This window comes from Cytophagaceae bacterium ABcell3 (assembly GCA_030913385.1).
Taxonomy (GTDB): Bacteria; Bacteroidota; Bacteroidia; order Cytophagales; family Cytophagaceae; genus ABcell3.
This window is the reverse complement of sequence record CP133159.1, coordinates 1,733,259-1,790,929: the sequence shown is the minus strand read 5'-3', so window position 1 is coordinate 1,790,929 and position 57,671 is coordinate 1,733,259. Positions and strand designations below refer to the sequence as shown.

45 protein-coding genes, 2 tRNA genes and 1 pseudogene (2 of these 48 cut by a window edge) are annotated in these 57,671 nt (G+C 40.0%); 17 read left to right on the top strand and 31 right to left on the bottom strand.

What is annotated here, in order from left to right; all coding sequences use genetic code 11:
- From RCC89_07340 to RCC89_07320, 5 genes are all read right to left on the bottom strand, one after another.
- On the bottom strand, positions 1 to 673 hold the 5' portion of the coding sequence (locus RCC89_07340) for a DUF4974 domain-containing protein (protein ID WMJ72973.1). It extends 335 nt beyond the left edge of the window; only the first 673 of its 1,008 coding nucleotides appear in the window; it begins with the start codon at positions 671 to 673; its stop codon lies beyond the left edge, outside the window.
- Between the two features lie 16 nt (positions 674 to 689).
- Positions 690 to 1,277, bottom strand: coding sequence for an RNA polymerase sigma-70 factor (locus RCC89_07335; GenBank protein ID WMJ72972.1), 588 nt, complete (start codon positions 1,275 to 1,277; stop codon positions 690 to 692).
- 487 nt (positions 1,278 to 1,764) lie between these two features.
- On the bottom strand, positions 1,765 to 2,280 hold the full coding sequence (locus RCC89_07330) for a L,D-transpeptidase family protein (protein ID WMJ72971.1): 516 nt from the start codon (positions 2,278 to 2,280) through the stop codon (positions 1,765 to 1,767).
- Complete coding sequence (locus RCC89_07325) at positions 2,280 to 2,909, bottom strand: VanW family protein (GenBank protein ID WMJ72970.1); 630 nt, start codon at positions 2,907 to 2,909, stop codon at positions 2,280 to 2,282. The genes RCC89_07330 and RCC89_07325 overlap by 1 nt, the downstream gene beginning before the upstream one ends.
- A gap of 378 nt (positions 2,910 to 3,287) precedes the next feature.
- Positions 3,288 to 3,413 carry a hypothetical protein gene (locus RCC89_07320; protein WMJ72969.1) on the bottom strand — a complete coding sequence of 42 codons (126 nt, stop codon included), beginning with the start codon at positions 3,411 to 3,413 and terminating at the stop codon, positions 3,288 to 3,290.
- A 410-nt stretch (positions 3,414 to 3,823) separates the two neighbouring features.
- Between RCC89_07320 and RCC89_07315 the strand changes: the two genes are divergently transcribed.
- Positions 3,824 to 4,009, top strand: coding sequence for a hypothetical protein (locus RCC89_07315; protein WMJ72968.1), 186 nt, complete (start codon positions 3,824 to 3,826; stop codon positions 4,007 to 4,009).
- On the top strand, positions 3,969 to 5,171 hold the full coding sequence (locus tag RCC89_07310; GenBank protein WMJ72967.1) for an SUMF1/EgtB/PvdO family nonheme iron enzyme: 1,203 nt from the start codon (positions 3,969 to 3,971) through the stop codon (positions 5,169 to 5,171). The genes RCC89_07315 and RCC89_07310 overlap by 41 nt, the downstream gene beginning before the upstream one ends.
- A 458-nt stretch (positions 5,172 to 5,629) precedes the next feature.
- Here RCC89_07310 and RCC89_07305 read toward each other — a convergent pair whose 3' ends face one another.
- From RCC89_07305 to RCC89_07270, 8 genes are all read right to left on the bottom strand, one after another.
- Positions 5,630 to 8,644: a PKD domain-containing protein gene (locus RCC89_07305; GenBank protein WMJ72966.1), complete on the bottom strand. Its 3,015-nt coding sequence runs from the start codon at positions 8,642 to 8,644 to the stop codon at positions 5,630 to 5,632.
- A gap of 20 nt (positions 8,645 to 8,664) precedes the next feature.
- On the bottom strand, positions 8,665 to 23,619 hold the full coding sequence (locus RCC89_07300) for a CARDB domain-containing protein (GenBank protein WMJ72965.1): 14,955 nt from the start codon (positions 23,617 to 23,619) through the stop codon (positions 8,665 to 8,667).
- Between the two features lie 138 nt (positions 23,620 to 23,757).
- On the bottom strand, positions 23,758 to 23,964 hold the full coding sequence (locus RCC89_07295) for a hypothetical protein (GenBank protein ID WMJ72964.1): 207 nt from the start codon (positions 23,962 to 23,964) through the stop codon (positions 23,758 to 23,760).
- A 465-nt stretch (positions 23,965 to 24,429) separates the two neighbouring features.
- On the bottom strand, positions 24,430 to 24,975 hold the full coding sequence (locus tag RCC89_07290; protein WMJ72963.1) for a hypothetical protein: 546 nt from the start codon (positions 24,973 to 24,975) through the stop codon (positions 24,430 to 24,432).
- A gap of 149 nt (positions 24,976 to 25,124) precedes the next feature.
- Positions 25,125 to 25,613 (bottom strand): hypothetical protein, encoded by a 489-nt coding sequence (locus tag RCC89_07285; GenBank protein ID WMJ72962.1) that lies wholly within the window; start codon positions 25,611 to 25,613, stop codon positions 25,125 to 25,127.
- 581 nt (positions 25,614 to 26,194) lie between these two features.
- Complete coding sequence (locus RCC89_07280) at positions 26,195 to 26,662, bottom strand: hypothetical protein (GenBank protein ID WMJ72961.1); 468 nt, start codon at positions 26,660 to 26,662, stop codon at positions 26,195 to 26,197.
- An 85-nt stretch (positions 26,663 to 26,747) separates the two neighbouring features.
- Positions 26,748 to 27,683, bottom strand: a complete 936-nt coding sequence (locus RCC89_07275) for an aldo/keto reductase (GenBank protein ID WMJ72960.1) — start codon at positions 27,681 to 27,683, stop codon at positions 26,748 to 26,750.
- 999 nt (positions 27,684 to 28,682) lie between these two features.
- A complete protein-coding gene (locus RCC89_07270) occupies positions 28,683 to 29,018 on the bottom strand; it encodes an antibiotic biosynthesis monooxygenase (protein WMJ72959.1) in 336 nt (111 codons plus the stop codon).
- 732 nt (positions 29,019 to 29,750) lie between these two features.
- On the opposite strand from RCC89_07270, the gene RCC89_07265 reads away from it, so the two are divergent.
- The 6 genes and pseudogenes from RCC89_07265 to msrB all read left to right on the top strand — a co-directional run bounded on the left by RCC89_07265 (position 29,751) and on the right by msrB (position 32,522).
- Positions 29,751 to 30,044 (top strand): hypothetical protein, encoded by a 294-nt coding sequence (locus tag RCC89_07265; GenBank protein WMJ72958.1) that lies wholly within the window; start codon positions 29,751 to 29,753, stop codon positions 30,042 to 30,044.
- A 170-nt stretch (positions 30,045 to 30,214) separates the two neighbouring features.
- On the top strand, positions 30,215 to 30,400 hold the full coding sequence (locus RCC89_07260; GenBank protein WMJ72957.1) for a hypothetical protein: 186 nt from the start codon (positions 30,215 to 30,217) through the stop codon (positions 30,398 to 30,400).
- A gap of 104 nt (positions 30,401 to 30,504) precedes the next feature.
- Entirely contained in the window at positions 30,505 to 30,912 is a 408-nt protein-coding gene (locus RCC89_07255; protein ID WMJ72956.1) for an alpha-amylase family glycosyl hydrolase, read from the top strand.
- A 5-nt stretch (positions 30,913 to 30,917) separates the two neighbouring features.
- Positions 30,918 to 31,754 carry an alpha-amylase family glycosyl hydrolase gene (locus RCC89_07250; protein ID WMJ72955.1) on the top strand — a complete coding sequence of 279 codons (837 nt, stop codon included), beginning with the start codon at positions 30,918 to 30,920 and terminating at the stop codon, positions 31,752 to 31,754.
- Positions 31,755 to 31,790: 36 nt separating this feature from the next.
- Positions 31,791 to 32,003: pseudogene (locus RCC89_07245) on the top strand (hypothetical protein).
- Between the two features lie 75 nt (positions 32,004 to 32,078).
- Complete coding sequence (gene msrB, locus RCC89_07240) at positions 32,079 to 32,522, top strand: peptide-methionine (R)-S-oxide reductase MsrB (protein ID WMJ72954.1); 444 nt, start codon at positions 32,079 to 32,081, stop codon at positions 32,520 to 32,522.
- A gap of 1,351 nt (positions 32,523 to 33,873) precedes the next feature.
- Here the strand turns inward: msrB and RCC89_07235 are convergent.
- Together RCC89_07235 and RCC89_07230 are read right to left on the bottom strand one after the other, a co-directional pair.
- Positions 33,874 to 33,945: transfer RNA gene (locus RCC89_07235), tRNA-Glu, on the bottom strand.
- Positions 33,946 to 33,976: 31 nt separating this feature from the next.
- Positions 33,977 to 34,048 (bottom strand) — tRNA-Glu (locus RCC89_07230).
- A 238-nt stretch (positions 34,049 to 34,286) separates the two neighbouring features.
- On the opposite strand from RCC89_07230, the gene gap reads away from it, so the two are divergent.
- Positions 34,287 to 35,294: a type I glyceraldehyde-3-phosphate dehydrogenase gene (gene gap, locus RCC89_07225; protein ID WMJ72953.1), complete on the top strand. Its 1,008-nt coding sequence runs from the start codon at positions 34,287 to 34,289 to the stop codon at positions 35,292 to 35,294.
- 54 nt (positions 35,295 to 35,348) lie between these two features.
- Here gap and RCC89_07220 read toward each other — a convergent pair whose 3' ends face one another.
- From RCC89_07220 to RCC89_07200, 5 genes are all read right to left on the bottom strand, one after another.
- Positions 35,349 to 35,966 (bottom strand): DinB family protein, encoded by a 618-nt coding sequence (locus RCC89_07220; GenBank protein WMJ72952.1) that lies wholly within the window; start codon positions 35,964 to 35,966, stop codon positions 35,349 to 35,351.
- Between the two features lie 97 nt (positions 35,967 to 36,063).
- Positions 36,064 to 36,372 (bottom strand): PRC-barrel domain-containing protein, encoded by a 309-nt coding sequence (locus RCC89_07215; protein ID WMJ72951.1) that lies wholly within the window; start codon positions 36,370 to 36,372, stop codon positions 36,064 to 36,066.
- Positions 36,373 to 36,435: 63 nt separating this feature from the next.
- Positions 36,436 to 37,182 (bottom strand): YebC/PmpR family DNA-binding transcriptional regulator, encoded by a 747-nt coding sequence (locus tag RCC89_07210; protein ID WMJ72950.1) that lies wholly within the window; start codon positions 37,180 to 37,182, stop codon positions 36,436 to 36,438.
- A gap of 555 nt (positions 37,183 to 37,737) precedes the next feature.
- On the bottom strand, positions 37,738 to 39,117 hold the full coding sequence (locus RCC89_07205) for a hypothetical protein (GenBank protein ID WMJ72949.1): 1,380 nt from the start codon (positions 39,115 to 39,117) through the stop codon (positions 37,738 to 37,740).
- A gap of 173 nt (positions 39,118 to 39,290) precedes the next feature.
- Positions 39,291 to 40,064, bottom strand: a complete 774-nt coding sequence (locus tag RCC89_07200) for a TIGR02757 family protein (GenBank protein WMJ72948.1) — start codon at positions 40,062 to 40,064, stop codon at positions 39,291 to 39,293.
- 162 nt (positions 40,065 to 40,226) lie between these two features.
- On the opposite strand from RCC89_07200, the gene RCC89_07195 reads away from it, so the two are divergent.
- Entirely contained in the window at positions 40,227 to 40,535 is a 309-nt protein-coding gene (locus tag RCC89_07195) for a hypothetical protein (protein WMJ72947.1), read from the top strand.
- A gap of 79 nt (positions 40,536 to 40,614) precedes the next feature.
- Here the strand turns inward: RCC89_07195 and RCC89_07190 are convergent, their stop codons facing one another.
- The 6 genes from RCC89_07190 to RCC89_07165 form a co-directional block, all read right to left on the bottom strand.
- Positions 40,615 to 41,352, bottom strand: a complete 738-nt coding sequence (locus tag RCC89_07190) for an NTP transferase domain-containing protein (protein ID WMJ72946.1) — start codon at positions 41,350 to 41,352, stop codon at positions 40,615 to 40,617.
- 201 nt (positions 41,353 to 41,553) lie between these two features.
- A complete protein-coding gene (locus tag RCC89_07185) occupies positions 41,554 to 42,303 on the bottom strand; it encodes an NYN domain-containing protein (protein ID WMJ72945.1) in 750 nt (249 codons plus the stop codon).
- Positions 42,304 to 42,459: 156 nt separating this feature from the next.
- Positions 42,460 to 43,206 carry a hypothetical protein gene (locus RCC89_07180; protein WMJ72944.1) on the bottom strand — a complete coding sequence of 249 codons (747 nt, stop codon included), beginning with the start codon at positions 43,204 to 43,206 and terminating at the stop codon, positions 42,460 to 42,462.
- Positions 43,207 to 43,622: 416 nt separating this feature from the next.
- Positions 43,623 to 45,125 carry an ATP-binding protein gene (locus RCC89_07175; protein ID WMJ72943.1) on the bottom strand — a complete coding sequence of 501 codons (1,503 nt, stop codon included), beginning with the start codon at positions 45,123 to 45,125 and terminating at the stop codon, positions 43,623 to 43,625.
- Between the two features lie 137 nt (positions 45,126 to 45,262).
- Positions 45,263 to 46,123: a LysM peptidoglycan-binding domain-containing protein gene (locus RCC89_07170; GenBank protein WMJ72942.1), complete on the bottom strand. Its 861-nt coding sequence runs from the start codon at positions 46,121 to 46,123 to the stop codon at positions 45,263 to 45,265.
- 4 nt (positions 46,124 to 46,127) lie between these two features.
- Entirely contained in the window at positions 46,128 to 46,925 is a 798-nt protein-coding gene (locus RCC89_07165; protein ID WMJ72941.1) for a DUF4905 domain-containing protein, read from the bottom strand.
- Positions 46,926 to 47,149: 224 nt separating this feature from the next.
- Between RCC89_07165 and RCC89_07160 the strand changes: the two genes are divergently transcribed.
- Both RCC89_07160 and kdsB read left to right on the top strand, forming a co-directional pair.
- Positions 47,150 to 48,526: an NfeD family protein gene (locus tag RCC89_07160; protein WMJ72940.1), complete on the top strand. Its 1,377-nt coding sequence runs from the start codon at positions 47,150 to 47,152 to the stop codon at positions 48,524 to 48,526.
- A 46-nt stretch (positions 48,527 to 48,572) separates the two neighbouring features.
- The gene (gene kdsB, locus RCC89_07155) at positions 48,573 to 49,322 is read left to right on the top strand and encodes a 3-deoxy-manno-octulosonate cytidylyltransferase (GenBank protein ID WMJ72939.1); all 750 of its coding nucleotides are present in this window, start codon (positions 48,573 to 48,575) and stop codon (positions 49,320 to 49,322) included.
- A gap of 94 nt (positions 49,323 to 49,416) precedes the next feature.
- On the opposite strand, the gene RCC89_07150 is transcribed toward kdsB, so the two are convergent.
- From RCC89_07150 to RCC89_07135, 4 genes are all read right to left on the bottom strand, one after another.
- Positions 49,417 to 50,610, bottom strand: coding sequence for a universal stress protein (locus tag RCC89_07150; GenBank protein WMJ72938.1), 1,194 nt, complete (start codon positions 50,608 to 50,610; stop codon positions 49,417 to 49,419).
- Positions 50,611 to 50,712: 102 nt separating this feature from the next.
- Positions 50,713 to 51,057 (bottom strand): translation initiation factor, encoded by a 345-nt coding sequence (locus RCC89_07145; protein WMJ72937.1) that lies wholly within the window; start codon positions 51,055 to 51,057, stop codon positions 50,713 to 50,715.
- A 448-nt stretch (positions 51,058 to 51,505) separates the two neighbouring features.
- The gene (locus tag RCC89_07140; protein WMJ72936.1) at positions 51,506 to 51,925 is read right to left on the bottom strand and encodes a cyclic nucleotide-binding domain-containing protein; all 420 of its coding nucleotides are present in this window, start codon (positions 51,923 to 51,925) and stop codon (positions 51,506 to 51,508) included.
- Between the two features lie 287 nt (positions 51,926 to 52,212).
- On the bottom strand, positions 52,213 to 53,094 hold the full coding sequence (locus RCC89_07135; protein WMJ72935.1) for a J domain-containing protein: 882 nt from the start codon (positions 53,092 to 53,094) through the stop codon (positions 52,213 to 52,215).
- 362 nt (positions 53,095 to 53,456) lie between these two features.
- Here RCC89_07135 and RCC89_07130 point away from each other — a divergent pair, with 362 nt between their 5' ends.
- A complete protein-coding gene (locus tag RCC89_07130) occupies positions 53,457 to 54,071 on the top strand; it encodes an NUDIX hydrolase (protein WMJ72934.1) in 615 nt (204 codons plus the stop codon).
- 183 nt (positions 54,072 to 54,254) lie between these two features.
- On the top strand, positions 54,255 to 54,461 hold the full coding sequence (locus tag RCC89_07125; GenBank protein WMJ72933.1) for a hypothetical protein: 207 nt from the start codon (positions 54,255 to 54,257) through the stop codon (positions 54,459 to 54,461).
- Between the two features lie 67 nt (positions 54,462 to 54,528).
- Here RCC89_07125 and RCC89_07120 read toward each other — a convergent pair whose 3' ends face one another.
- Positions 54,529 to 55,320 (bottom strand): PhzF family phenazine biosynthesis protein, encoded by a 792-nt coding sequence (locus RCC89_07120; protein ID WMJ72932.1) that lies wholly within the window; start codon positions 55,318 to 55,320, stop codon positions 54,529 to 54,531.
- A 384-nt stretch (positions 55,321 to 55,704) separates the two neighbouring features.
- On the opposite strand from RCC89_07120, the gene RCC89_07115 reads away from it, so the two are divergent.
- The 3 genes in view from RCC89_07115 to RCC89_07105 are tightly spaced (at most 38 nt apart) and all read left to right on the top strand, a layout consistent with a single transcriptional unit that may run on beyond the window.
- On the top strand, positions 55,705 to 56,415 hold the full coding sequence (locus RCC89_07115) for a hypothetical protein (protein WMJ72931.1): 711 nt from the start codon (positions 55,705 to 55,707) through the stop codon (positions 56,413 to 56,415).
- Positions 56,416 to 56,445: 30 nt separating this feature from the next.
- Positions 56,446 to 56,829, top strand: coding sequence for a hypothetical protein (locus RCC89_07110; GenBank protein WMJ72930.1), 384 nt, complete (start codon positions 56,446 to 56,448; stop codon positions 56,827 to 56,829).
- Positions 56,830 to 56,867: 38 nt separating this feature from the next.
- Positions 56,868 to 57,671, top strand: the 5' portion of a protein-coding gene (locus RCC89_07105; GenBank protein ID WMJ72929.1) for an IS4 family transposase. It continues 585 nt past the right edge of the window; the window shows 804 of its 1,389 coding nt (coding positions 1–804); it begins with the start codon at positions 56,868 to 56,870; the stop codon falls past the right edge of the window.

Below are 57,671 nucleotides of genomic sequence, written 5' to 3'. Positions count from 1 at the left end.
CCTGTTTATCTTTATGAGCAAAGGCTACCTTACCTGAACTTACATGTATGGCCACAGAGTCTTTAAAAGTTTTTATGTTAAAAGCCGTTCCGATAACTTCTGTAATGGAATTTCCGGCATAAACTGTAAAACGCTTTCCTTCAGCCCTTGCCACTTCAAAAAAAGCTTCTCCGTCCAGGCGCACCAAACGGTTGTCTGAATTAAATCCGGACGAATATGAAATTGTGCTATTTTCATTCATGGTAATACGGCTGCCATCGCTAAGATCTAGGACCCTTGTTTCTCCTGCTGGAGTATGTACACTAATAAGATTTTCTGAATTTATATAATTGTGCACCACATATGAGACAGATAACAGCAAAACCAGTGAAGCGGCAATGGCAAGATGTTTAGTCTGAAGAAATCTCTTCCGTGGCTTTCTCATCTCTGCTTTCAGCCTGAACCTTTGCCAAGCCTTTTCTGTATCTGGTTCATAGTTTTGGCCAGCATCGGTTTTCTTCCATACAGATTCTGCATCGGTTAAATCTTCCTTCACTGCCGCATTGCTTTCCCCCAGCGCAAAAAGTCTTTGCTTTTCTTCAGGGGAAATATTGCCGCTTATATACCCGGCAAGTTTCTGATAATATTTCTCTTTATTCTCTTCCATCATTAATAAAACATTTAAGTGAGCCATTACCCTACCTTCAGATTTATAAAATCTGAGATATAAGGCTGATTATTAAAGCTGCCACTACATCTTTCAAACTGTTTTTAAGGCGCTGCAAAGCTATACCCATATGCTTTTCCACTGCTTTCACAGATACTTCCAGACGGTCAGCGATTTCCTTGTAGCTAAGTTCTTCGAACCGGCTCAGCGAAAAGACAATTTTAGTTTTAGGGGGCAAAGAATCTATGGCTTTATATACAGAACTTTCCGCTTCACGAAAAAGCATGTTTTTTTCAGTATCCATATAGCCCATGATATCCATGCCTGCCACATCATCGCCAGATATTTTTTTTTGGAGCTTCAGGAAATTCAAAGCCGAATTATAACAGGATCTGTACAGGTATGATTTTATCCCCTGGTCAATCTGCAGCTTATCACGCCGGTCCCAGATTTTCAAAAATACCTCCTGCACAATATCTTCAGCAGCAGAACTATCTCTTAGAAGATTGTAAAGTGACTTACACAGAGGGGCATAAAGTTCCCGGAAAAGTACCTCAACCTTCTCCTCAGGAGTAAAATTTCTAAAAACCGAATAATCTGTATTCGCAGTGTCCGCACCAGTCTTTGTCATCGTATGAATTTCCTGTTCATTTAATATAAGAACAAGTATACACCCTCTTACCCTACCCTCAAAAAAAATATAATTTAAAAAAATCGATAATTCATACATACCAGGGCTAATACAACTGGTCTATTGATTAGGGCATTCCATTTTAAAACATCCTCACCACTCTTATCAAATGAAATAATTTCTGAACCAAATAACTGCCCAAACAGAAGACTGACCGCATAAAAAACAGTTCCCCATTAAATTTACTATGCGCCCCTGCACTTTATTCGGAAATAAAATTTTATCACTCACGAAACAGGAACCCACCTGACCGATGTGACAATTATAGCCAATAATACTGCCACAATATGAAAGGGAACAAGAAAAAAATAAACCAATTAGTCTATATCGCAATGACAAACTGCTTCCCATTTTCACTCATGAAAACCTATTAAATCTTTATTACTTAATTAAACCACCACCCAATGATTTACAAGACTCAATTCATTCAAGGCTTTATCTCAATTTCAGCCCCTATTTGTACGGCATTGTATAACTCTTCCATTTCCCCGTTTGTCACTGCAATACAACCTAAAGTCCAATCGAACAATCTGTGCAGCTTTCCGATTGCACCCAGCCCATTCTTGATTCCGTGAATCTTTACATCACCCCCTGCCGACTTGGATTTTGACTTTGCATGTTCAATATCTTGTTTATTAGGGTAAGAGATCCCAAGATTTTTATAATACCGGCTTTTATCACTTTTTCCATCAATAAAATAGACTCCTTCAGGGGTCTTTTTATCTCCCTCAAACTCTTTCCTACCAATGGGGTTGCCTCCAAGAGAAATTTTGTAAACCTTCACCAGCTCCCCCTTTGAAAATGCCAGCATTTCTCTTTTGGACTTATGTACTACCAAAGAGTCAATCACAGAATTTTCAGGCAGTTTTTGTTCTGGATAGTAATTATAAACCAAAAGTGCTGCAAATATTAAAAAAGCGACTGTTTTAAGCGTTTTCTTCATCAGGATTGCTCTTCTATGTAATTTTCTGGTGTATAGGTAACGCGGGCAAAATTTTTTGTAATAAGTTCTGTACTCACAACTTTCCCACTTCTAAATTTTAAAATCTTCTCTCTCCAAATCTCATTCTTTCTAAAAAAATCATTTCCAATCTTGACAAACTTGTGCCCCTTTTCGAATACATGATACGCATAATCCAGCTCTGTGTCAATCCTAAGCTCCCCTTCAAGACATTTTTCTGACATCCAAAGGTTTATTTGAAATACATGATCGGTGTTATTCGTAAACTGGTAATCCCTATAATTGTAAAAGACCGTTGCGCCACTGCCAAAGGGCAAAACTCTCCCATCATCTGGAAAAGGGTCAAACGAATGATGGTATCTTTCAGTAACAGTTAATGGGCTATGAATAACAAGCCAGTGAATAAGATTAGATATTTGACAAATACCTCCTCCAATACCAGGTTTTGCCTTGCCAAACGACAACTCCATTCCAGGCAAATACCCCTTGCCTTTAGTTGGCAATCCTACGAGCTTGCAAAAAGAAAATGTCTCTTGAGGTTTAATTACAATGCCATCAATATTCTGAATAGCAATTTTCAAATTTGTCACTTTATTGACCTGTAACTGCATGTCACTACCTCCAAGCTTTTTCAGCAGTACAGATTGATGTTTTTTAACACGGAAAGGAAGTTTCTCTGAACTTCTTGCGCTCGAATACCTCTTTTTGCCAAAATACCATTCAATGTATCGTTTTACCCGCCTGGACCAAACGGCTAAGAAGTAAAAAATGGGATGTCTTTGACTGAGTAATACCCTTTGTCTCACTGTGTGTTTTGGATGGCTGGTAATGGGATGAGCTTTAGCTGCTATTTATAACCTAAAATTTGCAACATATTTTTATATAAGTAACAAAATGTCAATCGATTCACTCATGCACAGCCTATAACTGCCGGAATAAGGTAAAGATAAATAAATGTAGGATGACTTACAACGACTGCTACTATACAGCTACATGTTATTTTTTCCCTTTTTCATTATCTGTCCATTTTCTAAAATTCGATACTCCACTTTTCCTGTAGTCACTGTCATAGACCCTTCAACGATATCCATTTCTTCTTTGCAAATATCCCACATTTTCACCGTATCAAGGGTTTTAAATACGACGATTAAAAGGTATATTCGTTGAAAACCTGTAATGAATGAAAAGACTCACGCACAACCTAGACAATTGGCCAAACTTCACCTAGATAATTGAAGAGTTTGAGTGGGCACTATTGGAGAAATACGGTACAGCTCAGAGGCAGGTCAAACTTGGACCTAACAATTTTAGCATTGTCTAACTTCTCCTATAATTATCATCAAAACTTTAAAAGAGGGCTTGCAAGAATTGAATTTAAGCTTTGTAGTTTTCATTGTTGCTAACAACACCCTTCTTTTAGGGAAGCACAAAATTTAATTAAATAGTACTTACAAAGCTTCCTCAGCCAATATTATTATAAGGCTAATATAGATAAATTTGAAGAAAGGAAAACAAACAATACCTAATGAAATTAAATAATGCTTTTATGTTGATAATGATGCTGCTGGTTATCTTAAGCGGCCATCAACTGCCGGCACAGACAAAAAAAGAGTTAAAGGAAATATTATCTTTTTTAGAGGGAATGAGAAACATTCCTGCTGGAGTCAGACATGACGATAACTACCATAAGCTATCCGATTACCGCCAGTGACACAAATCTTCTTAATCGACCTCCCCTTGGCATTTCATATAAGGACACCATACCTAAATTCTACATGTCTGATCATGAAGTTACAAATGGCGAGTACCAACAGTTTGTCAACTGGGTAAAAGACTCTTTGCTAAAAACAGAACCTGCTGTTGAAGTATATAGCTACCGTTTTACAGACCAGGGGAAACAGATTGTGGTAAATGTCAAACCTGACACGACGGTTTGGATCAAAGATTTTAGGCATTCAATAATAGACCCGGAGCTGAATTACTACCATTCCAATCCGACAACTACAAACTTTCCTGTTGTGGGTGTTTCTGCCATTCAGGCCCGTGCATACTGCCATTGGATGACCAGACAGTTTGAAACCTTGCTGGAAAAGTACAACATTGAAACAGGTGGCGAATTCAGGTTACCAACCCTGCAGGAATGGGAGCGCGGTGCGCAGGAATCGCTAACGAAAGACAATATAAGGTATGTTTATAATCAGTTATATCCCTGGGGCAGCCATAGACTACATGACGTAAATGGTTATTATGCTAATTTCGGAACAATTCGTGATCAAAATAATATAGTTTCTAAGGTCAATTATGAGGACAATTACATTTTTACTGCTCCCGTGAAATCTTTTAAACCCACTCAAACAGGACTTTTTGATATGGCAGGAAACGTTTCTGAATGGACTTCAACTTCGCTAGACAAAAATAGCGTGATTCAAAATTACAAAGAAGTATATAAAGAGTTGACAGGAAGCAATTATGATTTCCTGTTCCCCGAGCTATGCGGAGAGAGTCCTGACTGGCGCTTGTTTGAGGAACACGTTAAACAAGAAAAAAACCATTCCTACAACGCTACCAATGGCTGGGAAATGGAAAGAATTTTATTTTCAGGAAAACAAAGAAAGGAGGAAGAGTTACATAACCTTATGGTATTGGAACATTCTGATGATCTGCTGATCGTAAAAGGAGGCTCCTGGAATGACCCTCCGGTTTATCTTCAGAACTCAGTAAATCAGGTGTACTCTGAAAAAGCCCAACATTCAACCATAGGTTTCCGTCTGGCGCTCACGCTTCACCCTGAATTGGAGAAACTACTTGGAAATAAATTTAAAGAACAATCTTCCGAAAAGGTAAAATTTAAACCCACAAAAAATTTAAAATAACACTATGGACGTTTAAAAGCTCTGCTTTTTTTATAACTCCGAATTTATTCGGAGTTATTCAAGTTTAACATATCCAAATTAGGCGCACTGAAAACGCCTAAAATATTGATCTGTTTATATTTGTTAAACTATTAGGAGGTTTAGGAGCAAAGTTTTTTCGGTTATTTCATATTTTCCCATGTACAGTAAATTGAGAATTTTTCAATCCAATACTTTTGGGTAGCCAAAAGGCCTTACATTCAAGAATTACTCCAACACCTCTTCTTGTAAGGCCAAACGTAGTGTAGCCACAAGGCATGCCTTGTGGCTACATCTGTGACTTTTCCAACAGGTTCCAATTAGCAGAACGCTGCGAACAAGTAATATAAAACCATTTCAAAACTAGCGGTTCCTACACTAGAACCAGTTTTTCGGTCACTTATATTTTAAAGCGTCTTTAAACACCTGCTACAGGTTTCCTAAAGCTTAAAAACCTTAACCATACTTTGAGAAGCGGGCGTTTCAAACTTTATAAAATAAACCCCAGCCGGCTGCATACTCAGGTCAATATTGACATTACCCTCTTGAGAAAAGTCTTGCATAGAAATTTTTCTCAAAACAACCCCTTGAGTGGAAATAACACTTACCACACCTTGACTGTCCATACCCTGATTTACCGAAACGACAAAATCACCTCGACTTGGATTAGGATATACATTTAGCAAGCCCTCTTCGCAATCAACGCATGAAAATATACTCGTACCAACTTCTATCACCACTACCACCTCATCGGTAGCTGTGTCTCCATCATCATCGGTTACTGTTAATACGATGGAGGTAGTACCTACAGGCAATTCTACCGTCGGATTAACTCCTGTGGCGATTTCCTCTCCATCGATCGACCAACTATAGCTCACTATTTCACCATCCTCATCTGTCGAACCAGAACCGTCAAGTTCCACCTCAACTATACCCTCTCCGGACTCATCTACAAGTTCTTGGTCAGCACCGGCATCTGCTACAGGAGGTATGTTTTCACGAGGGTTTACTACAATAACCACCTCATCGGTAGCTGTGTCTCCATCATTATCGGTTACGGTCAATACGATGGTGTTAGTACCTACAGGCAAATCAACCGTCGGATTAACTCCTGTGGCGATTTCCTCTCCATCGATCGACCAACTATAGCTCACTATTTCACCATCCTCATCTGTCGAACCAGAACCGTCAAGTTCCACCTCAACTATACCCTCTCCGGACTCATCTACAAGTTCTTGGTCAGAACCGGCATCTGCTACAGGGGGAATATTTTCACGAGGGTTTACTACAATAACTACCTCATCGGTAGCTGTGTCTCCATCATCATCGGTTACTGTTAAAACTATGGTAGTAGTACCTACGGGTAATTCAACCGTTGGATTGATCCCTTCAGCGATTTCCTCACCATCCACCGTCCAACTATAGCTCACTATTTCACCATCCTCATCTGTCGAGCCAGAACCGTCAAGCTCCACCTCAACTACACCCTCTCCGGACTCATCTACAAGTTCTTGGTCAGCACCGGCATCTGCTACAGGGGGAATATTTTCACGAGGGTTTACTACAATAACTACCTCATCGGTAGCTGTGTCTCCATCATCATCGGTTACTGTCAATACTATGGTGGTAGTACCTACAGGCAATTCTACCGTCGGGTTAACTCCTTCCGCGATTTCCTCTCCATCGACTTTCCAACTATAGCTCACGATTTCACCATCTTCGTCCGTCGAGCCGGAACCGTCTAGCTCCACCTCAACTGTCCCCTCCCCGGACTCGTCTACAAGTTCTTGGTCAGAACCGGCATCCGCCACAGGCGGGATGTTTTCACGAGGGTTTACTACAATAACTACCTCGTCGGTAGCTATATCGCCATCATCATCGGTCACTGTCAATACGATGGTGGTAGTACCCACGGGCAATTCTACCGTCGGATTGACCCCTGTTCCAATTTCCTCTCCATCTACCGTCCAACTATAGCTCACTATTTCACCATCTTCGTCCGTCGAGCCGGAACCGTCTAGCTCCACCTCAACTGTCCCCTCCCCGGACTCGTCTACAAGTTCCTGGTCAGAACCGGCATCTGCTACAGGGGGGATATTTTCACGAGGGTTTACTACAATATCTACCTCATCGGTAGCTGTATCGCCATCATTATCGGTTACCGTCAATACTATGGTGGTAGTACCTACAGGCAATTCTACCGTCGGGTTAACTCCTTCCGCGATTTCCTCTCCATCGACTTTCCAACTATAGCTCACGATTTCACCATCTTCGTCCGTCGAGCCGGAACCGTCTAGCTCCACCTCAACTGTCCCCTCCCCGGACTCGTCTACAAGTTCCTGGTCAGAACCGGCATCTGCTACAGGGGGAATATTTTCACGAGGGTTTACTACAATAACTACCTCATCGGTAGCTGTGTCTCCATCATCATCGGTTACTGTCAATACTATGGTGGTAGTACCTACAGGCAATTCTACCGTCGGGTTAACTCCTTCCGCGATTTCCTCTCCATCGACTTTCCAACTATAGCTCACTATTTCACCATCTTCATCTGTCGAGCCGGAACCGTCTAGCTCCACCTCAACTGTCCCCTCCCCGGACTCGTCTACAAGTTCTTGGTCAGAACCGGCATCCGCCACAGGCGGGATGTTTTCACGAGGGTTTACTACAATAACTACCTCGTCGGTAGCTATATCGCCATCATCATCGGTCACTGTCAATACGATGGTGGTAGTACCCACGGGCAATTCTACCGTCGGATTGACCCCTGTTCCAATTTCCTCTCCATCTACCGTCCAACTATAGCTCACTATTTCTCCATCTTCATCTGTCGAGCCGGAACCGTCTAGCTCCACCTCAACTACACCCTCCCCAGACTCATCTACAAGTTCTTGGTCAGCACCGGCATCCGCTACAGGGGCGATATTCTGTTCCAAAATAGAAATAACGGCTCCATGCTTATCTTCCAATACAGAATACCCCCCAAAAGTTACATCAGTTGCGATATCATCAAAACTCACAAAATCCAAAGGGCTTTCCCCTGCTTGCAAAGCCTTAAAGGTTATTGTAAAAAGCAGTATGTCTCCCGAAGGGAAATCTGAAAATATTCCATAAGCATATTTCACTATGCCTAAATCATTATCATAAGAAGTAGGCGTAATTTGGACATTTAAGTCCTCTCCCTCATTAATGGACAATACTTCCAAATGCGCCTGGTCAAAAGACAAAAACACATTTGCCCCATCTATCTGTTGTGTTCCTGCATCTACCTTCACATCTACATAGAAAGTTTCGTCTACTTCAACTTCCTTTGAAGAAACAAGGAGATCAACCTGTGCATAGCTGGCATTACTCAACAATAGCAATACCAACGATATTATGTAGGTGGCCATTTCAAACCTGAAAGGTAATTTACCACCCATAGATGTATTATTACTAGACTGTCTTTGAGTCATATCAAAAAATTATCTAATTACTAAAATTTCAAAATCTTAAGCACCTTAACAGAGCGATAGGTTTCTACCTGAATAAAGTAAACCCCTGCAGGTTGTTCGGTTATATCCACTGGTATTTCCATTTCGCTGTGGAAGTCCAGCTCTACGGACTTGAGCACTGCTCCATCTACTGAAGTTACAGTCAACTTTCCTCCAGATTGAGAATATCCGTTTAAAGAAACATTGAACATTCCGGAACTAGGGTTTGGAGCAACGCTTACATTGACCTCTTCACACGACTCACATTCCTCTACGCTTGTAATCAATAGTGCAGCGTCATTTAAATCTCCCAACACGGAATATCCCTTATAAGCAACCTGAGTTTGTCCCGGATAATCATTGGTGAATTTCACATAAGATTCTTTTGTATCATCCAGTACCTCAAAAGTAATGTTAAACAACCCAAAATCCCCTAAAGGAAGATCTGATAAAGACCCCGCTGCATAAGCAATTTTTCCTATGTCATTATCATAATGGTTGATCAACTCTACCGGCAGATTGCCCATTCCACTCATTTCAGAAACTCTTAAAACCTCAGGGTCAAATTCCAGATATACTTCGGCTGCATCAATTTCTTGGTCGCCAGTATAAAGCACCACCGGCATCGTGAAGGTAGCCCCTTTTTGGACTGGTTCAGCAGGCTTTTGTAGTTCCATAGAAATTTCAGCGTCGGTAAACATAGCCCTAAAGCTGCTGGCCCGAGCATTTAAAGCACTTAATTCATCATACGAAGAGGCTTCTACCTTATATCCATTTTCGTTAAAATTGCTGGCAAGCAGCGAGAAGTCTAGCAAAGTCACCTGATCATCTCTATTAAAATCTGCGCGCTCATCATATCCGCCCTCCCCTAAAGGCAAATTAAAAGTATTGGCCAAGATGCTGAAATCCGTAATTGAAACCTTATTGTCATTATCAGCATCCCCATCTTTCAATCTACCAAACTCAATCTCATTCTCCCCTGCCGTCAAAGTTGCAGCCTGTGCATTTTTCAAGGTGCGATCATTTTTTACCGTTATTACATAATCGCCATTTTCAACCTCTAAATTATCAAGTACAAAAGCCCCTGATTCATCCGTCTGAGAATGATAGGTAACCAATGGAGTAGTCTGACCTGCTGGGAATATCTTAATATCTAAAGGTATTGCCCACTTACTATTTGGCGCCTCAGGGCGACCCTGCAAAAACACGTTACCAACCAGAACAATAGGCGCTTCTGCACCAATATTGATATGCACATCCACTACATCCGTGGAGAACAGTGCTCCATCCCGTACAATGAGTAAGAAAGAATAAGTATTTCCATGATCATCTTCCGTAACCTTAAAAGAAGGGGTAGATGTTAACGAATCTAACAAGGTTACTCCTTCCGGCGCAAACCACTCGAAAGTAATTTCATCGCCATCAGGGTCATACGAAGAAGAAGCATCCAAGATCACCCAACCTTCAGTCGTTACCATAACATCTTTGCCAGCATCAGCGACAGGAGCCAGATTCGTAGATTTAAGCTTCCACGACACGGTGCGCCGTCCTGTCCCATTAATTCCACTGCTATGCTTGTGAAGCATTTCGAGGTTCATGCTTATTTCATATTTCCCAGCAGTACTCCTCGTCTGACCGAGACCTGTTATTTGATATTCGGTATCGCTTATTTTTACAATATCAATTTCCTCTTTTGGAAGATCAACATCATTTCTTCGGAAACGTAAAGCCTCTATCAGCAGCTCATCATCAAGCAATTTACTATTGAAACTAATATGAAGGCTATCTACCTGCACATCCACCTCTTGATTGTCATCAAAATTCCATTCTGCTGTCAAAGGCACTTGATCGATAAACAAGGTCTTAGTGGTTTCTCCTGTACCTCCGTAAATGCCTGTTGCATGCACCCTTATACCTGTATTTCCGCCAGAAGGCAACCGCACCGGTACAGAAACAAATCCACTGTCTACATTATACAGTGTTTCCAGGGTTACTTCTCCACTTAGGTCTACCTGAGAAATCACCAGCTCTTCAGCAAACCGGCTTAAGTAAAAACTAACATCAAGTGAACGTGTTGAAGTGATTCCGTCTGAATCTGAGTGACCAAGATCAGGATCAATAGCAAGTTCAGTAACTTCTAACTCCTCCGACCGATTCACCGTCCAGGCAATTTCAAAAGTTTCGACCCCTGCATTTCCTATGGCATCATCTATACCTTCAGTATTTACGGTAAACTTATAATCTCCCTCATAATAAGTAAGCATTCCAAAATTACCGGCACTCCAATTTTTCAAGTCCGTATTGGAAAGCTGATCAATATTCAAGTGCAATCGTTCTCCATTCCTTGTAAGTCGAACAGAAGCAGTATTAAAGCCATAGGCCTCCTCATCAAACTCAATGTCCACAAAAGTTACATGTTGCGGGTCAAGCCCTCCTCTGGTTGAGGTTGCCATATTTATCACCACAGGCCCTTCATTGTCCAAGGTCAGCCTGATGCTACGCTCTTGCATACCAGCTTCCCCACTTTCGGAAAGCATTTCAGGAAGATCTATTATTAATTCGTATGTACCGCTTTCTATAAGAATTTCCTGCAAGCCAGACAAGTAAACCATTTGCTTGTCCTCACTAATAGAGTCTATAGATAAAGTGCCAACCTGAAGGCTATCTTGATAAACATTAAACCTTTCAGGTGTGACGGTGCTTAAATCCATAGGCAGGTTAAACTCTAATTGTATGGTATCAAACGCCGCTGCAATATTACCTTCAGGTATGCCATAGTAAGCCTGAACCGTTGGAACGGTCAGGAATTGTGACCAAGTGACATTTCTACCTTCTACACCTTTAACACCATCTACATCCTCAATATTAGCAGCCTGAACCGTAAAATTATAAAAGCCATTACCTATGGTCAAAGAAGATAAATCGACCTCAAAAGTAACCGGGTCAAGCTGCGAAATATCTACCGTACTATCAATGATATTTGACCCTCCTTGGAAAGCCAAGTTAAGGTCATCAATTGTAAAAGTAGAAGGGTTTATCTCAGTATTGAAAACCACAGTTAGCTTTTCAACCTGTTCGGCAGTTACTGGCTCTGCAACACCTTCGATGCTGACAACAGAAGGCACACCAGTATCTTTTCTCTTCCAAACCACGGTATACTCAACAGGCTCTAAAGAGTCCAGCTTGTCCACAAAGTGAAACTTATTTTCATAGTTAGGCGGCCTACTAACTGGCAGCGTCACGAAAGTAAGCCATGCGTTATCCAACGGGATTTCCTGACCATCTTCCCTTGTGACACTTACGAGATCGTAGCGGTTGTTGCCAGGGTCGTCAAGCCTTATATAGTTCCACCCTTTTTCAGATGCTGTGAGTGTTAAGGTATTTGTCAAATTAGCAGGAGAAACCGGTGCAGAGAAACTACCCGATTCTGCTTCGTAAACAGTTTCAGTACGTTTTCCTTCCGAGAAATAAATAATGTCAGGAGTATCGTCTATGTCAAACACATCATTGACCAGGAAGTCATTGATATTGTCTTCTTCAGGGCCATAAGCCTTAATACTCTTAGTGAGCTCATGAAGTTTAACACCTTTCACCAGACTTAATTCAGGGTTTCCAAAACTGTTGGAATGCACCACATCAGCTTGGTAACTCACAAATTTTCCTAGCAAAGTACTTGTAAAATACCACTGCCCTATCCGGGTTTCCAGCGGAGGAATCGTTCCAAAATTGATATTCGTAACACCTAAGTTTTTAGGTTCTCCCTGAAAGTTTGAACCAACGATTTCAAAATCTATAGCCAGACCTTTTTCATTTTCGATTATTTCCGGCTGAGCAGAAGATATTAACATATTTACTGCCGGGCCATGACCGTGGTTTTCTACCATTACCGCCAATTCTGCCGGAATAGATGGTTCAACAACATCAGTAAATGGATCATTGCCTAAAATGTTACGCTCCATAAAATAATGCAACATCAGGTTTGGACTTGGGTTTACCATCAATGGCACATCCGCCAAAGGCAGTGTAACCATTGCCTGCGCATAAGGGTCAAAGTATCGCACAGACCCTCCAAAATTATATTCTTTAGGCACCTCAGGCGCTGCATGCTGCACAGGAATAAACAAGAACTTAACAAGGCCGTTTTGTTGGGAAGCAATAGCCCCCGTACCAGTTATATCTGAAACATTGTCCAAGGACTGAACCTGTATTTCAAAAAGATCATTGCTAGGTACGCCGTTTTCATCTGTAATGCGAATATTTACAGTTAGGGAGTCCATTGGGTCTGTAGGGTGGCCGTTAAAGATATCCAATGTTCCTTCAAAAGCTTCACGAGTCATAGTCAATTGTTGACTAAACTGAACTTTAACAGTAGCACAAACTGCATTGGACTGTCCTTCTATAATTTCATCTACAGCCTCAATATTTGCCACATACATATCGTATAGAGACTCATAACCTAACGATTCAGCTTCTTCCATGGCCTCAATGATTTCATCGGACAGTTCTTTGACATAGTTCCAGTTGATGATATCGCCATATTCGTCATTAGGCTCCATAACATCATTATCGAGGGCTTCGATGGACAGGTTCCACCGGACAAAAAAGTCTTTTATAGCTGACTGGGAAATATCATACCCTTGCATTTCTGCAAGGACATCTGTTTGGTAACTAAGAGGTATGCTGTCTAAGTTAACGACATACCCATCAATTTTTGAAGAGAGGTCTCTCCATGCATCACTTTCAACCAAGTTGCCAAAGTACTCCCTTGCCCAAAGTTCTTCACGTTCATAGGACTCAATAACCATATCAAGGTTATCACTGATTTGCTGAAACAGTCCGCTTGCAGGGTCATCTGAAGATTTTGGAGCAGGACCAGCGGTTTGAGTTGTAGCACATGACCTTGTAGCATCAGCTATACCTTTCGCACAACCAATAGGGCTAGGGATTAAGCCTGGGATACACGGTATATAACCTAATGCCCCTCCTCCACTTCTATAATTTCCGAAAACGCATGAGCCTGTACCTATAACAGTAGCACCAGGAATAGGAAGGCAAGAAGCCACTCCAATCAAATCATTAATGCAATCTACACAACTACTTCTGCTTGTCGAGAACTCAGGTGTGCTACCTGTTCCTGAGCCAGAGGGAGGAGGACACGACGCACAATTAGGGACTGCGGGATTACCACTAGCTCCCGGTCCTGTGTAAAATCCTCCTGATGGTCTTCCTGAACCAGGACAGGTTCTGCCAGAATATGTAAACATTTTCCCACCTTGTTGCCACAATCCGTTACTTATGTTACACTTGTACCAATAAACTACTCCTACAAAATCTGAACAGTTTCCTCCGGAAGACTTTTGACTGAAACGTGGGGCGTCTATTCCTAAAAAGTCAGAAACATCCTTTAAAGAAGCCCCACCACCTGAGGCGGACTTTTCTTCTTGACTCCCCCTCCTGCGCATAACCACCGGCACTTGAATGCTCTGCTGGGCATGTAGGCGTGCAGGTTCATAATTAGAAACAAACTCATATTCCGAATCTGAGTCCGGCAAGTTCAGTGCAACATCTTCCGCCGCAATAAGTCCATGGTTTGTTAATACAACATTAAAAGCATAAACCTCCGACCCAAAAAGCTGCGGCATTTCGTCTGGCATATCTACCGTTACCACTGGCATAGGGACATGGGTCTCAAACTCTGCAACCAGCGTTATATCATACTCGTCTTGTATAGCAGTTGGCTCCACCGACCAGCTAAATGTAATGGCTTGGTAGTTAATAAATACAGAAGTATTCGTAACCTCGCCTGGATTAATATTAACCGTATTATTATAAGACAAGTGTTTGTCTTTTTCAACAGTAATACGGTGCCTACCTTCAGGAATATCAAACGCCTCAAAAATGCCATGTTCATCGGTGTACCCTTCAGCGTAAAGTTCCCCTGAAAAATAATTCCTAACCCTTACAAAAGCTCCTTCTACCTTAGGTTCATCTTCAGAATAATAAGTAAACTGATTGGTTACATCTACAACCAAATCCCCAGTTGACTCAGATACTTTTTCAAAAGTAAACGGAATACGTACAAAATCGCTGTTAGGCGAGTTTATTGCCATACTTCCACTCACCGGATAATTAAAAGGCACCTCCTCAAGGGTAAGGAAACGTAAAATAACAACAGCAGTATCGCCAGAAGACAAGGAAGGAAGTGTCGTTGGGGTTACACTTCTCAACCAGTTAAGCTGGGGCAAGTCTATTGATAGCTCGCCAGACTCTCCTTGGCCTCTGTTAACAATATTCAGTTCTACCAGTCGATCCCTTGTACTGGAAGAAGCTCTTATATCCAATCTTCGTTGATCTGGCTCCAACAAAGCGTTAGGTGCCTGACAATAATAAAACACATCCACCTCTTGAACCACCCCTTCGTCGGCGACACCCAACATATTTGCCACCTCAAAATTAACACCTGGTGATAAAGTCGTCCCTGTTACCAGATAAGGAAGATTAACGGTTGCGTTTCCTTCAAAGGAAGCAAGGGTATCAAAAAGAATTTGAGCTCCATTTGGCATGGAATTACCAGGAGCAATGGTAAAGTTTGTCAGGGTTCTATTGCTCATATTCCTGACAGAGATAGAGCCAGTGATGGTATCGTCCACAGTAACCTTAAACTCCGGCACACGATTATTATTTACCCTTAACCCAAGTATATCAAAACTGTCCTGTTCATCTGACAAACTCATTCCTGGGTAGCTTGCGCCAACGATATAGTGTCCTGCTTCTCTTTCTAGTGGCACAAACTCGGTACTGTAATTCCCATTATCGTCGGTCATTGCCGTAAGGGTTCTCCTTAACCCATTGGTAATAATATAAACTTCCACTTCCTCATTAGCAGCCAAAGAGCCATCATGTCTAGTAGCCGTACCATTTATCGGGACTGCTTGCCCTCTTAAAAAATAATCATTTACAACAGTTGCCGTGGCAGCGTAATCTGCATTGATATTAATCTGTACCGGGTCAGAAACATTATTCGTATATAAAAGCTCATTGATAACAGCATCAGGATTGACTTGGAAAATTAAATTATGTCCACCCGGCAAATTAGGCGCTTGAACAGCATTTTGTATTTGAGCAGTACCGCCCGCAACAATAGACGAAGGGATTATATCTTCGCTGACCATCACATCCGATGCATCTACCCTATTATTTTTCGACAAGTAGCCTCTCACTACTATCCCGGAAGGCGCCGTTGCAAATCCAGTATTCTTAACCGTTACAGTATAATTAAAAATGCTATTAGCCTGTATGTTATGATTGTTTAAACCTACACTAGCAATTTGCAAGTCAGGGATATTTTGGTCTGTCACCATGATCCATACCGAACCGGTAGAATATTCCGGTGCTTTTGCATAAAAATAAACTTGGTGATCTCCATCAGAAATCCCATTATCAATAGTGGTAATTGGGACTTCCACAAAAGACTCCCCTACAGGTATGGTAGCGGTTTCTGGCACTATGGCCCTTTCTTCATCTGAGGATGACAGTTGCACTGTCAGAGGTTCATCAGAAGGCGTGTTTCTGGTAACCCTTAAATCACCAGCCATATCCACTCCTTCAGGAAGCGTAAGTTCGTTCGTAGTTAAAGTTAGCGCAGGCCCATCATTGTCTGTAACTGTTAGAACAGCAGAAACATGCCCAGCAGAAGTTTCAGGCACATTACAGCCACATGAATTGACAAACACAGAAGCAGTTATTTCTATGTCCCGGTCGCCCTCGGCCAAATCATTATCAATGGCACCAATGGTGAAAGTCACTTCATTTACATCGGCAGCCATAGGAATGGAAGAAGGCATGATAAGATTATCAGGAATGCTGGCAGATAAGTGTGTGTTGAAAGCAATCGGATTACTGCCCTCCGTCCTTCGTAGTGTAGCTTGAGTAGCATGCGCGCCTGCTCCTTCCGAGATAACATCTGAATGCAAAATAAGCTCAAGGCCTGGCACATCATTATCCAACACTAGGACTGACCCATTGGCTGTATAATGATTAGACGCAGAGGCAATAATAGCAACATCAACATCAAGTTCAGGGATATCATTATCCTCAATCTTGACCGTAACCTCTACCGACAAACTTCCTTCTGGAATTATTACAGAAGCAGGCAAAGGAAAACGGTTTGAAGGGGAAGCGCTCAAGAAAACTTCTAAAGGCTGAACAGGTGCCAGATTAGTTTCAACCCTAAAGGTAACACTGTCACCCTCGGTTACTTCTGATGGCAAATCTTGGATTGTCAAGGAAGGTTTATCATTATCTATCAATGTGATATCCGCCTCTGCAGTTGTAAAACCATCAGAAGAAACGCTCAAGACATCCACGATATCGCCTTCAATCAGGTCATTATCTGGAGCCGTCAATGTAAAACTAGCACCAGCCCTACCCGATGGAATGGTAACTATGGAAGGGAAGGTAAATCTATCTGGATCGTTTAGGCCAATAGTTACTTCTACAGGATCACTTAAAGACCCACTTCTGTTTACCCTAACACTTATGCCATTTTCGTCTCCTTCGGTTATCTCATCAGAAGACAACTCAATGGATAAGATCCTAATGACAGACCAAGGCGTATCCTGCACCGCAATATTGTTCGCTTCTCCACCCGGAACTTCGGTAATAGATGGCCCTGGAATAATTTCTACAACAAATACTCCTTCATCTCCCAAAGTCACCTGGGAAGGAATTTCAATCTTTGCACTTCTTTCCCAAACTCCCCCAGTAAACAAAGTGTCGTCGTTAGCGAAAGAGGACTGTGCTATTTGGGTACGGTCTTGCCCATCGACCGTCTGCATATAAATGCGCTCAACCCAATCAATGGTGGAGAAGCCTTCTCCAATATTCTCAATTTCCCATGAAACAGTAATACTGTCGCCCGGCGAAATATTAGACTGATTGGCAGTCACAGCACTCACACTGAGGTCAGGCGCTGGCAAATGGCTGTTTATGTTTAAGTTAAAGTTTCCGGAGTTATTATTGCTACCCTCTACCACCAGGTAATAGGTACTACCAGGAGTCAAATCCCTCAGTCCATATTCAATGTTCCTACCTACTGGACTGCTCACAACATGGTCAGTTTCTGAAGATAGGATATGCATTATCGCCTGAAAACTGGCAGTTAATGAAAAGCTAACAGAATCCGACTCTTCAGGAATGGTAAAAGAGTAAAAGATATCACCAGAAGGCTGACTGTTCGGCCCTGTGTATTGAGCAGAGTAAAAGCGAGTGGTATCAGAAAGCGATAGAGGCAACGCACCCAAAGCAATTGCAGTTTCAAATTCATCTCCCGCCCTTGGCTCGAATATATTGAAAGTACTATGGCTTATATCGTAAACCTCGTCAAAAACAAGACTTGAAATCTTCATTAAGGCCGCCCCTGTAAATTCCGTTGGCACAGTCCAGAAAAATGAGCCGGTATTATTGGTGTTCGCAGCAATCGTTTCCCAACTAGTACCCTGGTCTAGCGAGTATTCAATTTTGATTTCGCTAAACCTTGGCAAAGCGGTAGAGTTCCACCTGATTTGCCGAACCTGCCCATTATACCAGTTTTCGCCACCACTCGGGGTTACCAAAGATAGACTAGGTTTGGAAATAGTAAAAGGAGCATCACTATAATCTAAGATGCCAGTATCTGTGAGGTCGTTAATTTTAATCAGGTATTCCCCAGGTGCCAAGTCTTGAGGAATGGCCCAGTTAAAGCTACCAGAGTTACGTGTTCCACTTGCAATAAGCATGACGTTGGTACTATCTACCGTAGTAAGGTTAATTTCTAAGTCCCTTGAGCTTCCCAACCCACGGGAGTTCCAACGAATAGCCCTAGAAACGCCATTGTAATAAATTTCCCCCCCGTTTGGCGCCGTAACAGTAAGCGATGGCTGTTCTACAGTAAATGGCGCATCACTGACATCTACAATAGTGGTATCTATTTCGTCACGTATACGAATTAAATAAGCACTACCAGGCTCAAGGGTAGTTGGTACAGTCCAAGTATAAGATTCGTTATTGGCTATTCTTTCAACCACCTCTTCCCATGTACTTCCATTATCGGGAGAATAATCTATACTTACATTAGGCGAAAAAGCACCATCTTTTTGCCACGTAATCAACCTGTCTTGACCTAAAAATACCGTTTCACCACCATTAGGATTAACAACGGTTATAGAAGGTTTGACCACCTCTATATAAACCTCATCCGAAATAGAAGCATCATTTTCATCACTTACCCTAAGCAATGCATGGTCTGAAGGTGTTAGAGAAGAAGGGATTGACCATTCGTATGATCCAGTATTATTGACAAGCGCAATTTCAGACCAGCTTTCGGCGCTATCCACAGAATACTCAATTTTCACCTTTGCATTGCTCATGCCCGTATTGTCCCAACTGATGGACTTGGTTTGACCTAAGTACAAGGTTTCAGAAGGCGCTGGAGCACTAAGTGTGATAATAGGTTTGGCAATGGTGAAAGGCACGTCCGTTGTGTCGCCATTGGTAGGATCATCCAAATCAATGATACGAATGTATGAATCTTCAGAAGGAGCAACATCATAAGATATAAACCAATAATATTGACCATTATTAGGTGTCGATTCTACAATAGGCGAAAATGTCTGCCCACCATCAGAGGAGAGGTCTAGCCTTACATTTGGAGCACTGCCCATGCCTTCCCATCGGATAGACCTGGATTCTCCAATGTACCATAACTGTCCATCATTAGGCACCGTGATTCCCACAACAGGCCTGGTTACAGTAAAGGCATTGTCATTCACATCATAACTCTCAGGATATAACATGGATGAAACTTTTACTAAGCACCGGGAGGAGGTTGAAATATCAGGAATAGTCCATATATAAGAACCAGAATTGGAAATTGAATCGACGATCAACGACCATGACTCTCCAAGATCGTCCGAAAACTCAATTTGCATTAATGCATTTGAAGAAAGCGCCGTAGAAGACCAAGTAATATTCCTGTTTTCCCCTACCAACCAGTTTTCTTCCCCTGTATTGGGAGTGAGCACTTGAACCTGAGGTGGTTTTATGTAAAATGGTTCTGAGTTGACATCATAAACCTCTGGATAGTCCCGCACACTGACCCTAACATAAGCAGTATTTGACATTTCTGCAGGCACAGTCCAGTTCCTTGAAGAGTTGGCAGAAAGGTTACTAGCTATTGGTATCCATTCTTCACCGTCAAGAGAGTACTCCAAATCGACCCTGTTGTTAGGCAGGTTAGTTGAGTTCCAGCGAATGGTTTTATTTTGCTCATAGAAGAGTGTTTCCCCAGGCAGTGGCGAAGAAAGTGTCAGTACTGGGTCATCATTAATAGTGAAAAAATCATCACTAAAATCAATATTGCAGCTGTTATTATGCTCATGGATTTGAATAATGCATCTGTCAGAGCTAACATTATTCGGAACCTGCCATAAAAAAGAACCTGTACTAGGAATATTGCTTGCGGTTGAGCTTTCATTATCCCTAGCCAATGTCCAGCTTTCACCTCCATTAGTAGAGTATCTGATTGTAACATTTCCTACTGACCCAGTGGTAGTCCAAGTGATCTCTTGCATGGTACTGGAAGAAAATTCTTCCAACCCATTGGGAGCAGTAACTGTCAGGTAGTTTGAACCTTTAGACAAAGTAAAATTGGCAGCACTCGAATCGCTCACTGCCGAATTATTCTGATCTTCTACTTTAACCCTAATTTTATCTGTTCCCACAGCCGGCACGGTCCAGTTATAGGTATTCCCGGAGTTCCCTGCCAAAGGGTTCGCAATATAAATCCAGTTATTCCCTTCATCTAAAGAATAATACAGCCTTACCCTACTCTGAATCCCTTCATGCTCCCAACTGATCTGGTTTTGCGTACACCCTGGCCATGACTCTCCTCCTGTAGGGGAAAGCAAAGTAACAGTAGGTGGTACAATTTCAAATAGATGACTTATACCATAAATTGTGGCATCATCACGTGCTTTAACCCGTATCAGGCATTGATCAGAAACTTCGTCAGGAACTGTCCAGTTAAAAGTCCCCCAGCTATTAGTTTGAGACTCTGTTGCTACCTGCCATGTCGAACCACTATCTGTAGAAAAATCAATGGCTACAAAATTAGAAGGAAGGTTTGAGGCACTCCACCTGATCGTGTAACTTCTGCCCACAAACCATTCATCAGCTTCTTCCGGTGCAGTCACAGAAATGGTAGGGCTATTATCTATAGTAAAAAACTCGTCGCTAAAGTCTACATTACAATTATTTGACCGCTCAGAAATTTGTAGAAGACAATTAGATGATTCTATATTATCAGGCAAAAGCCATTCAAAAGAACCTGTGTTAGGGACATTGCTAGCATTGGACCCGGAAGGGTCTCTAGCCCAAGACCAACTACTCCCCCCATTGGTAGAATATCTGATATCCACATTTCCTACAGTTCCGGTAGTGTTCCAAGTGATTTCTTGTATAGAGCTTGCCGGCCAAGTCTCTCCCCCATTGCCAGCAACCAAATCTAAATAATTATCCCCTCGGCTGACAGATACATTTTCACTGTTTTCATCATAAACCTCTGAACTATTACTGTCTTCTACCCTTACCCTTATATTTCCAGTACCTACAGAAGGAACATTCCAGTTAAATGAGTTTCCTGAATTGCCGGCAAGTGGATTTGTTATATATATCCAATTTTCTCCTTCATCCAAAGAATAATAGAGTCTTACCCTACTTTGGATTCCCTCATGCTCCCAAGTAATAGGAAAAGTAGTACACCCTTCGATTTCTTCTCCTCCTATTGGAGAAGTTAAGGTAAGGGTACGGGGAGCAATAGAAAATGTGTTACTGAGATTATAAATAGTACTATCATCCCTGGCTTTAACCCGGATTAAACATTCATCTGACACTTCGTCAGGAACTGTCCAGTTAAAAGTTCCCCAGCTATTAGTTTGAGACTCAGTTGCTACTTTCCATGTAGAACCATTATCTGTAGAATAATCAATAGCCACAAAATTGGTAGGGAGGTTTGAAGCACTCCATCGGATCGTATAACTTCTGCCTATATACCAAATGTCGTCTTCTTCCGGTGCAGTAACAGATATCGTTGGACTGTCATCAATTGTAAAAAAGCTGTCACTATAGCCCCTTAAACAATTATTTGACCGGTCAGTAATTTGTATCAGGCAATTAGATGACTCAACATTATCGGGCAACAGCCATTCAAAAGAACCTGCATTAGGGACATTGCTAGCATTAGATCCGGAAGGGTCTCTAGCCCATGACCAACTGCTGCCTCCATTGGTAGAATACCTGATATTCACATTTCCTACAGTTCCAGTAGAATTCCAAGTAATTTCTTGAATGGAGCTTGCTGGCCAAATTTCACCTCCGTTCCCAGAAACTAAATCTATATAATTATCTCCCCTAGTAATGCTAAAGTTGGAAGCACTTTCATCGTTAACAGCTGAGTTGTTGTTATCTTCTATTCTAATTCTAATTTTATCGCTTCCTACCGAAGGGACAGACCAATTATATGAGGAATTCCCTACCAAAGGGTTGGTTATATAAATCCAGTTGTTCCCTTCATCTAAAGAATAGTAAAGCCGAACCCTGCTTTGAATTCCTTCTTGTTCCCATGTAATAGGAAAAGAAGAGCAACCTGCAATGACCTCTCCCCCTACAGGAGAAGTCAATTCTACCGAAGGTTGTGCTATAGTAAAGTGGCCAGGAGAAATACTGGTAATAGCGTCATTATCTCTTGCTTTAACGCGAATCAAACATTGAGATGACACATCATCAGGAATAGTCCAATTATAAGTACCCCAACTATTCGTTTGAGATTCAGTAACGACGTGCCATGTCGAACCATTATCTGTAGAGTAATCAATAGCCACAAAATTTGTAGGCAAATTTGATGCAGTCCAACGGATCGTATAACTTCTATCTACATACCATGTTTCCCCTTCTGCAGGTTCTGTGACGGTAATTGAGGGACTGTTGTCAATGGTAAAGGTATTGTTGCTAATATCTATGTTACACGCATCGCCCTGCTCTTGCACCTGAACCAGACATGAAGACGATGCAGACATATCAGGAATCAGCCAATCATAGCTTCCGGTATTGGAAACATTGCTGGCATTCTGCCCCTCTGCATTCCGAGCCCAACTCCAGTTTTCCCCTCCATTAGTAGAATACCTGATAGAAACATTCCCGATATCACCAACAGAATTCCAGGTTATAGTCCTAATAGAGCTTGCGGACCATGTTTCACCTCCATTAGGAGAAGTCAATTGAAGGTGGTCCTCAGGTTTGGTAACTGTAAAGGTACCTTCACTTTCGTCGCTAAAGCTACTGTTACCTTGATCTTGAACACGTACTTTAAAATTCTCGGATTCTATGGAAGGTACAGTCCAGTTATAAGTACTATTTGAGCTCAAAGGGTTGGTGATATAAGTCCAGGTTGCTCCGCCATCAAAAGAGTAATACAACCTAACCCTGTTGCTTAAACCCTCAGCCTCCCAGGAAATGGTTTGTTGGCTGCATCCCTCAACTTCTTCTCCTCCATTAAAAGAGGTAAGGTTGATATATGGGTGTTTTATAGTCCAAACTTCCTCACTTATACCAAAAACGCTTTGATCAGCATGGTCACTTACCCTTACCAAGCATTCTTCGGAAACATCATCAGGTACAGTCCAACTATATGACCCAGAGTTGCTAACCCCTCCCGTGATAAGTGTCCAGCTATCACCATTATCAACAGAATACTCAATGGTCACTGAAGAAGAAACATCTGAGCTAGTCCATCGAATGTTCGTGGAACTACCAGCAAAAAGCGTCTCCCCACCGTTAGGTTCTGTAATGGTTATGTTTTGGGCGTTAGACTGAAATCCTAAAGCAAAAAAAATCAGTCCGAATGAAAGAATGAACTTTATCATTTCTTTTATTTTATTTTATTAAAAATGAAAGCAAAACAACAAAAAGCCTGAAATATCAATAAATATGGCTCTTATATTTTAAAGCACTATGTAATAGGGTCATACACTTACACATCTTACCCTTTTCATCGACTCCTTTCAGGAATATGGCAAATGGACCGTCCTCTTGCTCAGGTCAACAATGCGCACTACTCGGAGTAGTTCTTTTAACTTTCCAGTAAAATTATTGTAGATTTCTATTAAAAGATCAAGTACTGAAACTTGGCTATCTGCCCGTTCTTCAAAAAAATCTTCGACAGCTTCGCCGGACAATTTTCTTAGGAGTGTACCTAGTATTTGTTTCAAAAAGCCCATCTCGTTAAATGTGTTTCACATGCTATAATGTGACAAATGCTTTGGTGGGAAGTATAAAAAAGCCGTTTACCATCACATACAACATATCAAAGGTAATGATAAACAGCACGATATACAAAAGAAACAAACAAAACATATCCACAGCACCAAAGACTGTGGAAAAATGAATGACTTAAAGCTCCATGACTACGTTGTTGTAATAATATGCTCAGGTTCAATGCAAGGTAGTTCTCTACCTGCTTTCAATTCTTTTTAATTGGTATAGGAAAACTTAGCTTTCCTCTAAAAGCTTTGTTCGCCTAGATTAAATTATAATGTCAACAGCACCTCTATCCACATGAAGACCAAACTTTACCACCCCTTAGACTATTGCCCGCCTCAAAGACTTACACAAAAAATAACTTAAAAAAACAACCCTAGATTCAAATGAAGACAATTTGTCTATCACCCGATATTTCATTCGTTAACTATCCCAAGCTTCTTAAAAAACTCATACAAAACATGTCCTGAATCGGTAAATTCCTCATCGACATATAAATCATACCGTATACTCCATATCGTAGAATCAGCTTTAACAGAAACACTTCCAACAGTAACATTACTAGTGTATTGATGCGCTTCTCCTTTGGGCAATGTTTTTACAGTGTCTAATTTATAAGATTTAAAATAATAAATTAAGTCATCAAAATCACAGCTTACTTTCTTCACCGAGAGTTCCTTTTCAAAATGATTTTTCCAAATTACGCGGCAACTATCATTAGTTTCTTCTTTAGAATAAACCTTTATTGCTCCAGAAAAAGGAGGGGTATAACAAGAAATCATTTGCCTGTAACTATGGATTATATAATCCTTATTCTCCTCAATCAACTTTTGCTCTATAATGGATAGGCTGTCTTCAAATGCAGCAGAAAGCGCATAAAGTTTGCTGGTATTTCTTTTAAAAGGATTACATGCTGCAAAAAAGCAAATTACAACAACTCCTATTACAAAACTTTTTTTCATAGTCTAACTTATTAAGTATGAATTGCTGAAAAAGCCGTATATGACAATAGAAAAATACAATCATCCGGAAGAAACCTTTAAGAAAGAAATACACCTTAATAGTTTAATTTCAAGAAACATACCAACGAACTATATTAATCTATTCTTTCCTATTCTTCACCCTGCGTTTCTCTTTTTATGAATGTCGGATTGGCACTCTGTTCAAATTTTTCACCATCAATAGTATATTCTCCCATAACGCAGCCCCACCCTTCGGACATCATTGAAAATTGAGACCACATGACCATTTTCATGTTTGAAAGCTCGTATGGTTCTTGCCCAGGCAACATAAAGTGATACGTATAATTGACGTTCATAGGCCGCTCTATAGAAGCCGAACGCACCTTTCTTTCTTTGCCGTAGTGGCTTTGAGATGGACTGACAAATACAGAAAAAGTATCCAACAGGCTAGTATCGCTATATTCTTTGACCCATATAGTATCGAATTCGCTGTTGTCAAAACCCATAAAAAGGAATACCACGTCATTGAATTTTTCCTTCTGGGCGCACTCTTCCTTGAATGCCCGGCGCTGTTTATTGGTCCAGCTGCAAGCACTTGTTATAAACACACAAAATAATAGAAATATGGCAATTCTCATCGATAATGTAGTAATCTTTAATAGGGTTACCCATTTAAATATCTTATGTTTTACTAGCTTACATAAGCTCACTTAGTTACTTTCTGCCTCGCCGGCAGGGCCTTACTTTTTTTCTTAGACAAAAAAAGTAAGCAAAAAAGTCAAGGCCTGTGATGAAATTTGCTAAACTTTATAACCATTACGCTATTCCGATAGCTATCGGAATGAAACTCACCCTCCTTGCGTCGGGCTCAAACAGCAAAATTTTTGGCCGCTCCATGTTTATAAAGTTTTAACCTGTCTGCCGACAGGCAGGCGCAATTTCATCAATGGCCGCCTTATTATCTAACAATAGCACATACCGCCATTTAAAGGAAAGCGTTTTAAAAGCATATTGCCATCAAGTATAAACCTTATTACTTTCTAGAGACTTAAATGGGTAATCCTAATCTTTAATTAGGTGGCCGGTGCAGACAATTCATCCTTCCTCCCTTGTTTTCAGGCAAATATAAATAAATTCCATAAACTGTATGGGGATTTAATTAGAGGTGCTGAGAAACACCAAAAATCCTCGTTTATGAATACGTTATGTTCTTTCTTCTTTAAAGTTCCAGCTGATACCTATCTATAATCTCAAAAGCTCCAGAATGCACTATTTCCCCATTGACCTCATAACTATTTAAAGCTTCAAATTCATCTGAGGTAAGAAAGCACTTATTGCATGTTCTCATGCCAGTTGTGATGTTTGTTATATCATACTTTTTTCCTGAATGTGAGAAAACAAATCTGTAATCACAGGCTTTGTTTAACTCTATTGGCATGTTAATAACTAAAGCATCACCAAAAGTATAAGAAGCACTTGCAAAAGCACTGTCTACTAATGTCCTGAAGCCAGCCCCCCTGAGGCACGAGGCCACATATATAGTGTCAACTTCTTGGCTATTAAATGATATCAAGTTTACTACTTGAGTGTCAATCCCGCTCACACATTCCATTTTGGTACAACAAGAGCCTAATAAAAACAGGCCAGAAAGAAATATTAAATAACCTTTGAATTTAATTCGTCTCATATGTTTCTTTATATAAAAATGCTACCTGACCATTTTTTTAATTGTCTCTGAGATGGAATTTCTTTTGTTTACGTATCCCACATGACTACTCCCATTCAGGAAATTGAGTTATATTTAAATCCAGAGATGCGATCTTGTCCATATCGGCTTCAGAAAGCTCAAAATCGAAAATATTTAAATTTTCGATCATATGGGCTTTTTGTGAAGACCTTGGGATTGCGACAACACCTCGCTGATGGTGCCACCTTAGACATACCTGAGCGATGGACTTATTGTACTTTTGGCCAATAGCAGCCAAGGTTGGGTTGCTAAAAATGTCATTCCTGCCTGCGGCAAATGGAGACCAGGCTTCTAATTGGGTAGGTGAGTCTTTTAAATATGGATAAGAAACTTTCTGCTGAAAAAATACATGGCTCTCTATTTGGTTTATTGTAGGTTCAACCTTTGCGTAAGTATTCAATTCCTTAAGCTGTTCCGGAAGAAAATTACTCACGCCAATGGCTTTGATTTTGCCGGCTTCATAAAGCTCTTCCATTGCCTGCCATGAACCTTTCACATCTCCCCTGGGACGATGAATAAGATAAAGGTCTAAATAGTCAATCCCCAATTTTTTAATGGATGTTTCAAAAGCCTTTTTAGTGCTTTCATAACCCGAATCGTCAACCCAGAGCTTTGATGTTATAAACAGTTTCTTTCTATCAATTCCACTTTGTTTTATCCCTTCCCCTACGGCTTCTTCGTTTCCATAAATATGTGCCGTGTCTATAAGGCGATAACCAACCGAAATTGCATCAGACACACTTTGAATACAGACTGAATCTGTTAAGGTACTTGTACCAAACCCAAGCACCGGCATTGGTATGCCGTTGTTAAGTGTAACCGTCGGAATTGAACTATTCTTTTGCGCAATAGCTCCCAACACATTTAAACTACCCGATCCCAAAAAAACTGTTGCCAGAGCAGCCTTTGCCGTTCCTTTTATAAATTCCCTTCGCTTTAAACCATTAACTTGTTTCTTCATTTTTAGATATATTAAACTATCGAGTTTTTTCCCGAGCCTCACACCCTCCTCTTTTGTTTTACTAGTAAATATAATCAAAATCCTTAACTATATCACCCATAACAATCTGTCACCCCAAGGAACGAGGGATCTGTCAGACGCTAGCACCGACTAATATTTCCCAATTTACATCCTGCTTTACTCCCTATAATGGCACGTATGAATGTAGTGCCGATTTTTTATCGGCATGGCCTATATTACTTGTTTTCCTCCTTTTACCCAACCACCGTCATCGGTAGGAGGTAAGGACGAAGCAATCTCATCGTCAGGTTTGGTATTATACTGTCTGAACCGGGATTCGCAGGATGAAAGGATAGACAGGATTAAAAGGAAGATGTTTATACAACCTATCAGATAATAACAACCACTATTACAACTCACTCAACAACGTCATTGCGAGGAGGAAACGACGAAGCAATCTAATCGTCAGGTCTGGTATCAATCCCCACAAACAACCTATACAGCTTGCCACCAACTGATTGCCGCGGCATTTTTCATAAGAAACTATGTCAGGATGGTACCACGGTTTGGAGATTACCCCATTTTTATTGCTTGTTGGTGAAATCACCAACAAGGGGGGGGGCATAACCTTTTCATCCCGAGGAACGAGGGGTCTACCAGACGCTGGCACTTAACCTTGTAATAGGTATTAATAAAGACACTCATACTGTTACCCAAACAGATCCTTCCTTCGTCAGGATGACAGGTAGAAGTGTGAAGGAAAGAAGGTAATATTAACATTGGTATCGTTACTGGTCAATTAAAAACCACAAACCCTTTACCCCAACAGACCCCGCAACAAGTGCGGGAAGGCAGCTAAAGTGTTTGTTTTAGCCTTTAAAACACCATCCCAAAATACCAACACCCAAATCCAGCAGAGCAATCCCCATAGCTTTACCCAGGTTTCGTACAACACTGGCTTCATTGAGGACATTATAATATCCAACAAAGCCTTAGTTGCTACCTGCTTAAGTCATTCTTTTCAAACTCATAATCTCGCTCAACTTTACAAATTCTTGTTTTAAAAGACTTATACCAGAGTTCTTTACCCTTATCCTGAGCAAATAAATGTTCGATATTATTTTTCCATTTCTTTATTGCGTCTATATCTTTCCAATATGAAACAGTTATCCCCAAATCATTTCTAACACTTTCATGACCTAAATATCCTTCTTGTTGTTGTGCTAACTCCACCATTCTCTTTCCCATTTGATCGTAACCATTATCTACCTCGGTTCTAATTGAGGTAAATATTACTGCATAATATGGAGGTTCAGGTGTATTTGCTATACTCATAATGAAAGGCTAATTTTTGTTTGCTTTAAACTGAGTGTCTCTTTAATGCTATTCACCGTAACCGAAGCAAGATAATAAAAAACAGCCTTAAAAGTATTATTAACCGTCAGAATCAACTAACCTTTTAAACATATACCGAAATGATTTACAACCTCTCTTTTCAATTTCTGTCATTACGAGAATAATCATGTTATCTAGTTTTCCTGAAAAAGCAGTTCTAAACTTAATATCATTTTGATGAAATATCAGTTCATTCAAAATAAAAGAAAACCAACATATTCAAAACGTCTGCCGTATTTTATTAACGTACCCCCTAGAGTACTGCTTTCAGGACCAAGACCAAACTTTACATCGTCTATAATAGGTTTATGGCCAAAAACATACTCCTGTTCCTACCTTGATAATTAGGGAGGGGCAAACCACTGCACTCAGCTCTTATTCTGAAGCCAGGTATTTTTTATATAATGTTCCACGAGGCTTCCTATAAATCCCCCCACAGAACCATTTTAACCCTGATTACGTTTAAGTGAACAGTGGCGTATTTAATGTTATACGCCATGACTGCCAAAAACCCTAATATATTTTCAATAAAACAGCTAAAACATATAATAAATGCAGGTAATGTATGTTATTACCATAGAATGGAACAATAGCTGGAAAGGTGTAATCCAATAAAAATATTATACCGAAAATTGTAAAATCTGGCAAAATTTTTGCATTATACAAAGCATTATGAACGTAATAACACTATTACTAATTTTAGTTTACCTGACACCTTTTGTCTCCTCGATGGGACAAGGTCAGAGGGCTATTACTGTCCAGCAAAACATTGAAAGCTCTATTCCGGAAACAAAGGAGATCAAAGAAGAAGTTGTTTCTTTGAGAGAAAGAGTTCCTGTAGGCTTTAAAAACAACCATCTACGCAAAAACCTTTTTGAAAATGGCTATTATGCCAACCATTTTTATCAATCAAGTTATATACCCAAAACGCCGCTATTTATTTTGCACCGAGCTATTTTAATTTAGACAAAGGTGTAACATAATGTATCCTCAGACCTTGGCTAGCGGTCAGGGCAAAAAGGATAATTCTCAAAAGTGGTATTATCACATCACAGATCTTCTAGTATGGATATGCTTTAGCATATAAATAAATAAGCGTATTGTTCTAAGTAGGTCATTAAAAAACAGTTATTTTTATGCTTGAGTATTGCAAAAAAATTCTCGAAAAAGTAAGTTTCGACAAGGCTCTTTTTGAAAAAGAGCTAAAAAAATCAAAAAAGTGGCTTTCTAAAAACGAAATAAAAGCTTTAAAGCAATGGGTGTCAGAAAATTTCGGAATGAAGTTTCCTGACATCACCTCTAGGCACAGGAGGTTGACATAGTTACCGAAAAGGCAGGGCGCAAATCCTGCCTTTTTTTATTTGTTATAGAACCTTTTTTCAGCGTGCAACATTTATAGCAGAAAAGTGGTCTAACAAACTCTGCCATGAAATTACCCCCTCTTTCAATACTAACAAGAATTAGCTGCATAATTAAAGTAGTCCTTTTCATAAGCTTTTTCCCAATGGTTTCTACTGGCACCCCCTTCCTTTCATTAGACACAGAGAACTTAGCCGTACGAGACTCACTTGGGGAACCCGCATGGATGAAAGATGCGATCATTTACCCAATCACCCCTTTCAACTTTGTCCAAGAAGGTAAACTTGAGGATATTGCAAACAGGTTGCCGGAATTGAAGACATTGGGCGTTAACACGTTGCTGCTGCAGCCCATCTTCCACTCCCACACACTGGACCAAGGTTATGACATAATAGACTATTCCAAAATCAACCCGGAGCTAGGGAACAAAAAGAGCTTAAAATCGCTCATTGCCAAGCCAAAGCACTGGACATGAAAGTCATGCTTGATGTAGTAATAAACCACACATCGATATACCACCCTTATGCACAACATTGCATTAAAAAAGGGTCCAAATCCCGCTATTACGACTACTACCAACAGCGCAAAGACAGCAAGCCCTATGCTTCCTTTTACAAAAAGACCAAAGCCGGGTTCATTGTCTACTTTTGGGAAGACCTGGTAAACCTAAACTATGACAATCCCAAAGTACAATACTGGATATTAAACCATTTGAAGCACTGGGTCAACAAATACGATATAGACGGCTACCGCTTTGATGCTATTTGGGGTGTTCTGGCGAGGAATCCTGATTTTATCAAAACCATGAACCAGGAACTTAAAAAGCTAAACCCCGACCTGCTCCTACTGGCAGAAGCCAAGGGTGCAGATCTCGGTATTTACCAAGCTGGTTTTGATGCAGCCTACGACTGGACCGCCGACACGAATTGGGTCTCGCAATGGGTGTGGGAGTATGATTACGCCAGTGGAACAACCATCTTCAACAACCCCGACCCTGAAAAAGCTGCTCATATATTTAAAAACTCTATATTCTCAAGCCAGTACCCTCACAGAAAACTTAGATTTATAGAAAACAACGACCATGCGCGGTTTATAGAGCAGCATGGTGCAGCAAAAACCAAAATGGCAGCAGCGTTAATTTTCTCTTTGCCGGGGATGCCTATGTTATACAATGGACAGGAAATCGGTGTAGACATCCACCCTTATGACGGGGCAGCCACCTTTGAAAGGAATAAAAAAATCAGGACACAAGGTGACACTTCCCTTTATGAATTCTACCAGACCCTTATTTCTCTAAGAAAAGCCCACCCATCCTAAAGAGGTGGAGAACTAAAAGAATTTGAAGTTTCTGGACCAAAATCAATCGTTTCGTATATCAGAGCGAAAGGAGATGAAGAAATTATCGTAATGGTCAATTTCGGTGAACAACCAGCAAGCATCAAAATTGAAGCATCAAGCCATTATGCGGACATTCTCCATAGAGAGGATCTCAAAAGCAACAATGGCATGGTAGAAATACCTATAAAGGCACATGGAGTCCGCTTTTTAAAACCAGCGAACATATAACCGGCTTCCCCAAAATTTTGAACCTAAAACAAATAGTGTTATTATGTGTTCCCACTAGTATTAAACCCTATTGATATGTTACGCTGGAACGACATTATACATTTTACCCAAAAAGGAAACCCTAAACCTGACCAAAGAATAGAGAAAAGCGAAGAGGAATGGAAGGGGTTATTAACACCGGAACAATACAACATAGCCCGCAAGAAAGGCACAGAAAGCCCCTACTCAGGCCAGTACTGCGAAGCCCATGGCCCAGGGAAGTATGCATGCATTTGCTGCGGCACATTACTTTTTGATTCTGCTGAAAAATACGATTCACACTCAGGATGGCCAAGTTTCACACAGCCGGTAAAGCCCAATGCCGTGAAATATGAAGTAGACAACAGTTTTGGAATGAAACGGGTCGAGATCATGTGCAACACCTGCGACTGCCACCTTGGCCACATATTCCCAGACGGCCCTGAACCCAGTGGGCTGCGTTATTGCGTAAACTCTGAAAGTATTAAGAAAGTGGAGTAAAGTATATATGTGCAGTGCCATCCCGACGCAGGAGGGATCTGTCTGTAAATCCCCCCCTTGTTGGTGTTTTCACCAACAAGCCACAAAAGTAGGGTACCCCCCAACCGTGGTGTCATCCTGACATAGCTTCTTATAAAAAAAAGCCGCGGCAATCTGTTGGCGGTAAGCTGTATAGGTTGTTTGTGGCGGAGTGATACTAGACCTGACAGTGAGAGCACCGTCGACTTAATAGGTAACCGCATCATCAATATATATCTTTAATAACCTTAATGAGCTAATGTCACCTAAAGCTCATTCTCCACCTTTTCTTACCTTTTTTGCTTGTCCAAAAAAGGTAACCAAAAAAAGACACTATGGCTGAAAGGCATATTGCCACCCACTAAACGCACAGTCCCTCCCTGCCAAAAAAATGCCTTAACTGACGATTTATTGTCAAAGGCAGTTCTTTATGGCGGCATTTTTAAAAATCCGGAACCCCACAAGCCGCAATATGCCCACACCAGCCATAGAGTCCCTCCCCGCCCTTAGTAGCTACCGGACTGCTGATTATGGAGTTATTCTTTTTGTCTGCTTTTTGGCTCTTACCAGTTTGGAGGTTATCGTAAGTTTTGGCTGTTAGTATTAAAACAACAGTGTGAGTGTCTTTACAATGGTAGGTGCTAGCGTCTAACAGATTCCTCCTGCGTCGGAATGACAGGTTATATATCATTGCATCATCATATCATCGAATCATCCTTAAGTTTCTTATGAAAAAATGCCGCGGCAATCTGTTGGCGGTAAGCTGTATAGGCTGTTTGTGGCGGAGTGATACTAGACCTGACGGTGAGAGCACCGTCGACTTAATAGGTAACCGCATCATCAATATATCTTTAATAACCTTAATGAGCTAATGTCACCTAAAGCTCATTCTCCACCTTTTCTTACCTTTTTTGCTTGTCCAAAAAAGGTAACCAAAAAAAGACACTATGGCTGAAAGGCATATTGCCACCCACTAAACGCACAATCCCTCCCTGCCAAAAAAATGCCTTAACTGACGATTTATTGTCAGAGGCAGTTCTTTATGGCGGCATTTTTAAAATTAAGGCGCCCCACATGCCGCAATATGCCCACACCAGCCATAGAGTCCCTGCCCGCCCTTAGTAGCTACCGAACTGCTGATTATGGAGTTATTCTTTTTGTCTGCTTTTTGGCTCTTACCAGTTTGGAGGTTATCGCTGGCTTTGGTTGTTGGTTTTTGGGTTCTCCCCCCTTGTTGGTGTTTTCACCAACAAGCCATAAAAATGAGGTAAACTTTTTATGGTATTTTTCCCCACAAATAAAAAAAGCTTCCGGAGTGGAAGCTTTGTAAAAGTAGCCCGTAGGGGAATCGAACCCCTGTTACCAGAATGAAAATCTGGCGTCCTAACCCCTAGACGAACGGGCCATATTTAGTAAATATGGTAAGTGTCAGTAAGTAGCCCGTAGGGGAATCGAACCCCTGTTACCAGAATGAAAATCTGGCGTCCTAACCCCTAGACGAACGGGCCATATCAGTTAAAAGAACGAACAAAAAAAGATAATGTTTAAACATTTTCGCATCCGCTCTGTCCCTTCTCTGAAATTGTGGTGCAAAGATATGAGGCTTTTCGTAAACTGCAAAACTATTTTCAAAAAAATTTATAGATATGTTATCAAAACATTAAAAAAGCCAAATTACGTTGACTTTACTTTTTAGTTGTGTTAAGTTTGCCACTTAAATTTTACAGTATATAAATTTTTAAAACTATGGGTAAAATCAAAGTTGGTATAAACGGCTTTGGCAGAATCGGAAGATTGGTTTTCCGTGCTGCAGTAGAAAGACCGGAGATTGAAATTGTAGGAATCAATGACCTTATTGATGTTGAATACATGTCTTATATGTTAAGATATGATTCCACTCATGGAAGATTCAATGGTACTGTTGAAGTAAAAGACGGTAAATTAGTAGTAAACGGAAACGCTATCCGCGTTACAGCAGAAAGAGATCCTGCAAACCTTAAGTGGAATGAAGTTGGCGCAGAGTATGTGGTAGAATCTACTGGTCTGTTCCTTACTCAAGAAACTGCTCAAAAGCACATTCAAGCTGGCGCAAAAAGAGTAATCCTTTCTGCTCCTGCTAAAGACAGCACACCTACTTTTGTAATGGGTGTAAACAATGACAGCTACACCAAAGACATGAGCATCGTTTCTAATGCTTCTTGTACTACAAACTGCTTGGCTCCTGTTGCTAAAGTTCTTAATGACAAATTTGGCATCGCAGAAGGTCTTATGACTACTGTACATGCTGTTACAGCTACTCAGAAAACTGTAGACGGTCCTTCTATGAAAGACTGGAGAGGTGGCCGTGGCGCTTACCAAAACATTATCCCTTCTTCTACTGGTGCTGCTAAAGCTGTGGGTCTTGTAATCCCTGAGCTTAAAGGCAAATTAACTGGTATGGCATTCAGAGTTCCAACTCCAGACGTTTCTGTAGTTGACCTTACTTGCCGTCTTGAAAAAGGTGCTTCTTACGAAGAAATCAAGAAAGCAATGAAAGAAGCTTCTGAAGGTTCTATGAAAGGAATTCTAGGGTATACTGAAGACGCTGTAGTTTCTAACGATTTCCTTGGTGATGCAAGAACATCTATCTTTGATGCTTCTGCAGGTATCGCTCTTACTGACAACTTCGTAAAAGTTGTTTCTTGGTATGACAATGAGTGGGGTTACTCTAACAAACTAGTTGACCTACTTCAGTTCATGGATACTGTTAAGTAATTAACAACTCTATATAAAAAAAACCTCTCACTAGAAGAGGTTTTTTTTATGCCTTTATAACAAGTCCGGATCAAAGTCGTCCTTTCCGCCAGGGAGCGCCGCCGCCCGCTGACTTTCCAAACTTTCCCGCATATAACTCCTTACTATTTTATCTAACCTTTGCTTCTGCTTTAGGTGATGCCTAAAGTGCATTTCTATAAGCTTGTACCACTCTAACGCATTCAACATGCCCAGCGAAGGGTTCATGGTCTTATATTTCAATCCCTCCTCACCGGCTGCGTCTATTTCACGGGCTACTTGGTTCATTACCTTTACAAACCTGTATAAGTTGTCTTTGACATTGACCGTATTGGACGGTTGACCAGGCTGGTACCCTTCTGCATCCTTACCCTTAAATTTCGCAGGCGGAAAACTTCCCAACATAAAAAACACCCTTCCTTTAAATGTTTTGCCGCCTTTTTCACTACCCTTGGTTTTATTTAGACAGTTTTGTATCTCACGGATGTGATAATTTTGTGTACCAAATATCAAATGGTCATACACTTGACCGATAGACCAGCCTTGCTCCGACTCTTTTTGTTTAAATTGCTTTACTCCGTAATAATCAAGCTCTTTAATCAAATATTTGGCAGTTTCAACAAATGCTCTATAGACTTTATCAGCCTTTTTCATGAAGGGGTATTATATGGTTAATTTATCAAATATAAAAAAAAATATCTCTGCTAAACGTTCATTTAACAGAGATATAATAAAACTTTTGTATCAGGTATTAATACACGTAATATTTATTTCCCTGATAAGTATCCTGACTTTTTGCTTTTTCAAGCATTTCTTTATCAACGTTCAGTGTAAAGCAGTCCTTCTCTTCGTTTAGCACAAAAGCTTCATAAGGCACTGCAAACTTTTTCACATCTCCACCGTCAGAACACCCACGAAAGGTTAGAACTCCGTATGCAATTTTACCAGTTTCAGGATCTATAAGCATATCTCTTACACATCCTAGCTCCTCCCCTTCTGGATTATAAACTTTATCACCTATTACCGATCTTACGGTCAGGATATTCTCCTCTTTTATCATACCTATCTCCTCATTTAATCCTATTTAAACAACAGGGGAATCTCTAGATTTGTTGTTCAAAGATCACAAAAAATCCATTTGAGCCTCTGAAATCTCTAAGTTATGCCATACCTTTTGCACATCATCGTCGTCTTCTAGGCTATCTATCACCTTCATAACTTTTTTAAAAGCGTCCTCTTCTTCTATACTTACGGTAGTATTAGGAATTCGTTTCAATTCTGCGTTTTCCACATTGATACCCATATTGTCCAATGCTTTTTGGACACTACCAAAGTCTTCCATGGCAGAAACCACTGTTATGTAATCATCTTCCACTTCTACCTCTTCTGCACCGGCATCTATAATCTCGAGGGTAAACTCATCTTCATCAAAACCTTCAGGAACAGGGATGGTAAAAATACCTTTCCGGTCAAAGATAAATTCCAAAGAACCATTAGTGCTTAGACTTCCGCCTACCTTATTGAAATAAGACCTGACATTTTGAACAGTCCGCTGAATGTTATCTGTCATGCATTCCACAAAAACCGCAACCCCGTTGGGCGCATAGCCTTCATAGGTTACTTCTGTATAGTCCGCACTATCCGTTCCCGCCCCTTTTTTAACAGCGCGCTCTATATTGTCTTTCGGCACATTGGCACCCTTGGCATTTTGTATCGCCAAGCGAAGCCTTGAGTTGGAGGTAGGGTCGTCGCCACCTTCTTTGGCAGCTATACTTATTTCTTTGATAAGCTTGGTAAAAAGCTTTCCCCTTTTATTGTCCATCGCAGCCTTGCGATGTTTTATATTAGCCCATTTACTGTGTCCAGCCATTTTCTTCTGATTTTTTTATAAAAAAAGAAACTAGGTTCAAAAATAAGAAAATGGGACAACTTAATAAAGTTCCGGGGTATAAGGTTTAGTGCCTAATTTCTCAACCCAGCCCTAAAGCCAAACTATCCATGATACAAGGAAAGCTTTAGTCCATGGCTTCAAAGAGATCAAATGAGGGCGAGAGAAATAATAGGGCAAAGTACTTACAGGCAAAATATTTATTGCGCCCCGGTTGGGGCTTTGGGGGCGGTTTGTTATTCACTACCAAAGGGCTATCGCCCGTTGTTAATTAATGCGCACCTTTGATGCTATGCTAACATCAGGATCTAGAAACTTTACAAATGAAAATTATAACTTATCAACTAACTAGACGCATCTGAAAAAAAAGAAAATCGGATTTGGGGAAAAGCCATATGAATAGCCTTAAAAAATTAAAAAGTGTTTGCTAATCCAGCGAAAAAACAAAAGCCCCCTCCAAATTATTCAAGTAATTTGGAGGGAGCTTTTGCACAGCAAGAACCTATTACTTTTGTCAGTCCTAGCTTCTTTACGCTATTAGAATATAAACCCTGCTCCTATTTCCACTCTATTTCCTTCACGCTCTCCAGTGGATAAAGGAATCCGGTTGTACCTGAACTGGTAATTTCCTTTCACTACAATATTTCTTCTAGGGTTAAAGTTAAGGCCAACTGTTAATGTATGCAAGTCAGAAGCGAAGACCTCATGTTCTGGTCTAAGAAGATCAGGGTGAATAGCACGGTGGGTGTTTAACCGCTCATAACGTGCAAACACAGGCATTCTTACTTCATCAGACCTGTACAGCATTGTACGCGTTCTTTCCCCGTTGCGCCTTTTAAAGAAAGGCATCAGGTCGTAACCTACTTCAAGGTAACCGCCATACACTGAATTACCAAGTACTTCGCCAGTCAATGCCTCGATCCTGTCAGTTTGTCCCATGCGTCCATAAGTACCCAACATCATAATCGTCCATCTTTTCAGCTCGGTTCTAGAATAACCAGAAACCAATGCCGTATTGGCTGTAACAGGCGCCAAGCCTCCGTTCATAGCTACTTCCTCACCGTCACCCACTCTGGTATATATACCACTGGCACTTAAAGTGGTATTTTTTATACCTGTGTAATTCAACTGGGAATTTAAGATATAGCTATTAAAATTAAACCTCAGTGCATTTGCACGCCCTCCTCTTATCCAGGTACCTCCCCTCAAATTATTGGCATCTAGTCCCTGATAAACAGAAAAGGTATAGCTAAGGTCATTGTTTATGGCCCCATAAGTCATGATACCCAAATCAATCCACTGCGAAGGGATAATAATCCTTTCCACGTCAGGCCTGTTAACAGAAAAGATCTGAATAGGCTCGTCATTGTTGTTAACGTACCCTAACTGAACCTGATGGGTACCCACACGAAGGTTAAATCTACGATCTATCAAAAAATCAGCAAAAGCTTCTATAAAAATCTCATGATCAGCTTCATGACCCCAATCTTGAAAATATTCGGCAAAGATCTCTCCGTAAAGCACGAGCCAATCTTTGGGCTTGTAAGCCATATAACTGACAAAGCGGTAAAGATTGGTCATATAAAGCTCGATATCCCCACTTTGCACATCTTTCGGCCCCAAATAATTGGTATAAGCAAGCTCTCCAAAACCAGATACCGTAAACTTTTTATCTGAGAAGTATATTTTAGAGGCCGCCATTGGCAATCCTGGCTGGGTTTCATAGGTAAGGGTATCAATCACAGGTCTCCTGCGAGATTCACCTTTTCGGACTTCAACTTCTCCTTCCCCACTTCGATCAGTTTCTTCGGGAGCCTTTGGGGCATCCTGTGCATTTACAACAAAACCTATTAATAAAAAACAAAGGATGGGTGAAAACTTCTTTAATAAAGAAGGTAATTTAATGCTCGTTCTCATTAAACTTATACTATTAAAATTACATTTTTCCTATGTACAAAAATACAACGTATCTACTTAAACGTCCCTTAAAAGCACCTTAAAAATACCTTAAAAAAACACCGTACGTCAGCACATAAAAAGCTTAAAAAGCGGTTTTCCCTTTTCCTTAACCTAAAACAGCGAAATATTGATCACAACTCATTCTCAACTCCTAGCCCGAACAAAGCAAAATCATACTTTACAGGATCATCAGGGTCTAAGGCTTTAAGGTTTTCTGTCAACTCTACGGCCGTTTTCCAATCAGTTTGTTTCCGCTGAATAAGGCCTAATTTTCTTGCCACACGATCGACATGCACATCGCAAGGACAAACAAGCTGGTTTGGGGCAATCCTAGTCCATAAACCAAAGTCCACACCACGATTATCCTTACGGACCATCCACCGAAGAAACATGTTCAGCCGTTTACAAGCAGAGTTTCGGGCAGGCGTAGAAACATGTTTCCGAGTACGTGCTGGCGCTTCTTCTAAACCAAAAAACAGGTGATGGAATCCTGTCAACCCACCTTTCATGTCCGTGTCCCCCTTAGACATCCCACCAACAAAAGCATCTTCAAGGGTGGCGTGGTTTTGGTAAAAATGTCTAAAGAAATGAATGAAATATAATGTATCCACATCATTAAAAGTGCGGTGTTTGAACTTTAAAAATGGCACCAAGTCTTGACTTTCATGGTTCATGATAAAATCAAAAGGCGCGCCATCCATCAATGTTATCAGATCTTTACATTTTTTAATGATTGTAATCCTTTGCCCCCAAGCAAGCACGGCAGCCCAAAGCCCCATTATTTCTATATCTTCTTTTTTTTGAAATAAGTGAGGAATGCACACGGGATCATTTTCTATGAAACCAGGGCGGTTGTATGCTTCATACTTCTCTTCCAGAAAATCTTTAAGTTCTAGTTTATTCATTTATAACGCAGTACGAACAAGTCTAATGGCCAGAGCAAAAGAAAAACACTTCAATTTACACCGGCACAATGACTTAATCTAAAATCAAACTTATAACATGATGTCCCATTAACAGGTACTATTATAAAGGTAAAAACAAAAAAAGGCCTAAGAAACAAAAATATGCTTGAACAAGCTTTTGCTATTGCGTTTATTGTCTATTTCATCAAGGCCACCACTTGGAGAGGCATGATATTCCACCCCATTATCCTAAAACTTAGGACACTGCCCTCTTATATAAAAAAACCAGTTTACGAATGCCCTATCTGCATGACACCTTGGTGGGGCGCACTTATTTACTTTTTGGCCCATATTACAGGACTTCCAGAATTTGAAATATTAACTGTAGAAAGGCTAATTTTCACTGTTTTTATTTCGTCCGGCATTAACACCGTTGTCCTGATTTTCAACAAGATTTATGATAAACTTTAACCTGAAATATGTATTAAAACTTTCTATTGCATAATCCAGGTTTAAAAACGGCACATATCAACATTTGCAGCAGTTATATTTAGCCCGCTATTGGTTCATGGGATTTTTCTTGAAAAGTAGCAGAATGATGTAATTTACAGATAATCTTATACTGCTCAAATGTATCATAGTCATCTGTCAATTGAGAAAGTTCTATAAAGTTATCTTTAATTTTATGCACAAGCGGGTCTAACCCCTCCGATACCCGATAAACTTCCCAACCTATCTCCCTTTTAATTAATTTTTTATCATAAAGGTCCACAACCTTATTTACAGTATTGAAAAACTTTTCCTTGTCATTGATCAAAATGCCGAAAAGCTCTCCGTATGGTTTATGCGTTAAAGTGTTCTTGCCATATCTGCCAAAAAATTTATTGCCAGTTTCTTTGGCAGAATTTAAAATAGTTTGAATGTCAGAATCATGATACACAACATCGCCATACAAGAACAACACCTTTTCTTTATTATTGATAAAATCAAAAGCATTCCTAAAGCGGTCAATTTCTCTTTTATCAGAACCTAAAATCTTATTGACCTTAATGTTTTTAAAGTACTTTTGATTATCCTCAGATACTGTCATTGAAATATCATGAACATTGTTTCTCTTTAACTGCTTAATAACCCTTACGATAGAGGGAATACCTTGAATTGTAGCCAAGTGCTTAGGGTAATGTTGCTTGAAACGTGAAGATTTCCCTGCACATAAAACAACGACAGACAAGCTTTTGTCTAAATCAGAGTCGGGCGACAAAAGGTGTTTTTTAAAGTAAGACAGCATATTTTAAGGATTTTATCAAAATTAGAAAAAACCTGACAAATTCGGCAACTGAACTCAAAAAACATGCGAAAACTCTTATGTCACCTATAGAGATAAAGAATGCCCCCGGATAGGCGTTTATCAATAAAAAAATAGCTACCTACTCTGAGCAGGAGAAACATTTGTTAACCATACATGCAAGCCAGAATAAAGTTAACTAACCTAGCTTTTTTCCTTATTTCTCACATAAATTAATTTAAACTTGCCTTTGTAATTTTCACGTTGTTCAATCTCAAATTTATCTATAGATCTGATTAGAGGTGTCAGCTTTTCAAAACCGTAATTCCGGGAGTCAAAATTAGGTTGTTTTTTCTGAAGCAGATTCCCCACATCTCCTAAAAAAGCCCAACCATCATCATCTGCCAAATCAGATATAGTAGAAGAAATTAACCTAACAACCTTAGGAGTAATCTTTTCGGCCTCATTCTTTTTGGGAGGCTTACCTCCAGGCACCTGAGGGTCAAGATCCTTAGACTGACTTTTCAACACCTCTATATAGATAAACCGGTCACAAGCAACAATAAAGGGCTCTGGTGTTTTTCTTTCTCCTATCCCGAACACCCGCATACCTGCCTCACGTAACCGGGTAGCCAATCGGGTAAAGTCGCTGTCGCTCGAAACCAGACAAAATCCATTTACCTTACCTGAATATAAAATATCCATGGCATCAATGATCATGGCAGAGTCTGTGGAATTTTTGCCTGCCGTATATCCATACTGCTGCATAGGTATAATGGCATTTTCCAGCAATACATTTTTCCATTTTATAAGGCTAGGCTTTGTCCAGTCGCCATATATTCTTTTAATTGTAGGGTTGCCATATTTGGCTATTTCCTCCATCATTTCCTTCACATACGCAGAAGGTATATTATCCCCGTCTATCAAGACTGCGAGTTTCAAATCTGTTTCCATATATATTACTGTCTACTTCCAGCCCAAATGTTTTCTTCGACAATGCATATCAAATACCCAATTCCGCTAAGAAAGTTTTAATTACAATATCCAGGCACGTCACAGCATAGACAAAAACTACTCAATTTCAGGCTTTCTCCAAACTTCTTATTATACCTAAATTTTCCGGGCAGGCTCTGAATAACCTTCTTGTTTAAGTCTATTAACAATAACTATAACTTCTTTTAAGTGGGCAGCAGCACCCTTCATTCCAGAGGCTTGGTAGTATGCTTTTTCATCTACAAACAAATCTGCTTTTTTATACAACCGGATGTGTGCACATATATCCTTGAGCTGGGTATGCAACTCTATAAGCAAGGATACCAACTGTGGATTCAAATATTCTGAATACTTCATGTTCAATAAGTTCCAAATATCATCAGCCTTTTCATTGAAGTAGTCATAATTATCTTCGCTAAATAGATCCTTACTGATTCTTGACGAAATATCTTCAGTGTTAACAAGCTGATAAAACAGCGCGTCTCGCTGGTTCCGTATTTCAGCTAAAATAACATCTTCAGAAAGTTCTGTTTTTACATGTGGGCGAAAAGAAAACACCCTTGTGGCCAAGCCATCCCTTAACCGGTTCACATGTCGAGCAATCAGGTAATCAACATGGTCTTGAACCACTAGCCACCGTTTGTTTTTGTTCTTTACAAGAAGAACATTGATAATAAACAAAGTAAAGGCTCCACCGAGCAATTCGGAAAAAAGATTTAATGCCAGGTCCTCATTATAGCGTCTGATTATAAATGTAGCGCTCAAACCGAGAATGACTGCACAATAAATGATTAAAGGAGTATCTGTAAATGTAATTAACTTCTTATCAATTTTTTCACGCAGAGGCACGAAAAGCTTTTTCATATACCTGTACTTTAAACCTTAATATGCATTAGAACCTCCTTTTGCGTGGCAAAATCTATGCATAATCCAAGGTAAACAAAGCTCCGACATCAGACACACAAAAAATCTGATACCGGAGCTTAATTCTAACTAAATTAAACCAAAAAATTTTGACCAAAATGTTCTTTAAGCCTCACGGCAGGCCTTATAGAGCCATACAGAACACTTGGCATATGTGGTACGGAGCGTTTTAAATCAGCACTCAACCCCACAAGCACAAAGCAAGATAAAGAGAACCGTTTTAACTTACAAACCGAAGCACATGTGTTAACTTGGACTCTATGTCCAACTTTTTGTCCAAGTTCATTGTAAATGGGATCTTTTCACCCTGTAGCTCGGACAATATATTCAACTTCTTGTCCAAGCTGTAAACTTATTCATTTCACAACATATTTGTAATTAGGAGAATTAACATCTTCTCCATTATCACGTATTAAACCAAGTTCTTTCATAGCGGCAAGATGTCTCTGAGCAGTTTTATACCCAATGCCAAAATGAACTGAATATTCCCTTGTGCTTGTTTCTCGAACACTTTTAAGCCATTCGTAACCTTTTAATTGAGCATCTTTAAGTTTTATTACGTTTGGATTATCAGTGACTTTTTTAGTAGCTTCAATGCTCCTTGGAAATGTCATCACCATATACGGAGCTTCATAAGTTACTAAAGGCAAAGGTAAATTATGCTTTGTGGGTAAGTCTTTAATGGTTTGGAAGCCTAAGCCCCTTTGCTCCACTAAGTCCAACTGGTCAAACACATACATTATTTTAGGGTTTCGACTTAACGAAGGAGCATTGAACCGCTTGATTTGTTCCAATGTAATTAGTTTAGCAGGTTCACCTGGGCTTTTAATAATTATCGCATCATCATTAATTTCAAAATAAATAGGAGCACCATCAATATCATAATCTCTATGCACGATTGCATTAATGATAGCTTCTCGGAAAACTACTAATGGGTAATCATAAGTAACTTTTCGTACGGCAGATGAACGGTCAATCTGTTTACCAATATGGTTTTCATACCATTGTTGAATTTTATCAGCTTGCGAAATAAGTGGCCCTTCAATGTTGTCAATGTCTTCTCCTCTACCTTTGGTTTTGTAAGTAGCTCTTATCAAAGCATTTTGGTAAATCAGTTGCGGACGTTCCCCAAACAAAAGCAAGCCCAAGCCTGTAGGAGCAAAAGTCTCATCTTTCGATTCTAAAATACCCAATTGTGCGAGTACCCTAAAAAACTTAGGCGTATCCCATTCTACATTCAGCTTTGCTTGTTTGATAAAAGCATCTAAATGAGTTCTTGACAAATCTTCCAGTTCGGCTTTTGGCTCGGTTCTTTCCTTTTCAGACAATACAATGGGCAACTTTTCATCATTTGCCACCTTAGCTCTTTCCTCTGCTTCTTCAATAAATTGTTTATTGGCATCTCGAATTTGCTTTTGAAGATCGGCATCAAACATTTCTACTTCCACCCCATTATCCAAAAGGTACTTGATCCCTTTGCGGTCAACAGTTGGGTCTGGACCTTCTATGCCAATCCAAACTTTTTTAATACGAGCATTTACAATTCGTTCAGCACAACCTAACTTAGGATGTTTCCTCGCTCCAAGAGCACAAGGTTCCAATGTGGCAAATAGTAAAGAGCCATCTAAATGATTGCTGCGATTCTTTCTCTCAAGTAACGTAAATTCTGCGTGGTCACCGTGACGAAGTTCTCCTCTAAACGCTGTTTCTTCTATGCCATTGGGCTTAATTAAAACTGCACCTACCTTTGGACTAACTTTATCCTGTCTCGGCTCTTGAATGGACTTATTCATTACCTGAATAGCCATCTCCATATATTTTCTTGCGTTGAAGGCTTTATCTTCTTTCTTTTTTGCCATTGTTTATTTTCAATTCAACTCCCAATGGGAATAATAAATGGTAAAATTAAAAGAAACATCTGTTTTTAAACTTATATTTCAAGAGTTTATCAAGAACCTAAAACTGTTACTCTATCTTCAAATACAATTGCTAGAAACTAAGGGATAAAAGAAATTTTCACCCGTGCGCGCTTATCTGTTGGGGCTAGTTTTTGAAATGCTTTTTTGGAAATTTTCAGCACTGTTTTATCATTGGCTCCTGTGTCAGGCAATGCACCGATAACCCTTACAAAAATAGTTGTGCCATTAGATTCATTGGTTACCTGCACAATAGTTCCAACAGGAGCATATTTATGCAGTGCAAGATACTTGTTTGTATCAGAATTGTCTTCGATCAACTCAGCAACACCTGTTTCAGAAATTTTCTCACCAGGTTTCCAGCCAGGCACATGGTACTCTATTGGTTTTTCAGGTTCTTTTACCGCTGGTTTTATAGCAACGCTAGGTTCGTCCTTTTCAGGCTCACTAGCTGCTGCTGTTTTAGTCGGTTCTGGCTTGTCTTCTTTCTTATTAGCAGCACTGGCTGTTTTTGCAGGCACGTTAATAACCTGTCCGATTTTCAGATCGGTTACCTCCACACCTGGATTTGCCTTTTTAATATCATCTACAGAAACCCCATATTTTCTTGAAATGGCATATAAAGTTTCTTTAGGCTTTACTTCATGTGTTTTGGATTTAGCCTTTGACGGTGGTGGGGTTTCTTTATACGTTCCCGCAGGTATGCTGACCAATTGACCTATCTGTAGCCCAGAAGCCACCTCAGGATTTTCTTTTTTAATTTCATCTACAGATACATTGTACCTTCTAGAAAGAGCAAATAAAGTTTCCTTAGGTTCAACTTTATGTATAATATATACCCGTCCGCCACGCTTCTCTATTCCAGTAGAGTCGAAAAATGCAAAAGTTGGCAATTGAACGAAAAACAGAAAAACAGCAACCAGGTTAATTATACGCAACATAATCTTAGAAATAATACAAGTTCAATTTAGTTCTTTCCGATATATAAATCAAAGCATTACTATAAATAAAAAAGGTATCGGCAGACAAACCCTTCAAAGATGTTTCCAACAACTGCTTATGTTTGACCTTTCCTTCCATATCCATTATCAAAAGGTAAAGATACAGACGATTTTCCGATTTCGCATGAGATGAAACTATGATATTGGAATTATGTTCAATATAATCCACTGCCAATACCGGCTCAGCCTCCAGCAAGTCTTTTATATATGAGACCACTGTATCGTAATGTGTTTCACCTTCATTGTACCTATCTGGAAATTTAAGGTGATCTTGAATTAGCTCCTCAACTTGTCGTTCCTTACCACCCGATAATTGTTCAGCCCCAGTTTCCGGGTCAACTACTAACGTCTCCCCTTCACTATTTTGTACATACAATATGCCATTTGAGTATGCAGTGCAAAAATAATCTTTTTTTCCCCAAACCAACTTACCTGATAAAACATTTAACGCAAAAACCCCTTTAGGCTCAGGCCTGTCAGGATCTTCATAAGTATAAAGCAACAACCGATCCCTGACTACCATATCCATCCCCATCCACCAGTCATCATCGGGCAATTGAGGGTTTTCCCAAACAACCTTACCTTTTGCTATCTCCACGCAGCAGAAGCTAACACGTCGCTCTTTGGCATACCGAATTTCGCAATAAAGGAATCCCTCATTCTCAATCACTTTCCATAACTGTCCTCCTAAACTAATTTGGACAGGATTTTCTTTCTTAAATATCGATTTAAGGTTTAGCATTAAAAGAATTTAAAACGACTCTATGGTTTTGCACTCGATGCAATAATTGTCTCATGCATATTGCCCCTAACGCATAAATAGGGAAAGACAACGTTAGGAGAAAAAGCTTTAGTAGCCCTTACCTCATTTTGCAAACTAAATAATATTGACAAGATATAGGGCTATGCTTTTGTAAAAAAACCACATTATAAGTATTTTTCCCAAAAATAATTAAACTAAGGGCAATGACTTCCTTCGAAAACAACTTCAAATCCACATTTCACCATGCATATTATCTGGCGGCAATGATGGTAGGCTTGCTAGCAACTGTGTTCAATCCGCGTATCGCCCAAGCCCAGGACACTCAAAAAGTTTTTGTTATGGAAATTCGGAAGGAGATTGACCCACGCATGACTCGGTACGTAGAACTGGCATTAGAGGAAGCCAAAGAGGTAAACGCTGATATAATCCTTGTCGACATGGATACTTATGGAGGGGCCGTTAATGATGCCGATAAAATCCGTACGCTGTTCCTCGATGAGACCAAACCTACCTATGTTTTTATCAATAAGAATGCAGCATCGGCAGGGGCATTGATCTCCATAGCATGCGATAGTATTTACATGGCTCCCGGATCTAATATAGGAGCTGCAACAGTAGTAACTGGCGATGGCACCCCCGCACCGGACAAGTTTCAGTCTTACATGAGGAGCATGATGCGCTCTACAGCAGAAGCGAAAGGCCGGGATCCTAAAATTGCTGAAGGTATGGTAGGCATTGGCGACAGCCTCAACCAACCTTCTAAGGTCATCACTTTTTCTACCCAAGAAGCTATAGAAAATGGTTTTTGTGAAGGAAAAGCTTCCAGCATTGCTGAGGTGCTGAAGTTGGCAGGTGTTGAGGATTATGAACGAATAGATTTTTCGCTTGGGACTATAGAAAATATCATTTCGGTATTCCTAAACCCTTTTTTAAGGGGGATTTTAATTCTGGTAATTATCGGAGGCTTGTATTTTGAACTCCAGACGCCAGGCGTAGGCTTTCCTATATTGGCCTCGGTAACGGCTATGCTTCTTTATTTTGTACCATCTTACCTGCATGGCTTGGCCAATAACCTGGAGTTGATCTTATTTATTATTGGGGTAATCCTGATCATGCTGGAACTATTTGTAATTCCAGGGTTTGGCATACCAGGCGTCACAGGTATTGTCCTGATACTAGCAAGTTTGGTGTTTGCCATGTTAGACAATGACAACCTAGATTTCACATTTGTAGACCCTGATGCCATTGCCCAGGCCATTGTAGTAGTCATTGTAGGGCTCGCAGGTGGGTTTATCATTATATTTTTTGGCGGAGCTAAATTTATCGACAGTCCATACTTTAAGAGAATTGCCCTTCAGGAAACAATGAATTCTGTGGAAGGTTACACCACCAACCTCAACAAAGCTACACTGGTTGGGAAAACCGGCATAGCGCATACGGTGTTAAGGCCGAGCGGAAAGGTAATCATAGACGGGCTCGTCCATGATGCCTATTCTCGTGGAGAGTTTATTGAGAAAGGACAAGAAATAGAAGTAGAAGAACAAATGGGCAATTACTTAAAAGTAAAAATAAAAGGGTAAAGCCAAACATGCAGAATTGAAAACCGTTTCACCTGGATTTAAATATATGTCTTCATTAAAAATATTAGGTGTCATTCCGGCACGATACGCTTCGACAAGGTTTCCGGCCAAAGCCCTCATTCCTATTAATGGAGTAACCATGATAAGAAGGGTTTATGAGCAAGCTGTCCAAGCAAAGCTGGTCAAGGATATAGTGGTTGCCACAGACCATGAGGAAATTTACAATCATGTCAAAGACTTTGGTGGTAAAGTAGTAATGACCGACACAAACCACGTAAGCGGAACAGACAGGTGCAGGGAAGCCTTGGAACTACAGCAAAACGAATATGATTTTGTTATAAATATTCAAGGGGATGAGCCTTTTATACAACCAGCTCAAATTGACTTATTGGCAGAAAGCTTGAACCAAGATACTGAAATTGCCACGCTGGTAAAAAAAATCGACAACGAACAAACCCTCTTCAACCCCAATACACCCAAGGTGGTTTTTAATGAGCAAATGGAAGCCATTTATTTCAGCAGGCAAACTATACCTTTTCTAAGAGGCGTACCCGTAGACGATTGGCTTCAAAAACATGCTTTCTATAAACATATAGGCATTTATGCTTATAGGAAAGATATATTGAAAGCAATTACCAAGCTAAAGCCCTCTAAACTAGAAATGGTAGAAAGCCTAGAACAGCTTAGGTGGTTGGAACATGGGTATAAAATCCAGGTAAAAGAAACGCCTTATGAAACCATCGGCATTGACACTCCAGACGACTTGTTAAAAGTAAAATCGCTATCAGGCTTATAACCTGAGCACCATATTCAACTCCTTACCAAAGAGTTTTTGAGTGTTTTTAGGCATTCATAGTAGCGACCAGACATGTTTGGTCGCTACTATAAATCTATTCCTTATCAGATTTTTTCTTTTTAGAAGAAGTCCCTGTTTCCCTCTTAAGCGCATCTCGGTGTTTGGTCTTCCTTTCAACCGGCTCTGCGACCTTTTTTGAAGTTTTTGCTGCTGGTTTTGCCGGTGTTGTTTTTTTGTCGTCCGAAGGCAAAGTCTTTCCCTTTTCAGAAACTTTCTTAGGAACGGCACCTTTTACCGATTTTTTGCCAGCAGACCGAGCAGGTTTGGCAACTGAAGGTTTGCTTTTTTTAGGTTTACCTTCTGCTTGTTTACCCTTTTCCGACACAGGCTTCTTAGCAGTGCCTTCCTCCGTTTCTGCTTTCCGTTCGGTTTCCTCATAAGGGATATTGTAGGTCAAAACTGGCAATGCCGAATGACCTGCAACATCTTCGGCAATACTGCTTTTAAAGAACTGAGAAAAACCTGTACGGCCATGCGTGCCAAGGACTACAAGGTCGGCATCTATTTCAGAAGCAAAGTTTCGGATCCCCTCCTCCTCACTACTATCGGCATACACATTAACAGAGTAATTGTTATCAAGCCCATAATTTCTAATAATCTCATCGATCTTACTTCTTGACATAGAAGATGACAAGAACTTACCCGGAGTATTGACACGAAGCAAATGAAGTTTAGCATTGAAAATTTCTGCAAACTTCACCACCCGCTGCAACAAGTGCGTAATATCTTCTTCAAAGTCAGATGCAAAAACGATATTCTTAAGCCGGAAGTCTTCGGGCTTGCTTTTAACGGTCAATACAGGAACTTTAGATTTTCTAATTACCTTCTCCGCCGTTGATCCGATAAAGAAGTCGTCGATATCACTTCCTGTCCCTTTGCTGCCCATAACCACCAGACCGGCTTCACTGTCCTCCACTTCATTATTGATTCCGGTATAAGCGCGATCTATAACAACATCGGTCTCACATTTTATGCCATCTGCACTTACTTTTTCTGCTTGCTTATGGAGCCTTTTGGTAGTTTTCTCCATAAGTTTTAGGATGAATATTTTATGCATATCATCTTCAAAAACCATATCTCCCGTAGCAGAAAATTTGGGAGTATATGGTTCTTCGATAACATGAAGAAGCTTTATAATTGCATTTTTCTTTTTTGCTATATACTTTGCTACCGCTATTGCATAATCGGAAAACTCCGAAAAGTCGGTAGGCACTAAAACTCTTTTCATATTGACATATTTTAACAGATATACCCATCTATCCTTATAAAATAACCTGTCAATATTTTATATTGTTAAATCCCCAACAGCATAAAGCAGGAAATGAAGAACTTAACCTCCAGCCTTCTTTGCTTTATAGCCCTCTTTTTCCAAAATCTGCAATACTTTGTCCCTGTGATCACCTTGAATGATAATTTCACCATCTTTGGCGCTACCACCTACACCGCATTTGCTCTTTAACAGTTTTCCTAGAGCTTGTAAGTCATCATCCTTGCCCACAAAACCCGTAATCAATGTCACCTGCTTCCCCCCTCTTGATTTTTTATCAAGCATAACCTTGAGGTTTTGCTGCTGAGGTGGCAAGGTCTCAGCTTCCTCTTCTTGCTGATAGTTATATTCAAAATTCTCATCAGTAGAATACACTACCCCCGATCGTCCTTTATTTTTCTTAGCCATAGTTTCAATTTTTAATAACATATCAAAGAAAACAGTATATTATTTGATACGCAATCGTAATTAATAAATTCTGCCCTTTATCCTAATTAGATTAAAAAAATTTCAGAAAAAGCCCCGCCTGCAACTATTCATTCACTGTAAAAAAAGCCGTCCATCATAGCTGAAAATAAAAAAGCCCCTGCGCAAACAGAGGCTTTCCAATAAACCTAAATTATGTCTATTGTACATTTTAGGTTAAATCACTAATTTTCAAAGGGTATGCACTAGGCCTTGACTTAATTGAACCAAGAACTTCACGTCTTGTACTAATTGCGCTTGTATCTTGTAAAAGAATTACAAATACGCCTTTGTTTTTGTTCTTTGCTGCTTTAAGACAAATCCTATTGCATAACCTACATACAAACAACCTTTACTTAAAATGCATTTCTGCGTTTAATTGCATACCTGATCACACAGCCACAGGTTCATACCGCAGGACATTCATGATACGATTTAACAGCTCGGACTCATTTTCAACAAGCTCCAAAAACTTTTCACGGCTGATATAATAAATTTCAGCTTGCTCAATAACCGTAGCCGTACATTGGTACGTCTCACCTTCCATCAACTCCTGATACCCTACAAACGAAAAAGCATTAAGAATGCCCACAATTTTTTCCTCCCCAAAAGGACCGGCAGAAGTAGTTTTCACTTTGCCTCGTTTAATGAAGTATACCCCCATCGGCCGGGTACCTTCATGAAAAACCTCCTGACCTTTCCGATAGGTAACACTTGCCTTGCTGTTATTTTCTATAATCCTACACAACCTTGCGATATCTGCAAGAAAACCTGATTTTGCATTACGGGAATCAGAAGAAATATTAATCATAATAAAACTAGAGTTTAAAGATTAACACCAGAAGAGACTAATGTAATATTCATCCGAATCAAAACAAAGACCTAACCCTGGTACGTCTTCAAAACATCAGTTTAAATGATTTTGTTCACAATAACAGATTATATTTGCAAGTATGTTTTCAACAAAAAAATGTTAATAAAATAGAACAGGAGCAGGTAATAAAACCAACATTTTTAGCAAAAAACTCAACATCAGCTACATAAAATGTGAGAAAGGGAATAATCCTCTCCACTCATAAAACGGCAAACAGAAAAATGTCAACCACTTTTTCTTAAACTACGGAGTTTTCGAAACAGGGCACGTTCTTCTTCGCTCAAATTAGTAGGTAAATCCACTTTAATAGTGATGAATAAATCACCAAAAGCGTCAGCAGTGTTGTAAACAGGCATCCCTTTGCCCTGCAAGCGTAACTTTTTATCGTTTTGTGTTTCAGGAGGTAAATTTACAGCCAAGTTACCAGAAATAGCGGAAAATGTAACTTTGCCACCAAGTACAGCGGTATACAGGTCAACATGTAATGAACAGTGAAGATCGTCCCCTTTTCTTTCATACCTATCGTGAGGAAGCACATTTATACGGATATATAAATCACCAGACGCCCCTCCTTGCACCCCCTTAGCGCCTTTCCCTTTAATTTTGAGGGTTTGACCGTCCTTAATACCTGGTTTTAATTTAATACTCAAAGACTGCCCGTGGTGTGTAAAATACCGTATGGCCCCATGAAAGGCCTCTTCTAAGGAAATGTCAATTTCTGCATGCAGGTCTTGTCCACGGAAAGAACTTCTTCTGCCACTTCCCCCACCTGCTGATTTATTAAAAAATGATTCGAAGAAGTCAGCATACCCGCCGTTTCCAAACATATCTGAGAAGTCTTGCTGACCGCCGGCCTGCTGCCACTGTTTTTGCTGTTCACCATGAAGGTTCCAATATTCTCCATATTGGTCATACTGTTTCCTCTTCTCAGGATCGCTCAGAACCTTATAAGCTTCATTGGCATCCTTAAACTTTTCTTCCGCCTGGCGATTATCAGGGTTCTTGTCAGGATGGTACTTGACAGCAGTTTTCCGGAATGCTTTCTTTATCTCATCGGCAGAGGCATTTCTATCCACCCCCAATGTCTTATAATAGTCTTTAGCCATAACCTCCTCCTTTTATATAAAAAAGCCACACATTTTAATAATGTTTGAGGCCTAGGAAAGATATCAGGCTATAACTTAGGACGCTTTTCAGGATGCCCTAACTTACGCTTTTACCACAAGTTGTTGATAAAGTCCTTAAACTGATAAAATGCCGGAAAGTGGTACCTCTCGGAAAATTTCATAAACAACATATTCAGTAAAATATAAAAAACAGACGCCAAAAGCATAGGTAAAGTAATAAGCCAGAGGTCTTGCAACCTATACTTATACCTGTATTTATCTATTTTTTTCATAACCAGTTTTCCTATATTTATATTGTAACAAAAAACTACAAAAATTATACCACTAAAACCAAATTAATTATGGAAAAATGGATGGAATGGATCAGAGAAATGCAGAGTATCTCACAAGCCGGACTTCATTTTGCCACTGACCCTTTTGACCAAGAAAGATATAGTCAACTACAAACACTCTCGGAAAGAATAATTCAAGAAATATCAAACGTAGACCCTGTCCTCCTAACGGACATCCTGGACAAAGACGCTGGTTACCTAACCCCAAAAACTGATGTAAGAAGCGGTGTTTTCAAAAACGGCAAAATCCTTTTAGTACAGTCGTGGGATGATAAAAAGTGGACATTGCCTGGTGGTTATGCGGACGTGAACCTTACCCCTTCCCAAAATGCCATAAAAGAGGTAAAAGAAGAAAGTGGTTTTGATGTAGATATAATAAGACTTGCGGGCGTACTGGACAGGCGCAAACACAATTACCCTCCTCGTCTTTTCCATTTTTATAAGATCTTCTTTTTCTGCGAGATAACCGGAGGAACACCGACATTAGGCCCCGAAACCCTACAAATTGATTTTTTCTCTATAGAAAATTTACCAGACCTAAGCACAGGCAGGACTTCAGAAAGCCAGCTAAAACTGCTGTTCCATCACTATCAAAATCCCAACCTTCCTCCTTTCTTTGACTAAAAAATTTTTCTTATAACTTACTACAGAAAACAGCGCAGTGGTTTTCCGAGCAGGACAAATTTATTAAACAAAATTAAAAATTGATTAAAATCAGCATGATAACTGACCAATACACAATTAATAAGAAGAAAAGTCAGTTATTTATATGAATGTTTCTTAAAGAACCCTTTAGAAAACTAGCCTATGGAACTGATCAAAAAAGTAAAATTAAGAAGTTTTTACAAAGCTTATCAGCTAACAATGAAAAGAGCTAACCAAATGATGCAGAAAGGGGATATCAATAAATATATGCTTGAGATTATTGAAGCCGATAAGATCATGAAATCTATCAAGTCCCTTGTTCACACCGACAGCAATGCTAACTGTGGCCTAAACCCTGAAAACAACTAACCCCAGATAACCTCATTTATTTAAAGAGGCTGTCCAAAGACAGCCTCTTTTGGTTTGCTCTACTTTATCAAATTGCTATATAACCCTTTCCCATGATGTATGCCTCTGAAGAAAGCGTTACATGGTCTCCTTCCACTTGTAGTCCTATTACTCCTCCCCTTGCAGACGCCTGAAAAGCTTTAAAAACATCTCTCCCCGTTTCATTTGACCAAAAAGAAGCTAGGCACGCATGAGCGGAACCAGTTACAGGGTCTTCGTTAATACCTGCAAAAGGCACAAAAACCCTGGAAACAAAATCATAATCTTTTACACCTTTAGCGGTAACAATAAATACTGCTTTATATTGGGCAAGAACATGAAAGTTTGGCACAAGCCCCCTCACCTCTTGCTCAGAACCCAGTTGCAGCAAATAACCATTCTGATGTTTTGTAGCACAAATAATTTTAGCATCAAAAGCTTCTTTTATATCATCAGGCAAATCTATTTTTTCATAAGCAGGAATCACCGGCAACTTAATAGACAGCTTTTCGCCCTTGCGCTGGGCTAAAACTTCTACTTGGTCTCTAGAAACAAAAACCAGTTCATTATCTATGGGGACAATCCCTTCTTCATACAGAACTTTAGCAGCAGCAATAGATCCATGACCACATAACTTAATTTCAGCTCCGGGTGCATACCACCTAATATGCCAACCATTTAGGTCACGATACAGAAAAGTAGAAGCCGGAAGGTTAAACTCCGCTGCAATTTTTTGCATCACAACATCATCTAAAGGTTTGTCGGTAACACATACTGCTGCCGGATTACCTTTAAACGGCTCAGAAGAAAAGGCATCTACATGATAATAGGTCAGTTTCATATTGAATGGCTTTAAAAAAAATCATTTGTGTAAGTTACTACAAAAAAAGGAATGACATAATCCGTAAGTGCATTTTTTTTAAACACAGAAAGACTCAAATACCACAAACACAGCCCAACGCTCCCTTACTAAAAAACTTTACAAACAAAATGTTTTACATCTTGAATCTATCGAAACCTGATAGTATATTGAAGAAAAAATAGAAGTATTAATCCTTATAGAGTCTTATCAAACCTGAAATATTCATTAGAACTTTCTATTGCTTGGCAAAATCTAATGCATAATCCAGATAAAATACTTTTATAACGAAACAACTTGAGTAAAAAAAGAATACAGGAGAAGCATCCAATCAGACGCCCAAACCAGTCTTATACCTTATAAACTATGAGAATATTGTTTGTTTTTATTTTGAGTGGTTTTTTCTCCAACCTTTGGGCGCAGCAAAAACCTTCTTTAATATTAGGTGACGGCTATTATGTTTTACCCACTCAGCTTTTTGTAGGGGAGCTAATATTCACTAAGGAGCAGTTTATCGCACCACGTTGGTCCATTTCATATTCCTTAGGGTATAAGTTTCCTATCAAAGGACAAGATAGTATATTTACTGGAACAGGAGCCTTTGCGTCTTATGAAATCTTCACTATGACAAACAGAAACCTGAATGGCATTTACCTCTCTTTGGCGCCTTCTTTGTATCTAAAAAAAAGAAGGCGATACTATTTTCAAGCAGAGATCTTTAACAGGTTCTTATGGCTAAATAACAAGCACATAACCTATAGTTTAAGCCGGGCTGGTTTTTCGGCTAGAAGAACCGAAAGAATAAATATAACAGGTATAAAATTTTTATATGGGCACCACAAACATGGCAAAATGAATGGGAAACGGTTCCTAAACGCAAAACTTTATTATGGCTTTAGCGTGCGCATGATAGCTTTTTGGTACGAGAATGTAGATAAGACATATTACCGAACAGCCACTGAAACACAAGCATCATATGTTCCATACGAAAAGGAAAGAGGCACAACCCTAATGCCTTTCGGGCATATCGGCTTTAAAATAGGGCTAGCCAAACCTGTTGCCAATGTCTTTGACTGACATTCAATAATCGGCTACACATAAAATCACATGCTTAACCTTAAAACCTATAAAACATTTATCATCGGAGCAATTATAATAACTTGGTTTATAGAAATAACAGTAAGCGTATATCTGGCTGCTGCAATATTTTTTATAAGTGCCATTTTCCAATACATTCTCTATGCAAAAGCTTCCAACTATCTAAAAAAAATTGATCCGGAACTGCACACTAAACACCAGTATTTTTTACCAAATCTACAGGGAAACAAGTACCTAAATATTGAAAGTTTTTGGCACAAGGACATAAGGAACCATAACGACAGAAAAACAAGGGATTTAGCCGCAAACATTAGGCAGCTTGTATACCTAGGGCTGTTAATACTAATGACTATGGTATTTTTACCAGTATTACATGCAATGTCGTTTAGTTAAGCTTTTCTTGTTGTATTGGTAAGATATTTTTTTGTAAATTGTGGGGGTATATAGGGACTAATAAAAACTCTGACTATAGAGAAGAACTAACCAAACATATCAGCCATGAGATTAACTGTAAAGAGTTCATTAGCCGTGTTAAAGACGGCTGTGAAAGGGTATTCTCTAGACAAAGAAAGCTGGATATCAGGAAGTTAATTGTTTTTATCATGTCTTTTAAGTCAGCATTGCAACGTGATCTTGACAGATTTTACAAAGCAATGTCCAATAGCGATTTTAATATTCGCGAGGTTACTAAAAGCGCCCTTTCTCAGTCCAGATCCAAGCTAAATCCATGGGCATTTGTTAGGTTGAACGAAATAAGTGTGGATTTTTTCTACAAAAAGGCCTCCTATTACACATGGCATGGCATGCGTACTCTTGCTGTTGATGGCACCCGTCTTCAACTTCCAAATCATCCCACAGTAAAAGAAGAATTTGGGGAATATATGTTTGGGCCTAAAGCAAGCACTCCTCGCTCTATGGCAATGGGTTCTATGCTTTATGATGTACTTAATCACATAACTCTCGATGCAGAAATAGCACCTTATGCTTCAAGCGAAAGAGATTTGCTTGTACAGCACCTTAAAAAAGTTGAAAAGGGCGATTTGCTCCTTCTGGACAGGGGATATCCTTGTTTTTGGTTGTTTTTTCTGCTTAAAGCCAAGGGGGTAGAGTTTTGCATAAGGCTTGAGAATGAATGGTGGAAAGAAGTTGAAAGTCTGATGGCCAGCCCTGAACAGGAACGCATAGTGAAGTTTCGGCTCCCTAAAAAAGACCATGGTAAACTGAGTGAATACCCG

What these genes read in the sequence shown, in the direction of transcription:
- RCC89_07335 (WMJ72972.1), bottom strand. Translation starts at nt 1,277, where the DNA reads ATGACAAAGACTGGTGCGGACACTGCGAATACAGATTATTCGGTTTTT.
- RCC89_07330 (WMJ72971.1), bottom strand. Translation starts at nt 2,280, where the DNA reads ATGAAGAAAACGCTTAAAACAGTCGCTTTTTTAATATTTGCAGCACTT.
- RCC89_07325 (WMJ72970.1), bottom strand. Translation starts at nt 2,909, where the DNA reads ATGCAGTTACAGGTCAATAAAGTGACAAATTTGAAAATTGCTATTCAG.
- RCC89_07320 (WMJ72969.1), bottom strand. Translation starts at nt 3,413, where the DNA reads ATGTGGGATATTTGCAAAGAAGAAATGGATATCGTTGAAGGGTCTATG.
- RCC89_07315 (WMJ72968.1), top strand. Translation starts at nt 3,824, where the DNA reads ATGAAATTAAATAATGCTTTTATGTTGATAATGATGCTGCTGGTTATC.
- RCC89_07310 (WMJ72967.1), top strand. Translation starts at nt 3,969, where the DNA reads ATGACGATAACTACCATAAGCTATCCGATTACCGCCAGTGACACAAAT.
- RCC89_07305 (WMJ72966.1), bottom strand. Translation starts at nt 8,644, where the DNA reads ATGACTCAAAGACAGTCTAGTAATAATACATCTATGGGTGGTAAATTA.
- RCC89_07300 (WMJ72965.1), bottom strand. Translation starts at nt 23,619, where the DNA reads ATGATAAAGTTCATTCTTTCATTCGGACTGATTTTTTTTGCTTTAGGA.
- RCC89_07290 (WMJ72963.1), bottom strand. Translation starts at nt 24,975, where the DNA reads ATGAAAAAAAGTTTTGTAATAGGAGTTGTTGTAATTTGCTTTTTTGCA.
- RCC89_07285 (WMJ72962.1), bottom strand. Translation starts at nt 25,613, where the DNA reads ATGAGAATTGCCATATTTCTATTATTTTGTGTGTTTATAACAAGTGCT.
- RCC89_07280 (WMJ72961.1), bottom strand. Translation starts at nt 26,662, where the DNA reads ATGAGACGAATTAAATTCAAAGGTTATTTAATATTTCTTTCTGGCCTG.
- RCC89_07275 (WMJ72960.1), bottom strand. Translation starts at nt 27,683, where the DNA reads ATGAAGAAACAAGTTAATGGTTTAAAGCGAAGGGAATTTATAAAAGGA.
- RCC89_07270 (WMJ72959.1), bottom strand. Translation starts at nt 29,018, where the DNA reads ATGAGTATAGCAAATACACCTGAACCTCCATATTATGCAGTAATATTT.
- RCC89_07265 (WMJ72958.1), top strand. Translation starts at nt 29,751, where the DNA reads ATGAACGTAATAACACTATTACTAATTTTAGTTTACCTGACACCTTTT.
- RCC89_07260 (WMJ72957.1), top strand. Translation starts at nt 30,215, where the DNA reads ATGCTTGAGTATTGCAAAAAAATTCTCGAAAAAGTAAGTTTCGACAAG.
- RCC89_07255 (WMJ72956.1), top strand. Translation starts at nt 30,505, where the DNA reads ATGAAATTACCCCCTCTTTCAATACTAACAAGAATTAGCTGCATAATT.
- RCC89_07250 (WMJ72955.1), top strand. Translation starts at nt 30,918, where the DNA reads ATGCTTGATGTAGTAATAAACCACACATCGATATACCACCCTTATGCA.
- msrB (WMJ72954.1), top strand. Translation starts at nt 32,079, where the DNA reads ATGTTACGCTGGAACGACATTATACATTTTACCCAAAAAGGAAACCCT.
- gap (WMJ72953.1), top strand. Translation starts at nt 34,287, where the DNA reads ATGGGTAAAATCAAAGTTGGTATAAACGGCTTTGGCAGAATCGGAAGA.
- RCC89_07220 (WMJ72952.1), bottom strand. Translation starts at nt 35,966, where the DNA reads ATGAAAAAGGCTGATAAAGTCTATAGAGCATTTGTTGAAACTGCCAAA.
- RCC89_07215 (WMJ72951.1), bottom strand. Translation starts at nt 36,372, where the DNA reads ATGATAAAAGAGGAGAATATCCTGACCGTAAGATCGGTAATAGGTGAT.
- RCC89_07210 (WMJ72950.1), bottom strand. Translation starts at nt 37,182, where the DNA reads ATGGCTGGACACAGTAAATGGGCTAATATAAAACATCGCAAGGCTGCG.
- RCC89_07205 (WMJ72949.1), bottom strand. Translation starts at nt 39,117, where the DNA reads ATGAGAACGAGCATTAAATTACCTTCTTTATTAAAGAAGTTTTCACCC.
- RCC89_07200 (WMJ72948.1), bottom strand. Translation starts at nt 40,064, where the DNA reads ATGAATAAACTAGAACTTAAAGATTTTCTGGAAGAGAAGTATGAAGCA.
- RCC89_07195 (WMJ72947.1), top strand. Translation starts at nt 40,227, where the DNA reads ATGCTTGAACAAGCTTTTGCTATTGCGTTTATTGTCTATTTCATCAAG.
- RCC89_07190 (WMJ72946.1), bottom strand. Translation starts at nt 41,352, where the DNA reads ATGCTGTCTTACTTTAAAAAACACCTTTTGTCGCCCGACTCTGATTTA.
- RCC89_07185 (WMJ72945.1), bottom strand. Translation starts at nt 42,303, where the DNA reads ATGGAAACAGATTTGAAACTCGCAGTCTTGATAGACGGGGATAATATA.
- RCC89_07180 (WMJ72944.1), bottom strand. Translation starts at nt 43,206, where the DNA reads ATGAAAAAGCTTTTCGTGCCTCTGCGTGAAAAAATTGATAAGAAGTTA.
- RCC89_07175 (WMJ72943.1), bottom strand. Translation starts at nt 45,125, where the DNA reads ATGGCAAAAAAGAAAGAAGATAAAGCCTTCAACGCAAGAAAATATATG.
- RCC89_07170 (WMJ72942.1), bottom strand. Translation starts at nt 46,123, where the DNA reads ATGTTGCGTATAATTAACCTGGTTGCTGTTTTTCTGTTTTTCGTTCAA.
- RCC89_07165 (WMJ72941.1), bottom strand. Translation starts at nt 46,925, where the DNA reads ATGCTAAACCTTAAATCGATATTTAAGAAAGAAAATCCTGTCCAAATT.
- RCC89_07160 (WMJ72940.1), top strand. Translation starts at nt 47,150, where the DNA reads ATGACTTCCTTCGAAAACAACTTCAAATCCACATTTCACCATGCATAT.
- kdsB (WMJ72939.1), top strand. Translation starts at nt 48,573, where the DNA reads ATGTCTTCATTAAAAATATTAGGTGTCATTCCGGCACGATACGCTTCG.
- RCC89_07150 (WMJ72938.1), bottom strand. Translation starts at nt 50,610, where the DNA reads ATGAAAAGAGTTTTAGTGCCTACCGACTTTTCGGAGTTTTCCGATTAT.
- RCC89_07145 (WMJ72937.1), bottom strand. Translation starts at nt 51,057, where the DNA reads ATGGCTAAGAAAAATAAAGGACGATCGGGGGTAGTGTATTCTACTGAT.
- RCC89_07140 (WMJ72936.1), bottom strand. Translation starts at nt 51,925, where the DNA reads ATGATTAATATTTCTTCTGATTCCCGTAATGCAAAATCAGGTTTTCTT.
- RCC89_07135 (WMJ72935.1), bottom strand. Translation starts at nt 53,094, where the DNA reads ATGGCTAAAGACTATTATAAGACATTGGGGGTGGATAGAAATGCCTCT.
- RCC89_07130 (WMJ72934.1), top strand. Translation starts at nt 53,457, where the DNA reads ATGGAAAAATGGATGGAATGGATCAGAGAAATGCAGAGTATCTCACAA.
- RCC89_07125 (WMJ72933.1), top strand. Translation starts at nt 54,255, where the DNA reads ATGGAACTGATCAAAAAAGTAAAATTAAGAAGTTTTTACAAAGCTTAT.
- RCC89_07120 (WMJ72932.1), bottom strand. Translation starts at nt 55,320, where the DNA reads ATGAAACTGACCTATTATCATGTAGATGCCTTTTCTTCTGAGCCGTTT.
- RCC89_07115 (WMJ72931.1), top strand. Translation starts at nt 55,705, where the DNA reads ATGAGAATATTGTTTGTTTTTATTTTGAGTGGTTTTTTCTCCAACCTT.
- RCC89_07110 (WMJ72930.1), top strand. Translation starts at nt 56,446, where the DNA reads ATGCTTAACCTTAAAACCTATAAAACATTTATCATCGGAGCAATTATA.